Here is a 57671-nt window from a genome sequence, read left to right on the forward strand (position 1 = left end):
TCTCAGTTTATTAAAATTCCGCTGAGCCTGCAGGACCCAACCGGCCTGGCGGTATTATCCTGCCTGATAAACTGTACTCCGGGCACAGTTTGGGTAGAAATTCTGCAGGATACCCATCAGCTGTCTTTGCATGTATTTGATCTGCATGACGAGAACTGGTGGATAGATACCATTAAACAGCGGTACGAAAGCCCGCTGATGACTATTTTCGAACGGGAGGCAGCATGAGGCTGTTACTGGAAATATCGCTGTATTTTTCCCAATTCTGTGTTGTGCTGGCCATGTTGTTTTGTATGTTACGGCTGTTAAAAGGCCCCACTGCACAGGACAGAGTACTGGCACTGGATACCATCTGGATGTGTGCAATGCTGTTTGCTTTGCTGCTGGGTATCAGCTTTGCCAGCCTGGTGTATTTTGAATGGGCAATGCTGATTGCTCTGACAGGCTTTGTGTCATCTGTTGCACTGGCTAAATTTCTAATGCGCGGAGAAATTATCGAATGATGCAAATTCCTGCCGATATTCCGGCCTGGCTAGCCATAGCGGTTGCTTTGCTGCTTATTTGTGGCAGCCTTATAACACTTGTCGGTACTTTGGGGCTGCTGCGTTTACCGCACTTTTATCAGCGTATTCATGGCCCGGCTATTACCATTACCTTTGGTGCAGGCTGTTTTTTGCTGGCCTCTATGCTGTACTTTACCGCTTTACAAGAGCGGCCGGTTATTCACGAACTGCTTATTACCGCTTTTATCATGCTTACTGCTCCGGTGACCGCCATGTTGCTGATGCGAACCGCGGTATACCGTGATTTGCGCAACGGCAGGCGTATTGCAGATATGGCAACTGATCCACAGCCTGCAGCCGGGCATGGTGCAACTGCCGGAGCAACAAGCCCCGGCCTGATGGAGGAATCACGTGACAGAAACCCTTAATAACATCTCATTATGGTTTGAACAATATCCGCAATGGCAACTGGCTGCGTCGCTCAGCGCCATACTGTTATTATCCTGGTTGGGTAATTTAATTGTAAAACGGGTTCTGGTTGCTGGCATTGTCCGGGCACTTAAAAGCACCAGCTTAAGCTCGCATCATCTGATCAAAGACTTCAGCTTTATCTCCAGGCTGGCCAATATCGTACCGGCATTGATCATCTCTACCGGCATAAAACTGGTGCCTAACCTCTCCACCAGCCTGGTAACGGTTGTCGTCAATGTGTGTAATGCTTTCGTTATTCTTACTATTGCTCTGGCTATAGCCAATATACTCAATTTAGTTAATACCGTTTACGAGCAACGGCCCGATGCCAAAACCAAGCCAATAAAAGGCTATATCCAGGTTATAACCATTGCAATTTATGCTATTGCATTAATTCTGATTATTGCCGCCCTGTTTGATCGCTCACCCCTGATCCTGCTATCCGGTTTGGGAGCCATGGCTGCAGTGCTGATGTTAATATTTCAGGACACTATTTTGTCATTAGTCGCCAGTGTACAGATATCGTCTAACGACGTGTTGCGCGTAGGTGACTGGGTAGAAATGCCACAGTTAAATGCCGACGGCGATGTGATTGATATTGCACTGCACACAGTAAAAATTCAGAACTGGGACAAAACCATCACCACTATTCCCACCCGCCGTTTTATGACAGATCCGTTTAAAAACTGGCGCGGTATGCAGGAATCTGGCGGCAGACGCATTAAACGCAGCATTATGCTGGATCAGCAAAGCGTGCATTTTCTCGATCAGGAGCAAATCAGCCGGCTGGGGCGGTTTCGTTTGTTACAGGATTACTTACCCGCCAAACAGCAGGAAATTGATGAGTGGAACCTGCAACTGGCAGAACAGGGCAAAGAGCCGGTTAACACCCGCCGTATTACCAACCTGGGCTCATTTAGGGCCTATGTTTTACATTATCTGAAAAACCATGCCGGCATTCACCAACAGATGACCATCATGGTACGCCAACTGGCGCCGGGGGCCGATGGCCTGCCGCTGGAATTGTATTGTTTTACCAATACCACCGCCTGGCTCGACTACGAGGGTATTCAGTCAGATATCTTTGATCATTTGTTGTCCATTCTGCCGGAATTTGGCTTAAGGGTATATCAACACCCCAGTGGTATGGATGTGCGGGCGCTGGTAAGAACCCTTAACCCGGCAGAAAACCCAGGCAAAAGCGCACAGTAACAGCGGGCATGGCACAATGTAACAAGTTAACCGCAGCCGCGGTTTTTACCTTTACTTTTTTCTGTTAGCCGTTACAATGTGCGCCGCTCTTTTGACCGAAATTTACACAGCTCTTTTCAAAATAAGGTAATTGCTATGCATCCGATGTTAAACATCGCGGTTCGCGCTGCCCGCAGCGCCGGTAACGTGATCGCTCGTGCCTGTGGCCAGCTTGATATGGTTCAGAAAGTACAAAAAGGCACTAACGACTTTGTGACCAATGTCGACAGAGAAGCCGAACAAGCTATTGTTCAGGTGTTAAAAAAATCGTTCCCGACCCACGGTATTGTCGGTGAAGAGCATGGTGATTACGGCAATAACGACAGCGAGTTTCAGTGGATTATCGACCCGCTGGACGGCACCACCAACTTTGTTAAAGGCATTCCGCATTTTGCGGTGTCTATCGCATTAAAACATCAGGGTAAATTAGACCAGGCAGTGATCTTTGATCCACTGCGCGGTGAGTTATTTACCGCATCACGTGGCCGTGGCGCCCAGTTAAATGGTACCCGTATCCGTGTTACTAACCTGGCCGATATGCAGGGCACTATCCTCGCAACGGGCTTTCCGTTTAAAAACAAAACTCACTTACCGGCACACAGCGCTATGCTGACGTCGTTGCTGGCAGACGCTGCCGATATCCGCCGCACCGGTTCTGCCGCGCTGGATTTAGCCTACGTTGCCGCAGGCCGTTTTGATGGTTTCTTTGAAATTGGCTTAAAGCCGTGGGATATCGCCGCAGGTGAGTTAATTGTGCGCGAAGCCGGTGGCCTGGTGTGTGATTTTGTCGGTGGCAATAACCAGCTACGCAGTGGCAACGTGGTAGCGGCCAGCCCGAAAGTACTGGCGGCTATGCTAAAAGGTATTCGCCCACACCTGACAGAAACGCTGTCACGCTAGACAACGCTGCATAGTCTGCAACACCCGCTGTGCTCGCCACAGCAACTCGCAAGCCATCCCTGGCTTGCTCAGACACTCTGTGGCTGCGCATCGGGGTTGCAGACTATAAGCCAGAAGCTCTATAACCAAGTGCTACAACTGCTTGATGCTGTAGCCCTGCTCACGCAGTAACTGCAATACATTGGCCTCACCTGCCAGATGCAAAGCCCCCACTAACACCAGTTCTATCTCCGGCGTGGCCAGCATTTGCTCCAGCTGCGGTAGCCAGTTTTTATTGCGCTGCACTAACAATGCATCATAAAACAGCTTACCTTCCGGCGTATCGGTAAACGCCATTGCCAGTTCTGCCATAGTGCCGGTGTCACCACTGCGCCAGGCCGCGATAATTTTCGTTAGTTCAGCCTCCAGCTCAGACAACTGCTGCAGGTTTTGCGTAACAAACGCATCTTCATTTTCTGCCGAGATATTCAGCAACATCGCCAGTTGCTGCTCCACGGTTTCCAGAAATAGCATCGGTTTATTGTCGGTAACGGCCTGCTTAAGAAAATGCATATCCACGCCCTCGCCTGCCATACCGGCCTTTTGCAGGGCAACCTGCATTAACGTCAGTAGCACAAAGTCGGGTTTAAATTGGTTCAGCGGCGCTAAATCAACGCCCTGGGTTTTCGCATACTGTTGTAACTGCTGATAGGTGCTGGCAGACAACACCTGCGACAAACTGCGGCCATCGCTGTACATAGCATGCTGCATCAGCAATTGCACGCCCTTTGCAGTTTCAAGCTCACGTACATCGGTTTCAAATACCAGCGTATCAGCCTGGCTGTAAGCCTGGCTAAACTCCTGCGGCAATGGAAATTGCTCTGGCGGTAGCAAGTGTACCGTACCGGCAATGTATAAGCGCTGTTCACCCTTTGTTACCTGCCATACCGATGTCTCAGCCTGTACTGAAACACTTAGCAGCAGCGCTGCTGATAATAGCATTATTAGTTTTTTCATTTGTTAACCCTTACTGGCAGTTGGCACATCAAGCGGTAACTTACGCTCGCACCATTCACGAAAACCGCCTGCCAGGCTAAATACATTCTGATAGCCCATTTGCTGTAGTGTTTGTGCAGACAACGCCGAGCGAAAGCCACCACCGCAGTACAACACCAGCTTTTGCTTTTTGTCCGGTACCGTTTGCTCAATATCACGTTCAATAATACCTTTGCCCAGGTGCATGGCCTCCGGCAGATGGCCTTGCGCCCATTCGTGATCTTCACGGATATCCAGCAGCACATAAGGCTGATTATGCTCAAGCAGCTCGGTAATGGTAATTTCTTTAATCTGGGCTTTGGCCTGTTCAACCAGCGCCAGAAAAGCCGGTGCATGTTGTTTGCTCATAGTATGGTTATCCTTAATGTGGCGGCGTTAAAAACAAAAATGCCGGTCAGTGACCGGCATTTTTAGCATGTTTAACGCCACAATTACAGTAAAGCAGCTACAGTAAAGCGTCGGTATTTTCACCTTCTTTTTCTACCGGTGGTGGCGGCAGCATATCTTCACGGCTGATGCCGAGAATTTCTGCAATTGAACTGGCCACATAGACAGAAGAGTAAGTACCTATAGCAATACCAAACAGCAAAGCCGTGGCAAAACCGTGTATTAACGCGCCACCCATATAAAACAGTACCACTAATACCAGCACCGTGGTTAATGATGTAATAACTGTACGGTTTAATGTAGAGGTAATGGCATCATTAATGGTGTCGTCGACGCTGGTATCACGTAATTTACGGAAACTCTCACGGATACGGTCAAACACTACAATGGTATCGTTAATGGAGTAACCTATCAGCGCCAGTATCGCAGCCAGCACTGTTAAATCAAACTCCAGCTGCAGTAACGAAAACAGGCCCATGGTTAAAATTACGTCATGCGCCAGTGATGCCACAGCCCCCACCGACAAACGCCATTCAAAGCGCATGGTGACATAAAGCAAAATACCTATCAGCGCCACCAGCATCGCCAGGCCGCCGTCTTCTTTTAACTCAGCGCCTACGCTTGGCCCGACAAACTCAACCCGGCGCATAGTTACCGGCTCGGCTTGCTGGGCATTAAGCGCTTTAATTACGCTGTCGCCCACGGCTGCCTGCTCTACATCAGTGCGTAGCGGAATACGGATCAGTACATCACGGCTGGTACCGAACAACTGTACCACCGCATCACCATAACCGGCGTCGGTCAGGGTTTGCCTTACTGCTGTTAAATCCGCCGGAGTGGCAAAGCCAACTTCAATGACAGTGCCGCCGGTAAAATCCAGCCCCCAGTTAATACCTTTAGTGGCGATAGAAAAAAACGAGCCCAAAATTAACAGTGTTGACAGTATAATCGCCGGCCATTTTAACCGCATAAAGTTTAACGGCTGGCTAAAATTAAAAATTCTCATGCCGTATTCCTTATATCGGTAATGACTGCACGCGGCGGCCACCCCAGAATAAATTCACTAATAAGCGGGTACCTACTACCGCCGTAAAAATAGACGTCAGAATACCTATCGCCAGCGTTACCGCAAAGCCTTTTACCGGCCCGGTACCTATACCGAACAGGATCAATGCCACTAACAACGTAGTAATGTTAGAGTCGGCAATGGTTGAAAAAGCGCGATCATAACCGTGGTGAATAGCCTGCTGCACTGAGCGGCCTTCCAGCAGCTCTTCGCGGATACGCTCAAATATCAGCACGTTGGCATCTACTGCCATACCTACTGTAAGCACAATACCGGCCATACCAGGCAAAGTGAGTGTCGCGCCCGGTATCATAGACATAATACCGACAATCAGCACCAGATTGGCTATCAGTGCGCAGTTGGCCACCAGGCCAAAGGCCTTATAGTAAATCACCATAAAGATCAGTACGCACACCATACCCCACTGAATAGCCGTTACGCCCAGTTCAATGTTTTCTTTACCTAAGCTCGGGCCTATAGTGCGCTCTTCAATGATCTGAATTGGCGCAATCAAGGCACCGGCCCGCAGTAACGTAGACAGGTTTTGCGCTTCGCCCGGTGACGAGATACCGGTAATGCGGAAATCACGGCCTAAACGGGCCTGAATAGTGGCGTCGTTAATGACTTCCTGCTGTTTAATCAGTACCGGATTGCCATCAGCGCCAATTTCAGTACCGGGCTTGTACTCAATAAATACTGATGCCATACGCCGGCCAATGGCATCGCGCGTAGCGGCAGATAACATATTGCCGCCTTTGGCGTCCAGCTTAATGCTGACCTGCGGCCGACTGTATTCATCAAACGCCGAACTGGCACCGGTAATATGTTCACCGGTAAGCATAATACGTTTTTCCAGCAATAGCGGGCGGCCATCGCGGGTGTAATACAGTTCTGAATTAGGCGGTACCCGGCCTTCCAGCGCAGCAGACAAATCGCCTTGCTCATCGACCAGGCGAAACTCCAGTGATGCGGTAGCTCCCAGAATTTCTTTCGCCTGAGCGGTGTCCTGCACCCCAGGCAACTGCACGACAATACGATCAGCACCCTGGCGCTGCACTAACGGCTCAGCTACACCAATTTCGTTTACCCGGTTACGGATAATAGTGATGTTTTGCTCCAGTGCATATTCGCGGATTTCCCGTAAACGGATTTCGCTGATGCTAACCAGTAAGGTCAGATTATCGCTGCCAGTGCTAAACACCAGTTCACGATCACGTTTTTTCAGCGCGGCCTCTGCTGCTGCAACATCCTCTTCACTGCGAAAACTTACCAGTACCTGACCACGGGCAACATCGGCCTGCACATTACGGTAACGGATTTTGTCCTCACGTAAGTCAGCACGGAAGGTTTGCACCATATCATTGAGGTTTTTATCCAGCGCGGCTTTCATGTCCACGGCCATCAGAAAGTGCACACCACCACGCAGGTCCAGACCTAAATTCATTGGCGTAGCGCCTATGGCAGTTAACCAGCCGGGTGTAGCCGGTGCCAGGTTAAGCGCCGTAACAAAGTTGCCGCCCAGTTGCTGGTTGGCAATTTCGCGGGCCTGCAGCTGATCTTCAGTGCTGTGAAAGCGGGCCAGTATCTGACCGTCTTCCAACACTACAGATTTAGCAGCAATATTGGCAGCACGGAAGCTTTGCTCCAATTGCAAGCGGGTTTCTTCTGCCACGGTGCCACCGCGGGTGGCGCTGATATTCAGCGCCGGATCTTCCGGATATAAGTTTGGCAAAGCATATACCAGCGCCAGCAGCAGCATGCCGATAACGACGATATAGCGCCAAAGTGGGTTTTGATTTAACACCTGTTTATCCTTTCTTCGGGCTTACAGTGATTTCAGTGTGCCTTTTGGCAGTACCGCACTGATCGCTGCTTTTTGTACCGTTACTTCTGTGGTGTCGTTCAGCGCAATAACCACAAAGTCTTTGTCTTCAGCAATTTTGCTGATACGGCCAATCAGGCCACCCTGGGTTAATACCTCGTCACCTTTACCTAAGGCTGCCATCAGGTTGCGGTGTTCTTTTACACGTTTAGCCTGTGGGCGGTAGATCAGAAAATAAAAAATCAAACCAAACGCCACCAACATGATGATAAGGTCCCAACCGCCGCCCTGAGCTGGCTGGCTGGCTACGTCGGCGTATGCATTGCTGATAAATAAACTCATAAGTGTCCCCTAATTGTGATTAATGTTGTTCTGTATTGGTATCAATTGCTTGCAGTGCCGGAACCGGCAAACCGCGCTTAGTGTAAAACTGTTCAACAAACTGCTCCAAGTTACCAGCGGCTATAGCTGCGCGCAATCCTTGCATCAGCTTTTGGTAATGATGCAGGTTGTGGACGGTATTAAGCCGGGCGCCCTGAATTTCGTTACAACGGTCCAGATGGTGTAAATAGGCACGGGAATAATTTTTACAAGTGTAACAGTCGCATTCTGCATCCAGCGGGCCAATATCATCTTTGTATTTGGCATTACGGATTTTTACCACACCGGTGCTGACAAACAGATGACCGTTACGCGCATTACGGGTTGGCATAACGCAGTCAAACATATCGATACCACGGCGTACCGCTTCAACGATATCTTCCGGCTTGCCCACGCCCATTAAATAGCGCGGCTTGTGTGCCGGCATTTTATCGGTGGTGTGGTTTAAAATGCGGATCATATCTTCTTTAGGCTCACCTACCGACAACCCGCCGATAGCGTAACCATCAAAGCCAATATCTTCCAGGCCGTTAAGCGATACATCGCGTAAGTTCGGATACATACCGCCCTGAATAATACCAAATAATGCTGCGGGGTTATCGCCGTGCGCATCTTTGCTGCGTTTAGCCCAGCGCAGAGACATTTCCATCGACTTTTTCGCTTCCTGCTCGGTGGCCGGATATGGCGTACATTCGTCGAAAATCATCACGATATCTGAGCCTAAATCACGCTGCACTTCCATTGAGCGCTCCGGCGTTAACATGATGCGCTCGCCATTTAGCGGCGAGCGGAATTTAACGCCTTCTTCAGTAATTTTGCGCAGCTCACCCAGGCTGAATACCTGAAAACCGCCGGAGTCGGTCAAAATGGGTTTATGCCAGTGCATAAAGTCATGCAGATCACCATGTTTTTTGATGATCTCAGTGCCCGGGCGCAGCATTAAGTGAAAGGTGTTGCCAAGGCAGATTTGCGCGCCGGTAGCGTCCAGCTCTTCCGGTGTCATGCCTTTTACCGTACCGTAAGTACCCACCGGCATAAAGGCGGGCGTTTCTACTACACCACGCTCAAAGATCAGCCGGCCACGGCGGGCCTTGCCATCTGTGGTATCTAATTCAAATTTCATTACTATCCTCATACGCCGGAAAAACAGTCCGGCTTTTTTGCGCCGCCGATTATAGCAGCTTAAGTGACAGAAGCTAAGCTGAACCCGCCTGATGATGATTCAGCTGACTATCAAGGCTATAGCAGGGTGTTCTTATGCAGCAGCGGCAGGGATGCCGCGGAGGCTGAGACAGCACAGGGACGTGCTGTCGAAGGCGGCGAAATAAGAATTTCCCTGCCGTAGGCCCTCCCCCTTATCCAAGCACAATGTTAACTAATAAACATCGCATCGCCGTAAGAATAAAACCGGTATTGCTCGGCAATAGCAGTGTTATAGGCGTTCATTACATAATCGCGGCTACTGAATGCAGATACCAGCATAATCAGCGTAGATTCCGGCAAATGGAAGTTAGTGATCAGCGCGTCAATCACCTTAAACTCGTAGCCCGGATAGATAAAAATCTGTGTATCGCCGTTATAGGCCACCAGGTTGCCACCACCTTGTTGTGCGGCTGACTCCAGCGAGCGTACTGACGTTGTGCCCACAGCCACCACCCGGTTACCACGCGCTTTGCAGGCCGCCACAGCATCTACCACCTGTTGTGGCACCTCGACGTACTCGGCGTGCATTTTGTGCTCCAGCACATTCGCCACCCGTACCGGCTGAAAAGTACCGGCACCAACATGCAAAGTTACATAAGCAAATTCAACGCCTTTAGCTTTAAGCTTATCCAGCAGCGGCTGGTCAAAATGCAACCCGGCGGTGGGCGCAGCCACGGCGCCCGGTTTTTCGTTATACACTGTTTGATAACGTGCTTTATCTTCAGCGTTGTCGGGCCGGTCAATATAAGGTGGCAGCGGCATATGGCCTAAACGCTCCAGCATTTCAAGTACCGGCTCATTGCCTGTTACTTCCAGCTCAAACAACTCATCATGGCGCTGATTCATCAGCACTTTGGCACTGTTTTCCAGTATCAGCTCAGTGCCGGGCTTAGGTGCTTTACTGGCGCGCACATGGGCCAAAAAGCGCTTGTCGTCCAGTATGCGCTCTACCAGCACTTCTACTTTGCCACCTGAAGCTTTCTGGCCGAACAACCGCGCCGGTATCACTTTGGTATTGTTAAATACCAGCAAATCACCAGGCTGTAAAAAGCCGGCTAAGTCTTTAAAAATATGGTGTTGTAACTCGCCACTGTGTTTGTCCATGGCCAGTAAGCGGCTGGATGAACGTTCGGCTTTGGGAAAACGGGCAATAAGCTGCTCGGGTAGTTCGAATGAAAAATCTTTAACTTGCATACTTTTAGCTGGCATAGAAGGTTCCTTGGCTTTACCGACCAGAGGGCACGGCTGTAAAAAACAGCCGGCATTTTAGCAGAACAGCTGCCTTAACGGCACTTTTGTTGCAGCACTTCGCTAATCAAATCTGCCATCAGCCGGTAGCTGCGGGCCTTGGTTGATGTTGGCCGCCAGGCCACACCGATATCACGGTAAGCATTGCCGGTAGTGGGTGATTGTGTAACCAGCTCGGTACCATCGAGCAAACCACTGTTAATCGCCATTTGCGGCATAAACGTCACGCCCAGTTTATTGTTTACCATCTGGGTTAAGGTGTGCAGGCTGGTAGCAAAAAACGGGTTAACCTTGCGGCTGTCTTCCAGCTCACAGGCTTTTACTGCATGGTTAGTCAGACAATGCTCACGTTCCAGCAGAAAAATACTTTCATCCGGCCACTGGCTGATATCCTGGTTAAAACCGCGGTTTAGCCAGTCTTTATGCAGCACCAGTTTAAAGGCATCCTGCGATAACACTTCAGTGTGAAACGCGCCGGTTTCATACGGCAGTGCCAGCAGCACCATATCCAGCCGGCCTTCAGCCAGAGCATGCAACGAATTTTCAGAGGTATCTTCACGCAGCAACAGCTGTAAATCCGGATAACGCTGGCGGCACAATGCCATAACCTCGCTGAGGACAAAAGGCGCTATGGTGGGTATACAGCCTAAACGGAACGGCCCTGTCATCGGTTTACCCTGGCATTTGGCAAATTCAGTTAACTCACCGCATTGCTCAATAATATGCCGGGCCTGGCGCACCACATCTTCACCCAGCGGGGTAAAAATAAAGGTTTTATGATCGCGCTCCAGCAGTTGTGCGTCCATGGTTTCTTCTAAATTAGCAATAGCCGCACTGAGTGTTGACTGGCCGATATAACAAGCCTCAGCAGCACGGCCAAAGTGCTGGTGTTCATGTAACGCCAGCAGATACTGCAATTGTTTAATACTGGGCAAACGTTTCATTATTTATTCCGATTAAAAACATAAATGCCATTCTACAAAAGTGCTTAAACTTTACGCCCTGTAACCACGCTATGCAAGTGGCAGCCGGTAATTTTACGGCACACACAAAATTACAACTGATAAAAATTAGTAAACACAAATTCAACACCTTAAGTGATTTTCTCCACTTTCATGTAAACATGAGTTTGAATAACCGTATTATTTGTTATAGCGTAAATAGCTAATTGTATTAGAACAGTCAAAAGGCAGCTAACTGCCCTGCTGCAACAACTGAAGTCAATACAATAGTTCCCCCGTTTGCGAGTTGTGCTATCCGCGTTGTATCGGGTTCTGACAATTTAAAAACTATAAAAATCACCTGGAGGGTGAACATGTCCAGATCACATCACACTGTACTACTGATCGGCGTTAGCTTACTGGCAAGCGCAGTATCCAATGCCATGGCCGCATCAGCAGACTCATTACGTCAGGCCGCTGAACAAGCCAGCAGCGAGCGCTATATCGTAAAATATAAAGACAGCAGCCTGAGTAAAGATCCGCTGCTCAACCGCAGTAAAGCCGCAAAAGATAATGCGCTGTCGGCATTAACCTCTAATAGCGAGCGCTTAAGCCGGCAGGGTGCGCGTATTCACCATGTACTGGCCAAACGTAATGCCATAGCAGCCGAGCTAAGCCCGGCTGCGGTTAAAGCGTTAAAAGCAGATCCTAATGTGGAATACGTCGAACGCGATTTACCGCGTTTTCCTATGTCACAACAAGTGCCTTACGGCTATACCATGGTGCAGGCCGATCAGGTTAGTGACCAGTTTGCTTCTAACCAGACGGTATGTGTTATCGACTCTGGCCTGGGCTTACCGCATGAAGATTTTAACGATGCCAATATTACCGGCACCAATGATATAGGTACCGGTAACTGGTTTGACGCCGGTGGCCCGCACGGTACGCATGTAGCCGGTACCATTGCGGCGCTGAATAACGATGTTGGTATTGTTGGCGTGTTGCCCAACGGCAACGTAAAACTGCATATTATTAAAGTATTTAACGCTGGTGGCTGGGGTTATTCTTCTACTCTGGCACAGGCGGTAGATACCTGTGTGCAAAACGGCTCTACGGTAATTAATATGAGTTTGGGCGGCGCCGGTTCAAACGTAACCGAGCGCAATGCCATGCAGGCCGCCTATGACGCCGGTGTGTTACTTGTTGCTGCTGCCGGTAATGACGGCAACACCGCGATGTCGTATCCGGCCTCTTATGATTCTGTGGTATCTGTTGCAGCAGTTGACGACACTAAAGCCCATGCCGATTTCTCCCAACGTAATACACAGGTAGAACTGGCGGGCCCTGGCGTAGCCGTAATGAGTACTTATCCAACCGGTACAGGCCTGGAAACCAGCCTGACGGTTAACAGCACCACCTACAGTACTAACCCGTTGGAAGGCTCTGCCATGGCAAGTTTAAATGCTGAACTTGCCAGCTGCGGCCTTGCTGTAAATACCTGTACCGACGTTGCCGGTAAAATATGTCTGATCCAGCGAGGCGAAGTGTCTTTCGCGCAAAAAGTGGAGTCATGTCAGGCTGGCGGTGGTATTGGCGCGGTGATTTATAACAATGAACCAGGCAATTTCAGCGGTACTTTAGGTGATGCCCCTACTACTAATATCGTGGCGTTAAGCGTATCGCAGGAAGATGGCCAGTTACTGGTTGCTGAGGTAGGTAACGATGCCAGTTTATTTGCCGGCCCGTCTAACTACGGCCTGATGGACGGTACCTCTATGGCGTCACCGCATGTAGCCGGCGTAGCAGCATTGGTATGGAGCCATTACCCGGATTGTAGCAATGCACAAATCCGCAGTGCTTTAGCAGCAACAGCAGAAGATTTAGGCGCCGCTGGCCGTGATACGTCTTATGGCTATGGTTTGGTGCAAGCCAAAGCGGCGGTAGATTATCTGGCCGAGTTTGGTTGTGACGGCGATGGCGACGATAACGAGCCACCACCAACCGGCACTGAGCTGAGCAATGGCGTAACAGTATCAGGCATCAGCGCTGCTGCCGGTGAAGAATTGCTGTATACCCTGGCCGTACCTGCAGGCGCCAGCAACCTGTCATTTGTTATGAACGGCGGTACCGGTGATGCCGATCTGTATGTCAGGTTTGGCAGCGAGCCAACCGCATCAAGCTGGGACTGCCGGCCTTACCTGTTCGGTAATAACGAAAGCTGTGCTATTGACCCGGCACAAACCGGTACTTACTTTGTTAAGTTAGTAGCATACAGCGCCTTTACCGGTGTAAACCTGACCGGTAGCTTTACCGCACCGGATTTACCGGATGCCGGTGGCGAAACCATTACCAACATCAATATAGCGCGCCGTGCCTGGCAGCACTATACGCTGGATGTACCAGAAGGTATGGCCCAGCTAACGGTTGAGATCAGCGGTGGCACAGGTGATGCCGATCTGTACGTAAAATATGGCAGCCAGCCTACCAGTGGCAGCTATGATTGCCGGCCAAATAAAAACGGCAATAGCGAAACCTGTGTTATTAACAACCCGCAGGCCGGTGTCTGGCATTTCTCTGTATATGCCTTCCGGGCGGTAAGCGGCTTAACGCTGGTGAGTGAGTACCAGCCATAAGCGAGATAACCAGCATAAAAAAGCCCTCATTTGAGGGCTTTTTTGCAGCATAGTATCAGCATTAAATGCTGAAAATCGCCTTAAGAATATAGAAAAATACAATTGCCAGGCCAGCACCTACCGGCAGGGTAATAATCCACGAGATAAAGATATTACGCACCACACCTAAATTCAGCGCAGCAATACCACGGGCTAAACCTACACCTAACACTGCGCCAACCAGGGTTTGCGTGGTAGAAATAGGCAAACCGGTGCCAGAGGCGATAACCACGGTAGAAGCTGCAGACAACTCAGCAGCAAAACCACGGCTTGGCGTTAAATGCGTAATAGCCGTACCTACGGTTTTAATAACCCGTGCACCTAAGGTCGCTAAACCAATAACAATACCTACCGCGCCTAAAGGCAGTATCCACCAGGCCAGTTGTGCCTTACTGCTGATTTCGCCACCGGAGCTGACAACACTCACTACAGCAGCCAAAGGCCCTATCGCATTCGCCACATCGTTAGAACCATGAGCAAAAGCCATACAGCAGGCTGTGGTGATCATCAGTACACCAAAAATGCGCTCAACGTTATTAAACTGCATTTTTTTATCCGCTGCCGGGTCAAACTTAATACGGGAAATGACTACTTTACCAATCAAGCCCACCACCACCGCAATAGCCAGGGCAATGTAATAACCGGTTATAGTGCTGATATCCAGACCCACATGCACTAAACCTTTTTGCACAGTTACCAGTGACATCATAAAAGCAGCAAACGCCATATAGAACGGTACATACTTTTTAGCATTCGCCAGCGGATTATCGGTATCAAAAATCAGCCTTTGTGCACTCATAAAAAACATATAAGCCAGTACCCCTGCCAGCATTGGGGTAACAACCCAGCTGCCGACAATACCGCCTACTTTGTTCCAGTGTACGGCGTCCATGCCCACGCCTACCGCAGCAAAACCAATAATGGCGCCAACTATAGAGTGCGTGGTAGATACCGGCCAGCCAAAGTACGAGGCCACAATTAGCCAGGTGGCAGCAGCTAACAGCGCCGCTATCATGCCGTAAGCCATTAATTCAGGTGTATCAACAAAGAAAGAAGCGTCGGTAATACCGCCGCGAATGGTAGAGGTAACTGAACCGCCGGCAAGATAAGCACCGGCAAATTCAAAAATAGCAGCAATAAAAATAGCTTGTTTTATTGTCAGCGCTTTAGAACCTACAGAAGTGCCCATTGCATTGGCAACGTCATTGGCACCCACACCATAAGCCATTAAAAAACCGAACACGGCGGCGATAATAATCAGGATCAAACCGTATGATTGAATAATATCCATCAGGGAAACCTTTTAAAATTAACGGGCGAGCATAATTTCAAGACGCGAACCAACTTTAAGCGCGACGTCGGCTAAATCACCTACCCATTCCAGCGTGCGATACAGGAACATCACATCAATTGGGTTTAACTCTGTCTCGGCCAGACGCAAGGCTTTACGCAACTTGATTTGCATCTCGTCAGTGTCACCTTCGATGGTGTCCAGTTGTTCAACCATCTTAATAACCAGATCAACTTCACGGCCCCGAAAACCGGTTTCCAGTAGTTCATCCAGCTCGTTAATCACTTCACTTGCCAGTGCGGTAGCGTCAATACAGCGCTGCACATAGGCTTTAAAGCCAGCCTGCAGGCTTGCAGGAATAAGTAACTCGCGGCCCAGTACACGGCCGGTAATATCTTTGGTTTTGTTAGCAATTTTGTCTTGCTGCGACACCAATTCTAAAATGTCAGTCCGGTCTACCGGCAAAAATAGCCCACGCGGCAGATTAACGCGGATTTCGCGTTTTAATTTGTCGGCTTCCTTTTCCAACGCCACGATGTTTTTGCGTACATCCGCAGCTGTTTGCCAGTCCTGCACATACACTGCATCAAAAAATGGCAACAACAATTCACTCGCCTGATGCACCTTGCGAATATGTTCCTCTATTGGCTTAATCGGTGATTTGGCAAACACGGATAAAAAAGTACTAGCTGGCATAGCCTGGCCTCGTATGTTGGTTTGACGATAGTCGGCGCGCATTGTAACGGCATTCAAAGCGCATGAAAAACGAAAAATGAATACACAATGAAAACGCCCTGAGCAGAAGTCTAGTCAGGGCGTTGGCGATGTACAGTAAAAACAGATGAAAATCAGCTGCGTGCATCTTGCTCCAGCTGCTCAGCGCTGCTGTGGCGCACCACCTTACCTTTAACGAAAAAAATAATGTACTCAGCCAGATTTTTACAGCGATCGCCGATACGCTCCAGTGAGCGGGCCGACCAGAGTACATTCATAATTTTTGGAATAGAGCGCGGATCTTCAATCATATAGGTCATTAGCTGGCGGGTAATGGCCTCATATTCGCGGTCAACTTTCTTATCTTCTTTATGTACCAGCAAGGCGGTTTCTACGTCCATGCGGGCAAAAGCATCCAGTACATCGTGCAGCATCTGGCCTACATGGCGGCCTAAATTATCCAGATTTACCAGTAAGCCCTGCTGTTCTGAATTAAACGACTCCAGCGCCACCCTGGCAATACGGCGGGTTTCATCGCCGATACGCTCTAAATCAGCAATGGTTTTCATAATGGCCATAATCAGGCGTAAATCGCTGGCAGCCGGCTGGCGGCGCACAATAATGCGGGTGCACTCTTTATCAATCTGCAGCTCCCAGTTATTTACCTTTAAATCGTTGTCTATCACCTTTTGCGCCAGCTCGGCGTCAGCATCGGCAATGGCCATCAGCGCGTTATTCAGCTGTTGTTCGATTAAGCCGCCCATCGCCATTACATGGTTGCGCACTTCGTCAATTTCTTCATTAAAAGAGCTGGAAATATGTTTTGTTAAATTGAGTTTATCCACTGCGAACTCCGTGCATGTGTATGATAAGGTGAAACCAAAGGTGTGAGCCATCGCAAAAACAGCTTAAGTATAGTCAGAAACGCAACCGCAGTGCCAGCATAGCGCTAACCTGACAGGCTTAACTTACTAAATTTACAAATAATGTTAAGGCTACATTTTAAAAATCGGTAACAGGCGCTACACTCAGGTCGTGTAAGCGGCAAACTACGGTGTTTTTGGCCGATACGCTAATTTAAGTCTGACAGGAAAATAGCGCATGAAGCAGTTAGTACTGACCTTAATTGGTAAAGATAAAGCAGGTTTGGTCGAGACTCTGGCAACAGTGGTCAGCACACACAACGGTAATTGGATGGCCAGCAACCTTAGCCATCTGGCAGGTTATTTCGCCGGTATATTACAAGTAGAAGTGGCCGAGCAGGATTTAGCAGAGCTTACCGCTGCACTGGAAAAAATCAGTGATCTGGATATTAAAATTCAGCATGGTATTCCCAGCAGCCTGAACGAGCAGCAACATCTGAAATTTGTGATTACCGGTAACGATCGCCCGGGTATAGTGCGCGAGTTGTCATCGGTTATTAAACATAAAGGTACCAATATAGTGCACTTTGAAAGCAGCAAACAAAGCGCGCCAAACTGGGGAGTGCCGCTGTTTAATGCAGTAGCCACAGTAGAGCTGCCCTCCAGCGTTAGCCGTGACGAAGTGGTCAGGGCACTTGAAGCCATTGCCACTGATATTGTTGTTGATATTGAAACACAGGCCTGACATTTATACCGCAGCTGAACCTCAGCTGCGTTCATCTTATTGTCACAAAACTGCCATAGAGTAATAGCCAGTTGTAGTCAGGAGCTGGATCATGGAACATACCGACGCTGCCAACAGCGAATTTCCGCTTTACCCCCGCGAGCTTAGCTGGTTGTCTTTTAATGGCCGCGTGCTGCAGGAAGCCGCCGACGAGCGTAACCCACCGATAGAGCGCTTACGTTTTCTTGGCATTTATTCCAATAATATGGACGAGTTTTTCCGCGTGCGGGTAGCCGACGTTAAACGCCGCATTTTGCTGAAAAAGTACCAGCAAAGTGAACAGGAAGATGCAGAAGAGCTGATGCAGGAAATTCAGCAGCGCGTATTGCAGCTGGGCCAGCGCTTTAATGCTATTTATCTGGATATTCAGCTGGAACTTCGTAAGCACAATATTGAATTAATAGACAATTTTAAACTTACTGAGCTACAGTCCGGCTGGGTGCGCAGCTATTTTCGTGACGAAGTGATCAAGCATATTTCGCCGATGATTCTGTCGGGTGACGAGGTCAGTTTACCTAAGGCGTTGGAAGATAATACCACCTATCTGATGGTAGAAATGACCGGCAATGGTAAACCGGAATATGCCATAGTGCAGGTGCCTACCACCGAATTGTCGCGCTTTATTGAACTGCCGCTGCATTTAAACACCCGCAAGAAAAACGGCCATTACCGGCGGCAAATATTATTGCTGGACGATGTCATAGTGCATTGTATTGCCGACTTATTTGCCGGTTTTTTTGAGTTTGATCATATTCAGGCTTACTCGTTAAAACTGACCCGCGACGCTGAATACAATATCAGTGACACCCTGGATCAAAGCCTGCTGGATAAAATGTCTAAGGGTATTCGTCAACGCTTGAAATCGGAACCGGTGCGGCTGGTATATGATGCTGCCATGCCAGAACAAATGCTAAGAGTACTGAGCAAACAGCTGGGCACCAGCTCAACCGACTCGTTAATTCCCGGCAGCCGGTACCGCAATTTTAAAGACTTTATCAGCTTTCCGAATATCGGCCATCAAAGCACCGAATTTCCACCGATGCCGCCGCTAAAGAGCCCGGAGTTTGAGCAATACACTACCAGTTTTGACGCCATCCGCGCCGGCGATATTCTGCTGCACTACCCCTACCATAACTTTGGCTACTTTACCGAATGGGTGCGACAGGCATCATTCGACCCTAAAGTAACCCACATTAAAATGACCATGTACCGGGTAGCCAAACACTCACGGGTCATTCATTCATTACTGGATGCAGTGCGCAATGGCAAAAAAGTTACCGTGGTGGTTGAGCTAAAAGCGCGGTTTGATGAAGAAAACAATATCAACTGGGCGCGTAAAATGACCGAAGCCGGTATCCAGGTGGTATTTGGCTTAACCACACTGAAAATTCACTCTAAGTTATGCCTGATCAGCCGGATGGAAAAAGGCAAACTGATGCACTACGGCCATATCGGCACCGGTAACTTTAACGAGAAAACCGCACGTATATACACCGATATGAGCTTGTTTACCTGCCATCAGGAAATTACCGCAGAAGTCGGCCAGGTATTTGAGTTTATTGAATACAGCTACCGGCCATACCAGTTTAACCACCTGATTGTCTCGCCCACCTGGAGCCGGCCACGGCTGATGCAGCTTATTCAACGCGAAATCGATTTTGCTGTTAGCGGCCGCAAAGCGGAGATTTTCCTTAAGGTGAATAACCTGGTTGACCAGCAAATTGTTGACCTGTTGTACCGCGCCAGCCAGGCCGGGGTAAAAATTCGTATGATTATCCGCGGTATGTGCTCGCTTGTTCCCGGTTTGCCAGGCAAAAGCCAGAATATCAGAGTCATTTCTGTACTTGACCGCTTCTTAGAGCATTCTCGTATTTACGTGTTTCATAACGGCGGCGAAACCGACGTTTACCTGTCGTCAGCCGACTGGATGACCCGTAATATCGACCAGCGGGTAGAGGTAGGTGTACCGATATACGATGTGCGTTTAAAGCAACAAGTATTAGACACTCTGGATATTCAGTGGCGGGACAACGTAAAGGCACGTATTATTGATGCCAAACAAAGTAATGCCTATGTTAAACGCGGCAATAAACGCAGCATCCGCTCGCAGCAGCAGATCTACGAATATCTTGCCCGCCAGCAAGGGCAACTGATCAGTACCGAGACGGAATGAACGACAACCAACCAAGTAAAGATCGCCCGGACGACCACGCCTATATGGCAGCGGTCGATCTGGGCTCAAACTCTTTTCATATGGTAATAGCGCGGGTAATAGATGGCGATATTCAGCTGTTACACCGCGAGAAACAAAAAGTACAACTGGCCGAAGGCTTAAACGAGCAACTGGTATTAAGTGAAGAAGCCATAGAGCGCGGCCTGAATGTGTTGGCACAATTTGCCGATACCTTACTCCCTTTTGCACCGCAGTCAGTGCGGGTTATTGCCACCTACACCCTGCGCCGGGCCCGCAATTCAGCCACTTTTTTACGCCGTGCCAAAGCCATATTCCCCTTTCCGATAGAAGTGATCTCCGGCCAGGAAGAAGCCCGTTTTATTTATCAGGGGGTAGCGCATTTTGAGCATTTCTCTGGCCGGCGGCTGGTAATAGATATTGGTGGCGGCAGTACCGAATTTGCCATTGGCGAGGGCGTGCAGCCGCTGCGGCTCAGCAGCCGCAATATGGGTTGTGTCAGCTACGCGTTGCAGCATTTTGCCCAGGGCCGCATTAGTGAAAAACGTTTTAACCGCGCTATTTTACAGGCCGAGCAAGAGCTGGAGCCGATTGTCAGCAGCTTTAAAGCCGCCGGCTGGCAGCAGGCAGTAGGCACCTCTGGCACGGTAAAAACCATCCGCGATATTATTGTCGGTATGGGGTTAAGCAGCAATGCACTTGAACTACCACACCTGCTGGCGCTAAAAGAGCATCTGGTGCAGCAGGAAAACAGCTATCAACTGGACTTACCCGGCCTGACAGATGATCGCAAACTGCTGATTTGCTCTGGCCTGGCAATTCTGATTGCCGCCTTTAATCTACTGCAAATCGAGCAACTGATTTATATTGACGCAGCTCTGCGCGAAGGCGTGCTATACGAAATGAGTGACCGGCTGCAGCATCTGGATATACGCGAACACAGCGTGGCCAGCCTGCAACGCCGGTATGACGTAGATATGGCGCAGGCAGAGCGGGTTAGCCAAACCGCACTGTTGTTGTTTAGCCAGGTACGTAGCCAGTGGCAACTGACCGATGAAGACGCCATGTTGCTGGGCTGGGCAGCTACTTTATACGAAGTAGGCCTGCACATTAACTCGTCCGGTGTACAAAAACACTCGGCTTATATTCTGCAAAATGCCAACCTGCCTGGCTTTAACCAGGAACAACAGCAGCTTATCGCCACGCTGGTGCGGTTTCACCGCCGTAAAATCCGTGCCGATGAAATACCAGCCTTTAGTTTGTATCAACTACCGCAAGTTATATGTCTGCTGGTACTGTTACGCCTGGCTGTACTGCTAAACCAAAAGCGCCGCGACGACCTGCTGCCAGAACTACAAGCCGAAGCCGGTAGCCAGTATTTGCAACTTAAACTCGGTACAGACTGGCTAGCACAACAAAGCTTGCTGGCAGCCGATTTAATGCTGGAGCAAAAATCGCTGAAAAAAATCGCTTTTGTGCTCGATTGCCCCGGGTTAGTGGATGCAGTGCCGGGGTAAATCAGCTGTAGCATTTAAAACTGTGCTTGTGCAGCGCAGTTTTATGCTCAATATCATCTGCCCTGAACACAAAACAACAACCCAGATACAAATTGAACAATTTGACAACAAATAAGCAACCAAATACTATTCAGGTACTTCACTCTACAAGGAATAGTAATGGCTTCTGTATTAGATTTAGCAAAATGCTGCAGTGCAGTGTATGAAACAGCACCCAATGTTCCAGGCTTAAACCTTATTCGCCGCTATAGTCATCCAACAGATGGCTTTTTTGCTGCCCTGTTCAAAAAAGGCAATACCGCTATTTTTGCAGTGCGCGGTACCGATGATCTGCGTTACGATGTTCCAAGTAACGCTTCGCTCTTCGCCGGTGCTATGCCTGCGCAGTACCGCCCAGCTCGTGATTCACTTAACCTTGCACTAAGAGAAGCGGAAGTAAACGCAGAAAACTTTTATGTCACTGGCCATTCATTAGGCGGCGGTTTAGCAGCATTATTATCGGCTAAACACAGTTCACCTTTACCTCTGGTCACTTTTAATGCACCGGGTATGTTAAGGGCTGCAACCAGCTCTAACTTTGGTTTAATTGGCAATTTAATTAACCGTGCCCGCCTAAGTGGTTACCGCAATAACTTTAAAAAGGTGCTGCATATCCGTAGTGAGCACGATACCGTATCGGTGGGTACAGGCCCCAGAATTACCGGCAATACCCGCACGCTTAGCAATAACCAATGTGGCAATATCAGCCTGGCTGGCAGAATATCGCCAGCACTTGGCGCAGCACAAGCCGGGCAACGCACATTATGCGCCCATAGCATGGCAGGCTTAGTACAATTAATTGCGGCAGAGACTGAATTTACTAAACCAATTAGCTGGAGTTAGCCGCATGCGTTTTTTGTTATTACTGTTGGCGGCTATTGTATTGCTGAGTTGCTCTGAGCCTGATGCCGTATCAGCGCCTAAACAACCCGAAAACATAACAAAGCATGACCCTAAACAGTATTCTTCGCTAAACGAGCAATTGGTATACACCGCACGTTTTGCTGAGATTTTCGGCCTGGACCCGGCAAACGCGATTAAACTTGATCCCAGTGTACTAGCGATTCGAATTTACTGGACGGTATTTGCCAATCAGGAATCTTTATTTTCGCTATATGAACCGCACGAATACCGTGACAACTTACCCAGCATGAGAATTCAGTTGTTTCTGGATAGAAGCATTCCTGTGAACCTGAGCAGAGAAGAAGGCACTTTATACAATTACGAGTCTTTTGTGCGCTCTGGTTTTCGCTACTTTCAGCATAAACCTCCCCAACCAACTGAGGAGATGGAACAATCTGATTATCAAGAGTTTTATAACCGTATTATTTTAAGCAGCAATGTTGAAGGTTCGATGACCAGCACCATCAATCGCTATAAACGCACACTGGTACCCGGTGTAACAGCAATCGAGTTTGATGGCGGGCTATATAAAGCACCATTTGCTATTTTCTTATATATTGGTAACCAACCTGCTAGCCCCGAGATAGTGGTACCCCAGCAAGATCGGGTTGCACTATCAAACGAGGACTACGATCCCGCGCTGTTTTTCAGAATTCGTGTACCGGATGAAATGACTCCAGTCCTTAATCAGCCATACCGCGAATAACCCGCCTATGAATACTGCTAAACAGTTCGGTTTTATAACCTGTATGCACTCGTTACTATAAGCTGAAAACGCTTGCACCTGTAAGTCATTGTAGCAGTCGAAAAGCAAAGTAATGTGAACTGCATTAAATGCTCAAAGGCTGGTTAATCCGTATTTAGACGCTTATGGCGTTTGATTACACTATGGAGACTTTGGAGGTAACATGTGGGAAGGACTAAACGCTGTTGCGACTTGTATCTCAGCTCTAGCGGCATGCTTTGCTACTTATTTTGCTGCCAGCACCCTTAAGCAAAGTAACCTGGCTAAACGTGCCGAATTTCTCGAGTCACGGCCTCTATTTACTTTTGCTAGCTTTGCTCTCACACGCCCGACAGTCTCAAAAGCTCTCAGTACTGAGAAAGAAATTCTTGATCCTAGAGTAGGTATCATATCAGGCTATATTCGTAATTCCGGCCGTCGTCCTGCATGCAACGTCTCGGGTTTTGTATTTGTACTACCGCATGAACAGCGCAAAGAGGTCAAAGCCTTCCCTATAGGAATAGCCGATGATGCAATGCCTAATACGGAATGGAATGTCAAGAGTGGCTATATTCAGGTTGTTCCAGACAACTTTCCAGGATCAGATGTGGCTAACTACAACGACCCAGACTTTTTCGTAGCGATCGCAATTGCCTACGATGACACGGCTGCAAGCACTTCTTATACGCAAGTGTCCTTTATGAAATGGCCCGGTGTGACTAACAATGTGGTATCTGGCGTATTGATAGCGGCAACATCAGAAGAGAAGCGACTGATGCTTCAACAGCACGCAAACTTGCTTCTGCAATTTCAGCGCCCACCTAACAATGCTTCTTAGTTTCCGTGTGGAGGTTGAGCATTTTTCACCCTACACTTTAATCGTTACGCCACAGGTAACGCTTTAAAATTAAGATGCACTTCAGTGAGGCTGATATGACAGTTTTAACACGTAGCACCAAGTTAGCTGTGCAACATCCTGGGCAGGTATTGCTGCAGCGTTGCCTGCAACCACATAAACTGAGTATCGCAGAGGCTGCGGCCAAACTGCATATCAGCCGTAAGCAGTTATCGTTGTTTGTTAACGGCCACAGCTCTGTATCGGTATTACTGGCTAAAAAGCTCGAGCTTGGCACCGGCATCAGCGCGCAGTTTTGGCTAAATCGGCAGCAAAAATATGATCTGCATAAAGCTGCAACGCTCAATGTGGTAGCAGAGCCGCTGTACCAATATGGCTAATCAATACAAATAGCAGCGCCCGGTAACACCCGCCTTTTTCATTTTGTTATTTGACATTGCCTGATTACGGGCGTAAATTTCGTTTATCGTCGAATAACGATAATAAAATAAATGAGCCCAGAAAACGATCCATCCAATGAGCAACTGGCAGCTATTGCCAAAGCTTTAGCGCACCCTGCACGCATTCAGATTATCCGTTTGCTGCTTAGCAAAACCTCCTGTATTGGCGGCGAGATCACCCACGAGGTTGGTCTGGCGCAATCGACAGTATCGGAGCATTTGCGCATTCTAAAAGCCGCTGGCGTGGTGGCAGGTGAAATAGAACACCCGCGCGTATGCTACTCGCTTAACCTTAACAGCTTGTTACCACTAATGAGCCTGCTACAGCTTGTGGCCGATACAGCAACAACCGTTGCTGGCAGCGATGGCCTGTGTTGCCCCCTTACGCCGCAATCTTGTGATCTGCCATCTCGTGATCGGGAGTAACCCTATGCACAACTTACCTAATATTAACCCAGCGCTATTACAACAACCGGACAATGCTCAGGTGTTTGCCGATAAACCTTCTGCACATAAACCGCGTATTTTGTTGTTATATGGCTCATTGCGCCAGCGCTCGTTTAGCCGGCTGGTAACAGAAGAAGCTGCACGCCTGTTAGATGCCATGGGCGCAGAAATCCGTATTTTTAACCCGGCAGGCTTACCGCTGCCAGACAGCGAAGATGTGAGTCACCCTAAAGTAGCCGAGCTGCGCGAATTGGTAGAATGGTGTGAAGGCATGGTGTGGTGCTCACCCGAGCGCCACGGCGCCATGACCGGCATTATGAAAACCCAAATTGACTGGATCCCGTTATCGCTTGGCGCAGTGCGGCCAACTCAGGGTAAAACCCTGGCGGTAATGCAGGTATGCGGCGGCTCACAGTCTTTTAATACTGTTAATCAGATGCGGGTGTTAGGGCGCTGGATGCGTATGCTGACCATTCCAAACCAGTCTTCTGTTGCCAAAGCTTATCAGGAATTTGATGACAACGACCGGATGAAACCGTCACCCTATTACGACCGCATAGTTGATGTAATGGAAGAGCTGGTTAAATTTACCCTGCTGGTACGCGATCGTAGCGGCTACCTTGTAGATCGCTATTCCGAGCGCAAAGAATCGGCAGAAGCGGTAGCAACGCGGGTAAATCAGAGCACTATGTAGCTGGATAACTGGTTTGGTATTGTAATTACACAACAAGGTCGTTGTTAATGGGTATTTTTGAACGTTATTTATCAGTTTGGGTTGGCCTTTGCATACTAGCCGGGGTACTACTGGGCAACATGCTGCCGGCAGTGTTTCAGGCCATTGCCGCGCTGGAATATGGCCAGATCAACTTAGTGGTAGCCGTGTTGATTTGGCTGATGATTTACCCGATGATGGTACAAGTTGATTTTGCTGCCATTAAAGACGTCGGTAAAAAGCCTAAAGGTTTAGTGCTGACATTGATAATGAACTGGCTGGTAAAGCCCTTTACCATGGCTGCATTAGGCTGGTTGTTTTTTAAAGTGTTTTTTGCCGGCTGGGTAGACCCGCAAAGCGCCAATGAATATATCGCCGGTATGATTTTACTCGGTGTTGCACCTTGCACTGCGATGGTGTTTGTCTGGAGCCAGCTTACTAAAGGTGATGCCAACTACACGCTGGTGCAGGTGTCGGTAAACGACATTATTATGATTTTCGCCTTTGCGCCGCTGGCTGCTCTACTACTGGGCGTTAGTGATATTACCATCCCTTGGCAAACGCTTTTATTGTCCGTGTTGCTATATGTACTGCTGCCACTGATTGCCGGCGTGCTAACGCGTAAGCAGCTTAATAATGGCAGCAGTGAGCAGCGAATTGGCCAATTCTTAGCTAAAGCCAAACCCTGGTCGATGCTTGGTTTGCTGGCCACCGTAATGCTGCTATTTGGTTTTCAGGCGCAAGCCATTGTAACCAAGCCACTGATTATTCTACTGATTGTGATACCCTTACTTATTCAAACCTATGGCATTTTTGCTATTACTTATGCTGTAGCGAAAAAAATACGCCTGCCGCACAATATTGCCGCACCGGCTTGCATGATCAGCACTTCTAACTTTTTTGAACTGGCGGTGGCAGTGGCTATCGCCTTATTTGGCTTAAACAGCGGAGCCGCCCTGGCCACCGTTGTTGGCGTACTGGTAGAAGTACCGGTAATGCTATCGCTGGTATGGTTTGCTAACCGCACCCGGCACTGGTTTAACTAACTGAATAAAAAACTACTACAGGACAAAATATGAGCCATCCGTTTGATATATTAGCGCTAAGTACCGGGCAACTGATTTTTACACCCTGCCCCGGCACAAAAGGCGTGGGCCTTACCGATAGCATTGCCCAGCTTAAAGCTGCCGGTGCGGCTGCCATTATTACGCTGATGCCACAGCAGGAGCTGGCACAAAATAACGTTGATAATCTGGGCGCTATATGCGGCGAGCTTGGCTTGCAGTGGTTTCAGTTACCGGTAGAAGATGATTGCGCGCCACAACAACCGTTTGAGCAGGCTTTTGCCACCCATAAAGCCGCAATACTGTCCTTGCTGCAAGCCGGCAACACGGTAGCTATTCACTGCAAAGGTGGCTCTGGCCGCACCGGCTTAATGGCGGCGATACTGATGACACAACTGGGTTATAGCAAAGCCGACGCCACAGCAAAGGTACAAGGGCTGCGGCCCGGAGCCTTATGCCACACAGTGCATAAGGACTACTTTGCTGCCTTTAACAGCTAACCTTACATAAATGCTGCTTTGGCCTGCACTGAGCAGTGCCAAAGCAACACTCTCACTTCTCACTCAGCACTCAACACTCAACACTCAACACTCAACACTCAAAACTTATCCTAACCGTCGCCCCTGAGTCTGTGTTTGCGGCAAAAGTGTTACATAAATAAAAAAATTAAATGTTGTAACAGTGCTGCTTCCCTGAGCGACTTAATTATCAAACAGCTTAACAAGCTTGTTCTGTTGATTATCAATACCTTGAGGAGCACCCGTTTGAACACACTAAAATTAAAATACCTATGCGCTGCCTGGCCGCTTGTTGCGGCAACGGCGTTACTGATGCCGGCAGCAGCAAGTGCACAGCAGACAAAATTAATAACGCCACAACAGGCGAAGCCTGCCCTGACCCCTTGTTATGCCAAAAATTTAACTGACCGTATGCTGTGCGGCAGTATTCGTCGGCCGCTGCACGCTAACGCGCCCACTCAAGATGCCAGCATCGATATTCATTTTGCCGTGCTGCCCGCAATTAACCCGTTGCACCCACAAGAGGCGGTACTGGGCTTTGCCGGAGGGCCTGGTCAAGCCGCATTTGATGCGGCGGCAACCTTTGTTCATGGCCTGCGCTACGCCCGGGAAAGCCGCGATATTCTGCTGGTCGATCAACGTGGTACCGGAAAGTCCGGGTTGCTGCAATGCGATAGCCTGGACTTAACCAGCCAGTTTGCGCTGGATGAAAACAACCTGGATATGGCAGCAATAACGCGCCAGGAAACCGCGCTGTGCCTGGACAAATTACAGGTCGACCTTAGCCATTACACTACAGTAGCCGCCGCTGCGGATTTTGAAGCGGTACGTCTGGCGCTGGGCTATCAAAAGCTGCATTTGTATGGTGGCTCGTACGGCACGCGGATGGCGCAGGAATATATGCGCCAGTATCCGGATGCCGTGCTCACTGCCACTCTGGATGGCGTCGTGCCGTTTAACCAAAGCTTCGGCGCTATGGGTGCTGCCTCTGATGCGTCGTTGGAAGCCGTCTACACTTACTGTGATGCGTCACCAGAATGCCGCCAGCAGTTTCCTGATGCCAGGGCGCAATTGCAGCAGCTACAACAAAGGCTGACAGCCCAAACTATCAGCACAACAGTGCGCCACCCACGCACTTATGAGCTGATTGAACTGAAACTGACCAGAGCTAAGCTACAACAAGCACTGCGCTTTGCACTCTACAGTAATCGTTACCGTGCAATGATCCCGATGGTGGTAGAACAAGCTAGCCAAGGTGACTATAGTGCACTTGTCGGCTTAATGCTGGCACAGGATTTTGCTGCCGATTTATCCATCGGGGTTAACTTTGCCGTTGTCTGCGGCGAAGACCGGCCATTTTGGACCGCTCAAAGCCAGGCTGAGTTTACTAAAAGCTATTTAGGTCACAGCTGGCTGCAGGGCGCCGAGGCCAGCTGTAATGTGTGGCAGGTTAAGCCGGTCGCTGCTGATTACACGGTGCCACTACAAACCGACACGCCAGTGCTGTTGTTATCCGGTGGCTTAGATCCGGCCACCCCGCCTGGTTGGGCTGAACTGGCGATGGCGCAGATGAGCAATGCGCGCCATCTGATTGCACCTCATGCAACCCACATTGTCGCTTCGCAAACTTGTGCCCCAAAACTGATTAGCCAGTTTATTAACCAGCAGTCTGCCAGCACATTGGATGATAACTGTTTAAAACAAGAACTGCGCCATCCCTTTTTAACCAATGCCAATGGTACCGCCATGACAGCGGCAGCGGCACTGCAGATAAGCCCGGTATCAACCCCCATCAGCGATCAGGAATAAACCATGATTAAAGTAACTGATTTACATAAAAAAATAGGCCAGGTGCAAGCATTAAACGGCCTGAGTTTTCAGGCAGAAAATGGCACCATCACCGGCTTATTAGGCCCCAATGGTGCCGGAAAAACCACCTGTTTACGCACCCTGTTTGGCTTACTGAAAGCAGACAGCGGCAGCGCAGAAATTGACGGCCTGAATGTGGCAACCCAAAGCACACAAGCAAAGCAACAGCTGGGGCTGTTTCCCGATCCCTGTGGCTTATATGAACGGCTAACACCGCGCGAATATGTGCAGTTTTTTGCCGAGCTCAATGGCATGAGCACACAAGATGCCAAACTCGCCACCGCCGAAGCCCTCAGTTTGTTAAAAATGCAGGATATCGCCGATAGGCGCTGTCAGGGTTTTTCACAGGGCCAACGGATGAAAACCGCGCTAGCCCAAGCCATAGTGCATAAGCCCACCAATATTGTTTTGGACGAGCCGACCCGCGGTTTAGATGTCATGAGCACCCGGCTGCTGCGCGATTTACTGCTGATGTTAAAACAGCAAGGCCATTGCGTGCTGTTTTCCAGCCATGTCATGCAAGAAGTGGCCGCGCTGTGTGATCAAGTGGTGGTTATGGCTAAAGGCCGGGTAGTAGCACAGGGCTCACCGGCCGAACTCTGTCTACGTACCGGCAAAACCAGCCTGGAAGATGCATTTATTAGCCTGATAGGCACCGATGAAGGAATTGCAGCATGATGAACTTATTCCGTACTTTGTTTCGTAAAGAACTGCTGGATGCCAGCCGTGATAAACGCTCGGTAATGGCCGGACTGTATTATTCTGTTGGCACACCTCTACTGATGTGCTTGCTGTTTTCAGTGCTGTTCAAGCAGCTTAGCTCCAGCGATGAGTTACTGATCAGCATCGACAACGCTGACGCCGCGCCGGCGCTGGTGCAATATCTTGCCAACAAAGATATCCGCCATGGCGAAGGGGATGACGTCAAAGCTATTCGCTTAGTTTTCAGCACTGATTTTCAGCAGCACATGCAGCAAGGCCGGCCAGCAACCGTTATTATTGATACCGATCGTGCCAACGACCAGCTGCAAACCGCTATCCGCCGCTTAGAGCGTGAGCTTGGCCGTTACAACAGTGACATTGCCACTTTACGCCTGATGGCACGAGGTATAGATCCACAATTGATGCAGCCGGTGGATGTGCAGTTACAGGATCAGGCCACACCAGACTCCCGCGGCGGCACCTTCTTAGCCATTGCCACCCTGAGCATTATTTTAACGCTGTTCTACGCCGCGATGAACCTGGCCATAGACACCAGTGCCGGCGAGCGTGAGCGTAATTCGCTAACACTGTTACTCAGCCAGCCACTGAATAGCCTGCAGCTGGTATTAGCTAAAATTACCGCCATCGCTTGTTTTTCCATGCTGGGCTTGCTGGTTATTCTGCTTGTGTCCAAGTTTGCCTATGGCATGGTGCCCTGGCAGCAACTGGGCTTTAACATCAGCTTAAATGCCGACTTTATGCTGTTCACACTGCTGATTGGCTTGCCGCTGGCACTTCTGTCAGCCAGTTTACAAGTAATGGTATCTTTCGTGGCCAAGTCGTTTAAAGAAGCGCAAACCTACGTGACTATGGCACTGCTGGTACCGGCGGGCCTGAGCATGGTGACAGCTTATAACATAGCGCCGGATTACCTGCAGTGGCTGCCAATAGCGGCGCAGCAACAAGCTATGATCGCTTATTTAAAAGGCAGCACCATCGCCATGCCGCAACTGTTGGTATCTGGCCTGCTGACATTGGCTATCTTTGCCGGCTGCAGTTACGCCAGCAGCCGGCTGTTAAAAAGCGAAAAAGTGGTGTTTGGTTTATAAGCAAAACCCGCCAGTGCTAAACGGCACTAGCGGTTACTCAAACTCACATCAGCAATATATTTAATGCGAATTACTCTGCCAGCCCAAGGTATGCAAAATGCGGTTACGCATTGAATGCCAGTGGTTTTTCGGCAAGGTTGGGGCTTGTGCCAGAATGTCATTAAAATTGATGCTGTCGCCCGCGCGGGGCGGCAGATGAGCAAAATACAGCTGATTCGGTTGCAACGCGCTAACGCGCTTAAGTGACTGTTTATATTGATTAGGGTGACAAACGGGATAAGGTGGCACCAAGCGTTTTTTAACCGACACAATTAAATCAGCAATATACAACTGTTTACTGGGCTGGTGCATAAGCGACACATCATGGTCGGTATGACCAGGGGTATAGATCACCTGCCAGTCTGGAAAATCAGGCAGGAGCTGCTCATCTAACAGCACCATATCTGCTTTTAGTATCGGATTATACCAGATATGACGTTTGGGCTTGCCCAGCCGGTTGGCTACCCACCAGGTTAAGCTAACATCAATGACATGCGCTGTACGGCCCAGTAGCCCGGAGTACCACAGGCAAGCTTTGGGATGGCAGGCAATGCGGGCGCCGGTTTTGCGCCGTAACAGATGTGCCCCACCAGCATGATCCGGATGCATATGTGTTACCACCACCAGCTTAAGCGCAGTTAGCGGCAACGCTAATTTTTGGCTGATAAAGTCACACACTGTGGATACATCGGCACGGCTGCAACCATCAAGCAACAGTAAACCTGCCGCATCCTGCACCAGATAAATGTTCTGAATGTATCCCGGAATAATATGTAACTGCATTGGCCTGCGTCTGTTTTTGAAGCAACTGGTCCGACATTACCTAAGCTAACGGCAATTTTCCAGCAACAATTGCCATTTTCATCAGTGGCGCTTAAGGTAGTAGCACTATAAAAAAATGATGGAGTTACTATGCGCTGGTCACTGTTAAGCCTGGCTTTATTACCGCTGTTACAAACCCCGATAGCTGCTGCCGGGCAACGGCAAGAGCTCAGCAAGCAAATTGAACAAGTAATGCCTAAGGTTATAGCGTGGCGCCGTGATATTCACCAACACCCGGAATTATCTAACCGCGAAGTGCGTACTGCAGCCAAAGTGGCGGCTCATCTGGAAAAACTCGGCTTAGAAGTGCGTACCGGCATTGCCCATACCGGTGTAGTGGGTATTTTAACAGGCGCGAAACCCGGCCCTGTAGTAGCACTGCGCGCGGATATGGACGCACTGCCGGTAACCGAGCAAACCGGGCTGCCATTTGCATCAAAAGTTATCAGTGAATTTAACGGTCAGCAAACCGGCGTAATGCATGCCTGTGGCCATGATGCCCATGTGGCTATGCTAATGGGCGCTGCCGAAGTGCTGAGCAAACAAAAAGCCGATATTGCCGGTACCATTATGTTTGTGTTTCAGCCCGCCGAAGAAGGCCCGCCGGCCGGTGAAGAAGGTGGCGCCAAGATGATGCTGGCCGAAGGCCTATTTGCTAACCCCAGCCCCAGCGCCATTTTCGGCCTGCATGTCTGGCCCGGAGAACCCGGCCAGCTGCAGGTAAAAACCGAAGGCATTATGGCGGCGGCCGATAGCTTTCAAATTACCGTTAAGGGCAAACAAGTACATGGCTCGTCACCATGGCGTGGTATAGACCCGATCAACGTTACCGGCCAGTTAATCAGCGCTATTAACCTGATACCGGCGCGGCAAATTGATGTCACCAAAGCACCGGCCGTGGTGTCATTTGGCCAGGTACATGGCGGTATTCGCTGGAATATTATTCCCGATGACGTAAAGCTCGAAGGCACCATCCGTACCTTTGACAGTGAAATGCGTGAAGACTTAATTGCCCGCATGGCGCATACCAGCGAGCATATTGCCAAAGCCAGCGGCGCTGAAGCACATTTTCACGTGCATAATTTTGCAGCTGTAACCTGGAATGATCCGGCATTAACTGAGTGGGCGATGCCAAGCCTGAAATGGGCTGCCGGCGACAAAGGCGTAGCGTCTATTAAACCCATTACCGGCGCCGAAGACTTCTCGTTTTACCAGCAACAAATTCCGGGCGTGTTTTTCTTTTTAGGCATCTCACCCGAAGGTAAACCGCTTAGCGAAGTGCCGCCAAACCACTCACCGATGTTTGATGTTAACGAAGATGCACTGATAAACGGCGTACGGGCATTAACCGGCCTGGCATTGGATTATCTGGCCCAGCCACCCAAGCTGGAAAAATAAGGAACCTATGATGAACACACCGTGCCGCTGCCACTGGGTAGATTTAACCAAACCGGATTATGTTGCCTACCACGATACAGAATGGGGCGTGCCGGTGTATGACGACAACAAGCTGTTTGAGTTTTTAACGCTGGAAGCAGCACAGGCCGGGCTTAGCTGGTACACGGTACTGAAAAAGCGTGATAGCTACCGTGCCGCTTTTGCTAATTTTGACCCGGTAAAAGTAGCCGCCTTTGATGACGCCAAAGCGGCTGAACTGCTGCAAAACCCCGGTATTATCCGCAACCGGTTAAAAGTAGCTGCGGCTATTAATAACGCCGCCCGGTTTTTAGAAGTACAAGCCGAGTTTGGCAGCTTCAGCAACTACCAATGGCGCTTTGTAAACGGCCAGCCGCAGTTAAACAGCATTGCCAGCCCGGCCGATTACCGCGCTACCAGCCCGGAATCAGATGCAATGAGCAAAGACCTAAAAAAGCGTGGCTTTAAGTTTGTTGGCTCCACCATTATTTACGCCCATATGCAGGCCTGCGGTATGGTAAATGATCATCACAATAACTGCTTTCGCAAAACACAGGTAGTAGCAAACTAAGATGCAACCGGCTGAGATTACAATACGTGCAGCGAATACTGGTGATGCTGCAGCAATAGTGGCTATTTATAACCACTACATTACCAATACTGCAGTGAGCTTTGAAACCGAAGAAATTGATGCACCACAGATGCAAAACCGGATCAGCGAGGTACTGCAGGCCAACCTGCCCTATCTGGTAGCTGAAGATAGCAACGGTAATATCACCGGTTATGCCTATGCCACTAAATGGCGGGCCAGGTTTGCTTACCGTTTTTCGGTAGAGATCAGCGTCTATCTGGCGCCTGGTGCTACCGGTGCCGGTATAGGTTCAATGCTGTATCGCCAGCTATTTTCCCAACTGAAACAACGCGGTATTCATGCGGTTATTGCCGGCATTGCTCTGCCAAATGATGCCAGCATAGCGCTGCATAAAAAATTTGCTATGACGCAGGTAGCCGAGTTTAAACAGGTGGGTTTTAAGTTTAATCAATGGCTGGATGTCGGCTACTGGCAGGTGTTGTTGTAACATTTTTCACCAGAGTAGCTATTCAATCGTTTGAGTGCGTAAGATAATTGCCAGGGTCAATATAAAACATTTTTTTATAGCCCTGGCTGCTGCCGTCTGCCGCCCAGGGTGCAGGAATAAGCCGTACTATAGAATAATGCAGATGAGGCGGTTTGCCTTTGGCATTACCGCTATCTCCTATCGTACCAATAACCTCACCCGAACTTACCGCTGTAAAACCGGTGATATTTATGCTGTTAAGGTGCGAAAAATAATGCAGCCGCCATTTCGGCCCCAACACCAATACTACCTTACCGCCTTTGGATATTTCGCCCTGATATAACACTATGCCGGCTGTTGTACTGGTTACAGCAGTACCCTTTTTAGCAAAAATATCAATCCCCTTGTGCACGCCGGAGCTGCCCCAGGGTTCATACCAGAAAGTGTCCGGGTGCCAGTCGCGGTGGGTAGCACCAGCCACCGGCATTTTAATGCGCTCGGGCAATGCAAAGCCTGCAACCAGCACAGCCAGAATTAACAACAGCAAGTAATTTTTTATTTTCATAGTGCCAAGATATAACTGAGCTAAAGTTAATAGCTAATTAACAACCACTGTGCTTGCGACATTCTGTTGCTTATGAAAGTTTTACGTTTTACGCCGGTAAGATATTCAGCCCCGGCTCAATTTCTACTCCCGTTATCCCGCTCACTCACCAGCCTCTAACAACCCTTCTGCCTGATTCAATTGCGCTATTCGTTAGCCTGGCGGTATAGGCACAAAACCTGCTTACCGTGCTTATATCCCTAGTATCGTTCTGTGTAACTTAACCGGAGGTACCTGATGAAGACGCAAAACCAGTGCAGTATGCAAGATCCCCGTAAGCAGTATCAGATAGATAACACCCACTATGATGAAACCCAGCCTGACCCTGCGCTTGATGCAATATTATCGCCCAGAGCGGATCACGGTGAAAACAGCTATCAGGGTAGTGACAGATTAACAGGCCGAAAAGCGCTGATCACCGGTGGTGATTCAGGTATTGGCCGCGCTGTAGCTATTGCCTTTGCCCGCGAAGGCGCTGATGTGGTGATCAGCTATCTCCCGTCTGAAGAACAAGATGCTCATACCGTGCTAAAAGAATTGCACGCCGCTGAGGTAAAAGCCTATGCAGTAGCCGGCGATATTTCAGATGAAAAGTTTTGCCAAAGCCTGGTGCGACAAGCAGCTGAAAAGCTGGGCAGTATCGATATACTGGTAAATAACGCCGGCAAGCAACAGTTTGTGGCGGAATTGGCGGAGCTAAGCAGTGAACAATTTCAGCAAACTTATGCAACCAATGTGTTTGCCATGTTTTGGATTACCAAAGCTGCACTGCCGCATATGCCAGCCGGTGCCAGTATAATTAATACTACGTCAATCCAGTCTTACCAACCATCGGCCGGTTTGCTGGACTATGCCTCCAGTAAAAGCGCTATTACCGGCTTTACCAAAAGTTTAGCTAAGATGCTGATCAAAAAAGGCATAAGGGTTAATGCCGTAGCGCCGGGCCCAATTTGGACGCCGTTACAACAAAGTGGTGGCCAACCTGCAGACAAACTGGAAGAATTTGGCCAGAATACACCGATGGGCCGCCCCGGCCAGCCGGCTGAATTAGCACCGGCTTACGTTTATCTGGCGTCGCAGGAATCTGGTTATGTTACCGCTGAAGTACTTGGCGTAACCGGCGGCCAGCATCTGCCATAAGATAAAAACTGCAACAGACAGGTTGGTAAATATTACATTGCAGAACAGCAGGGCTGAAGACGGTTTACTTCATTCCTGTGCTAACGCCACAGGCTGATGCGATAAACCTGGTGATAGCACAGTAAAAACCAGCGCAATAATATTTTTGCAGGTTATTACTGCGATTTTGCTTCACGTTTTGTTGTTTTCTGCCCCAGCACCAATTCTGCCGGTATAGAGAAAGAAAAGCTGCTGCCTTTACCCGGCTCACTGAAAATCATTAACCGGCTGTTATGGCGCGACAATACGTGTTTTACAATCGCCAGCCCCAACCCGGTACCACCGGTATTGCGGGCGCGGGCCTGATCTACCCGGTAAAAGCGCTCGGTAAGCCGCTTTACATGATGTGCTGCTATACCTTCACCATTGTCGTTAACGGCAAACAACGCTTTTAAATGCTGGCGCTGCCAGCTAACGGTGATATCACCACCGGCCGGGGTATATTTAATAGCATTAGTTACCAGATTGGAGAAAGCACTGCGTAGCTCTTCGGTAACACCAGTAACCTTCAGGCTGTCGTCAATATCAAAGCGGATGCTGTGCTGTTTTTCACGGTTCAATGTTTGTGCCTCCTGCTCCAGTTGGTGCAGCATAGCCGGCACATCTACTATTGGTTCAAACTGCACCCTGGCCGAGGCTTCAATACGCGACAGTGTTAACAGCTGCTGCACCAGAGAATCCATGCGTTTGGTTTGATCCAACATAACGTTATGGGCTTTTTTCCACATGGCTTTATCAGGCAGATGTTCGTCGTCCATCACTTCAAGATAGCCCTGCAGCACAGTAAGTGGCGTGCGCAGCTCATGTGATACATTGGCGACAAAGTCTTTGCGGATTTGCTCCAGCTGCTTTAGCTGAGTAATATCGCGCACAATCAGCAGGTATTGCTCTGCGCCGTAAGACATAATATTAAATTCAAGCGTCAGTTGATCGTTAACCGGCGAGGCAAGTTCAAGCGGTTGCTCAAACTTGGCGTGTTTTAAATAATGCAAAAAATCAGGGTGACGGATCAGGTTGTCTAACCGCTGGCCTTCATCAGCCGGCCAATGCAGGCCTACCAGAATTTGCGCCAGCTTATTGCTCCAGATAATGCTCCAGTCGTCAGTTAGCACCACTACCGCTTCAGGCAGGGCTTCGGCACCATCACGAAAACGCCGTACTACATTACGTAGCTCACGCTTTTTACGTCTGTCGCGCCGTTGCAGGTAATAGATACCTTCGAATAAATGTCCCCAGATGCCTTCGCTGATCGGTGGTGATAATTTGCGGTCACGCCACAGCCATTTATCCATTAAAAATAAGTGATGGTAATGCCAAAGCAACAGCGCGACTGTAAAAATAAGTAATGCCAGCAGCAGGCTGTTAGAAATAAGGCCAACCAGAGCAATAAAACAGTAAAAAAGGAAGAGTTTAGTGTATACCTTCCTTTTTGATAACAGTTGGCGCATAGCGTTAGGGTTTAGCCTCTATTTAGCAGAGAAACGGTAGCCTGAGCCCCGCACGGTTTGCACTAATCTATCATGACCGGCAACAGAAATCGCCTTGCGTAAACGGCGGATATGCACATCTACTGTGCGGTCTTCTACATACACATTGGTGCCCCAGACATGATCCAGCAGTTGTTCACGGCTGTAAACCCGCTCCGGGTGAGTCATAAAGAAATGCAGTAAGCGAAACTCGGTTGGCCCCATATCCAGCGCCTGATCAGAAGCCATTACGCGGTGCGACACCGGGTCAAGCTTTAACCCCTGAACTTCGATTACTTCATCCAGGCTGGTAGGTGCCACGCGGCGGATCACCGCTTTAATGCGGGCCATCAGCTCTTTGGGTGAAAATGGCTTGGTAACATAATCATCGGCGCCTACTTCCAGGCCACGTACTTTATCTTCTTCTTCACCGCGGGCGGTAATCATAATGATAGGAATATTACGGGTAAGGTCGTGCTGCTTCATTTTCTTTGCGATCTGAATACCGCTGCCACCGGGCAACATCCAGTCCAGCAGAACTAAATCAGGGTAGGGTTCAACCAGTGCATTAATGGCAGAGTCGAAATCTTCTGCCGTTGCAGCCTGATAACCGTTTTGTTCCAGCACAAAACACAGCATATCGCGGATGGGCGCTTCATCTTCTACAACCAGGATTCTTCTTGACATAGTGTTCTACCGAAGTGTTTAGCATGCACCTATTATGCGCATAAATTATGACAATTTTATGAAATAAAATAAAATAAACATATAATTAACACGGCTGGGCATTTAATAAAAAAACCGCAACGAGTGCGGTTTTTTTACAGGAGGCGTTAATCAGAAGCTGTACTGCAGACCCAGAGATAAACCAGTAGCGTTCTCACCACGAATAGTACTTAGTTGAGTATCGCGCCCACCAGCTGATACGCGGAAGCTGGCATTATCATCATTAGATGTTACGCCATAGGCTACATACATCACCAGATCTTTACCGAAGTTGCGGTCGGCACCAATAACAAACATATTAGCACCGGTGTCGTCAGCATCGTTGTCACCGGCTACGTAATATTGGCTGCGCAGAGTATAAGCGCCCATTTTGTAGCTGGCACCGATACCGTACACATTGCGGTCACCACCTGGTACATCGCTGGCATTCTGATACATACCGGCTAAACGGAAAGCATCAGTGATGTCATAGAACACACCTACACGCACTGCGCTTGGGTCCAGATCATTTTGGCCTTCAAAAGTTTCATATGCTACAGCAGCATAGAAGCCTTTAACTTCATAGCTTACCGACATACTGTAAGATTCCTGCACGTTGTCTACTGTTGCGCCGGTGTTGTTGTGCGGCGTGTAGTGCAGGTCAAACGTGAAGTTGTTCATTTTCGGGCTGCGGTAATGCACACCGTTTTTATAACGCTCGTCAAACACGTTACCGATATTGGCATTAGTATCGCCTGAAGTGCTGGTACGGGTTAAGTTACGGATATCACCGATACGGTCACCGAACATGTCTACTTTGCCACGCACTGCTTTTAATGGTGTATCAAACTGACCGGCACGTACCTGGCCGAAATCACCTTTGATACCAACGAAAGAATCACGCGATGCCCAGTTGCCAGAACCTTCATCAAAACGGATATTCTGTTCAATCTGCACAAAAGCTTCTAAATCGCCTTCCAGTTTAGTGCTGGCTTTAAAACCCAGACGGCTGGAGTTACTTGACACGTTAGTGCCATCTTCATCACCGTTATCCAGTGAGTCCAGTGATAAATGGGCGCGGCCATATATGGTAACGTCAGCAGCCATAGCCGGAACAGCTAAAGAAGCCAGTACAGCGGCGGCAACCAGACCAAATTTGATTGTTTTCATATTACTCTCCGAATAGTCGTTATTATCGATGTGCCTGTGTTTAACTGGGGCACAGTATCGGCAGAGAAAATGTCGGTATGATGTCTGTTTGGTGACAGTTTTATGACGAAAGCAAAATTAACCTTATTGCGTTTATTGCCCTTAAGCTGGTCAGGCAGAAAAAACAAAGCCCCATGTTAGCGGGGCCTTGTTACATTTAACTGGTGGTGCTGATGTTATTTAAAGGTGTAACGCACACCAACCGCATAACGCGGGCCGTACTGCCTGGCAAACAGAAATTGCTCTTCATAACGGCCATAACCACGCTCGGTTTCATTATTCAGGTTAATGCCTTCGAAGAACACCGTCAGGTTGTCATTAATGTTGTAATTTATGCTCATATCCCACTGGCCAAAGGATTTAGCAAACTGCGGCGGAGCATCAGACGAGCCTTGTGCCTGCCCTACTCCAATCAGGTATTTATCACGCCAGGCATAAGTGACTTTTACTGATAAACCATGATTTTCGTAAAACAGCTGGAAGTTGGCAGAGTCACTCAGCCCGGTCAGCGGTGCTTGTTGATCCAGACTTTCCGTATTGAACTTAACATCACCATCAACAAAGGTAGCATTGGCGCCAATACCAAAACCACTATCGCCCAGCAGATGCTGTACTGCAATTTCAAAACCATCGACTGATTTCTTATCTGTGTTAGCTGGCTGGCTTATGTTCCAGACAATAAGCGGATCATTGGCGGAAGGCTCAATTTTACCTTCTGCATTGCCATGCCCGTTTGCCAGCATTTGCTCAAAAATGGCGGTGCTGGTTGCCTGCTCACCACGGGCCTCAATATCGGCAATAGCTTGCAAATAGCGGGGGCCATTAAGCACATCATGCAAACCGTCGATAGTCAGTTCAGTAATAGTGGTCTGAATAAAATTATCAACATCCTTTTTAAAGTATCCTACCGCAGCGTAGCTGCCTTCGGCATAGTAATACTCCAGGCTCAGATCCAGATTCGTAGACTCAAACGGCAGCAGATTGGTATTTCCCTGGCTACCGGTACGGGATCCTGGTTTGGGGCTGCCACTTAAACTACGCCCACCGGCCAACAAGCCCAGCGGAGCACGGGAAATTGTTTTGCCCCAGGAAAACCGCGCCACAATATCGTCGGTTACATCAACCCGGAAATCAAACATGGGCAATAACACATCATGTTTACCGGTTTGGCCGAGGAATGTATCCTGCCCCTGCTCATATTGCATAATCCATTCTGATGCACTATCCCAGTTTACCTGGCGCTCTACCCGCTGACGCACATTACTGGTAACGTCGGTTTCTTCATAACGCAGGCCGGCATTTAACCGCACCGGAAAACGACCAACATCAAACTGCCAGTCAGACTGCAGATAAATACTGGTGGTTTTTTCTTCTACAGAACTTTCGCTGTCAATGCCGTCAAAGTAAGCATCCGGCACATAGACATCGCCCCCCATCACGGCTTCAGTTAAAAATGCCCTCTGCCGGGCCACTGCTTCATCAAAATCGTAGGTATAGTAATAAGGCGAAGCCATGCTAAGGCCTCCGCCACTGAATTGATCAAGAAAGTTTGCTGTAGAGTGGCGAACAAACATGCTGTCCGGAAAAATCGCCGTAAAACTGGGGTTAAAACCCGGGCCGCCACGCAAACCGCTCCAGGCTTCATAGCCCCCCATGGTTTGCTTGGTATGTGCTACACCGCTACTGATACTAACAAGCGGTATTTTAAACACCGAGTTATACCAGGTGCCATCCAGTTGCAGTTGTTTAATGGCCGACTCACCCGGTGAATGGGTAAACTGACTGAAGTTAGAGTCTATCTCCCCCGGAGCCAGTTCATTGGTGCCATTGCGCCATAAAATGGAGGCTTGCGGGATTTCCCCTGTACGATAATCATAGATTTTAGTTGTCAGTTTATCTGAGCCTAATATCACCTGGCCAAAATTGCCACTGCCTTTGTCAGCACCATTGTCGGTTTTATTATTAGAGTCGTGATAATCAAGGCTGACATGAAAATCTTCATTGATTGTCCAGTCAAGATTTAAACCTATTGAACGCGCTTTAACTTCAGTTGTGCCTTTACTGGCCGTAAAAGAACCGTCGTTCCCGCCGATATCGGCAAATATCGCCGTTCCGCGCTCATCAAGCTCGTAGGCATTGATATTGCCACCAAACTCATTCCAGATCCCCCAACCAATAGTTTCTACCCCGGTAATGGCCTGTGATGCCGTGTAGTCGAGTGTTGCCACAAAGTTATTTACCGGGGCAAATTGCAGTGTCACCTGGCCATTACTGCGCTCACGCTGCACATCATCAATACCGTAGTTCATATCTTTGGGGAAAAAGGCATAACCCATTTTGTTGCCGTCAGCATCAGTTGGCCGCGCGTCGACAACCCGTGACGGATCAAGGTTAGGTAGCTGTGCATTGGTCTGTACCTGCCAGCCCTGAATATTAGCGTACTGGCGCTGAAAATCGCGCTGCTGATGCGACAATGAAATGGCAATACCAAACTTTTCATCGGCAAAGGTATTACTGTAAATAGCAGCCAGCTCTGGCGTAATATCATCGCCTTTTTCATTAGAGGAATCGTAAATACCTTTGGCAGAAAAGCTATAACGCTGCCCCGGGCTGCTAAGCGGCTTGGCTGTAATAATATTAACGGTGGCGCCTAATCCACCGCTGGGGTTTTCTGCCCGCGCCGTTTTATATACTTCCAGTGCACTTACACCTTCTGAAGCCAGGTTTTCCAGGTTGTATGAGCGGGTATAACCGGTGCCCGGCATCTGTCGTCCGTTCAGTGTTACCAGGTTAAAATCCGGACCAAAACCACGCACAGTGATCTGGCTGCCCTCACCATTGGCACGGCTGACAGATACGCCGGTAATACGTTGCAGTGATTCTGCCAGGTTGGTGTCGGGAAATTTGCCCATTTCTTCTGCTGATATCGCATCCACTACGCCATAGGCTTCACGCTTGACATCCATTGAACGGATCAAGCTGCCACGGATGCCACTGATCTGAATAACTTCAATGCCCGGTTCAGCAGCATTGGTGTTTATGTTTTCCTGCGCCTGCAATGACGCACTGCCTGTAGCAATTACCACTGAAATAGCAGCAGCCAGGCGGCTTTTTGCAAAAATACTGTTTTTCATAACGGCCCTACTGATTTTATTTTGTTATTAATGGCCGGGCCTGTTACCCGGCACTTCGTTTTCTTCAGCGTTACGGCTGCTTAATGATGACGTTGTCCAGGCGATACACTGCCCCCTCGCCCTGCCCCCAGGCCGGAAAGACCATCAACACATCAATAGCAGAAACATCAAACCCGGTGGCCGCTATATCCGCCAGATTAAAAGTATAGGTTTGCCATTGCCCGGTTACCGGTGCGGCTTGTTCTACGCTGTCGGCCAGATTCAGCTCGACGGCGCCATCGCCACTGCCATTGGCTTCAAGTTTAAACAGCCAGTCAGCGGCGGCATTAGCCGGGGCACTTACCACTTTCATTTCAAACTGCACCACACCGCCGTTGGTTAATAAGCTAGCATCAAACACCTCATCGCTACCGCCATGCAGCGAGCGGGTGCTAAAGCCCATTACTGTTGGCGTGGCACCAATACTAAACTGCGCTACCGTGCCGTGCTCTGCATCGTCCATTACTTCTGTTGGTACTGAGCCACCACAACAGTCCCATAACGGCCAGTCCGGGTTGGCTTCATCGGCAAATAACACCAGCTCGGGGTAATCCAGAGTAATTTCTACATTGTCCAGCCGGTACACCGCGCCTTCGCCCTGCCCCCAGGCCGGAAATACCATTACCACATCAATGGCGGCAACATCTAACCCGGCATCAGCCAGTGCCTGCAGCGGAAAAGTATAGGTTTGCCATTGCCCGGTTACCGGCGCAGCCGCTTCGGCACTTGCCGTAAGCTCAAGTTCTACCGCCGTGCTGGCGCCAACACTTTCTACTTTAAATATCCAGGGCGCACTGCTGTTACCCGGTGCTGATGTAACCTGCATATCAAAGCGGATATAGCCGATTTCTGTAATACCGGAAGCATCAAAAGGCGAGGCGACACCGGGTTCAGTAACAAATTCTGCCCGGCTGGTAAAACCATTTACGGTAGGTGTTGCACCAACACTGAACTCATATACATCGCCACGCTGTGCATCAGCCACCAGCGCGGGCGTTGTGCCGCCACAGCAATCCCAGGCAGCCCAGTTCGGGTTTGGTGTACCATCAAAAATAGTCAGGCTTTGCACAAGCCCTGAAGCTGCCGTTGGGATTGGAGCCAGACCGGTAACCAGCGCATCGTCCGGGCTGTCATACCCCCCACGTACAGTGTCACAGCCTTTGCCTGTTACAGGGTTGGTAGAACACTCATAAACACGGATATAATCAACCTGAAAACGCTGGCCATCAGTAAAAGCACTGGCGTCAATACCCAGGTTATTAACGTTTTCCGGCCAGTTACCGCCTACGGCTAAATTAAGGATCAGATAAAATTTCTGGTCAAAAGGGGCGGCATCCCAGTGCGTTTCAAGCTCGCCGCTGGCGATGTTATAATACTCGGCAAACCAGCCACGATGCGAAAGCCCGACAGCGTCACCGTTGGCGTTATAACGCACTTCTGACTGGCGTTGGGTAGCATACAGATAACCATCCACATACCAGCGGATTTCACCTTCCTGCCATTCAATGGCGTAGGTATGAAAATCGTCTGCCGGATTAACACCATTGGGTAACTGATACGATTTACCTGAATACACATTGTCCGGCCACTCACGGCCATAATGTAAGGTGCCGTGCACATTGGCTTCTGCTACGCCATCCTCACCTACTACTTTAAGATTCACTGCTTCGAGAATGTCAATTTCGCCCGATCTGGGCCAACCGCCGTACACGCTGTCGGTGGGCATCATCCAAAACGCCGGCCAGCTGCCCTGCCCAAACGGCAGCTGAGCACGCATTTCAATACGGCCATATTTAAAATCGGCTTTATTGCGGGTAACCAACCGGGCAGAGGTATAAGGTTTTTCAGCACCTTCTTCTGCCGGTAACGCCACAATATTTAGTATGCCGTTGGCAACATAGGCATTGTCGCTGCTGTCGGTATAACATTGCTTTTCATTATTGCCACCACCCGCACAGTTTACTTCGTGCGTCCATTTGCTGGCATCTATGCTGTTGCCGTCGAATTCGTCACTCCACACCAGTTGCCAGTCAGTTACCGGCTGTGTTACGTCAACATTATCAAAATCTGAGCGCGTTTCGGCCCCACCGCCGCACCCCGATAAAGTTGACATAAGCAGGCCCGCACTAACAAGCGCAGCCAAATTTGCTGATTTTTTCATGCTATCCTTCCCCGTGTTATCAGTTTTTAATGATGGTTTTTAATTAAATATTTTTTACCATCAATGTAAGCGCTTTCATAAGTTAAGACACAATACTGAAAACGTCAATGTAACCCAGCGCATTTTTTGCACAAAAAATAAGGCACATGCCAAGAGAAAAATAAAACTGTTTAAAAACAAAAAATTAAATTTTATTAAGGTATAAAAGGAAACGCCAACACTATGGTTGGCGTTTTGCTGATAAACAGAACCGGGTTATTGTCAGAACCGGTGTTTGATACCCACCGCCAGATAATCGCGGTCAGGCTGGGGTGTCTCTAAATTAAAACTGCTGTACCAGGCAAATAACGTGGTGTTTTTACCGGCTTTGTAATCCAACCCCACACTAAAGGAATTATCGTCTTCCAGAGTCTGATATTGGGCTTTCAGTTCCGTTTTACCCAATGGGTAAGCTGCACTTATCAGCCAGCCATCTTGCTTTAGCCCGGTTTCGATATCTTCCTGGCGCTGCAATATAGCACCCAGAGTAACACCGGCTATTTTGGTCTGGGTATTTAACCGCATAGCATCATAGCCATTTACTTCAGCATCCAGCGCCAACGAGGCATAAAAATTAATACTTTTAAGATTTTCATCGCCATAGAACAGCGCAACAGAATAGGCATCTTCAGCATCGGCTGAATCTTCCAGAATGTAGGTCAGCTGGGCACCAAAGCCATTGATAACAGGAGTGAAGTAACTGATAGAATTATTGGCGCGTACTTCTGCTTCCCACAAAGCCCCCAGATCACCTTCAAAATCGTTAAACTGATCAATTTTAGCCTGCGACATTTTCAGTGCGGTATCGTGCCGTCCCAGCCGTACCTCACCAAAACCGCCTGTCAGACCAATATACTGGTTGCGGGCCGTAACATTGCTACTGCTACTGTCAGACACATTAACGCCCCACTCCAGCTGATACACCAGCGTAAGGCCATCGTCCAATGCATAGTCGCCCTTTAAACCAAAGCGTGAGTTGTTGCTTTTCATTTCAGAAAAACGCCCTTCGCCTTCATCAACCGATTGCGCCGAGACATTAATCAGGCCATAAAGGGTAATAGGCTCTGCATGCACGGCTGTCGTTGCAGAGATCATCATTGCCACTGCTATCGCTGTTTTTTTCATAGTGTGTCCTGTGCCTGTTTATTGTTTTTATTACGCTGTTAAACGCTATAAACATATTAAGACAACAAACTGAAAAGCGACACTTTTATGAAAGTAAAATGACAAAATTATGACTGTTGCAACAAAGAACATATTGCCAAAGTAACAGCTTGCAGATAGTACAAAAGGGGCAAAGCCCCTTTTGTACTACAGAGGGTAACAGCTACAGTTAGTCGCGCTTTTTCTCAACAATTTGTTGCAGCTCATCATCATTCAGATGTGCCACATTGCGGCCTTTGCTAAGGAAAATAGCATGCTGGCATATATTACGGCTATGATCGCCCACCCGCTCCAGCGCTTTAGCGACGTTGGAAATTTGCAAACTAACACTGATCTGTTGTGAATCATGCATCATGGCGCTGAGACTTTGCTGCATAATACGGCTGTAGTCGTCATCAATCGCTTTATCTTCACGCAGCACACTCAGTGCTTTATCGGCATCAATTTGCTGAAACGCCAGTAAAGCATGCTGTAACATCAATTGTACTTTTGCACTCATACCATTTAGCTCTGCCAGTTGCTCTGCACTTGGCCTGCTTCCCTGTTCATCTTTAAGCAGGGTTTTGGCAATACGTTTGGCCTGATCACCAATGCGCTCAACGTCGTTAATACTTTTGAGTACCGACAATACCAGACGTAGATCTGTTGCTGCGGGCTGACGGCGTGCCAGAATATCCAGACAATGCTCATCGATATCCACTTCAAAGCTATTTACCTGACGGTCGCCTTTTTTCACCTGTTTTGCCAGTACAATATCCGCAGTAGTAAAAGCAGCCATGCTGTCACGCAATTGCTGCAATACCAAGCCACCCATATCTACCAGACGATCTACCGCCTGCTGTAGTTCTTCATCATAGGCCTGTGAGTAATGGCCACCGATCTTGTTATTTGGCATAACGCCAGTCTCCTGTCAGAAATAGCAATAAAGGGTCAACAAGCCAGATTAACCATAACGGCCGGTAATATAGTCTTCCGTACGCTTATTTTGCGGGTTGGTAAACAGCTCATTTGTTGGCCCCATCTCAACCAGCTCACCCAGATGGAAAAACGCCGTTTTGTCTGATACGCGCGCCGCCTGCTGCATATTGTGCGTTACCATGACGATGGTGAAATTTTGTTTTAACTCGTCAATCAGCTCTTCAATAATTGAGGTTGCAATAGGATCAAGCGCTGAGCAGGGTTCATCCATCAGTATTACTTCCGGGCTAACCGCTATGGTACGGGCAATACATAAACGCTGTTGCTGGCCGCCAGACAAACCCGTACCGGGCTGATCCAGACGATCTTTTACTTCGTTCCATAAACCGGCACGGCGTAAGCTGGATTCAACAATATCATCCAGGTCAGCTTTGCGCTCTGCCAGACCATGCAGTTTCGGGCCATAGGCGATATTTTCGTAAATAGATTTTGGAAACGGGTTGGGCTTTTGAAACACCATACCAACCTGCGCCCGCAGCTGCACTACATCCAGTGCCGGATCGTGAATATTCAGACCGGCCATTTCAATTAAACCGGTAACCCGGCAATGTTCTATGGTGTCGTTCATGCGGTTAAAACAGCGTAAAAAGGTGGACTTACCACAGCCAGACGGGCCGATAAAGGCAACAACTTCGTTCTGGGCAATGTCCATGCTAATACCTTTTACAGCCTCAGCCTGACCATAAAACACCTTAACGTCACGCGCGATGATTTTAAGGTTAGTTGCATTGTCCTGCGCTACATTGCTCATAGTAAGTTCCGCTGCTGTTAAATCAGGTTTTGTGAGTAAAGCGTTGTTATTCATCATATTCATAGCTATTACCAGCGTTTTTCGTATTTTTTACGCAGCCAGATCGCCAGTGCGTTTAATGAAATCATCAGCGCCAGCAATACAATAATGGCCGCTGAGGTTCTTGCTTCAAAGAAGTTACGTAGTTCATTGCCCTGCCACAGGAAAATCTGTACCGGTAAAGCCGTAGACTGATCAAACGGTGAACCTGGTACTGATGCCACAAAAGACTTCATCCCTATCAGCAGCAATGGTGCCGCCTCACCCAGTGCCTGCGCCACGCCCAAAATAGCGCCGGTTAAAATGCCAGGGATCGCCAGCGGCAACACATGGTGAAAAATAGCCTGCATTTTTGACGCTCCAAGCCCCAGTGCAGCCTGACGGATAGATGGCGGTATAGCCTTTAACGTAGAGCGGGTAGCAATTATAACTGTAGGTAATGTCATCAGCGACAACACCAAACCACCCACAATAGGCGCCGACATGGGCAGATTAAACCAGCCGATAAACACCGAAGCTCCAAGCAAACCAAACACAATAGAAGGCACTGCCGCCAGGTTATTAATATTCACTTCAACAAAATCGGTGAAACGGTTTTTCGGTGCAAATTCTTCCAGATAAATTGCTGCAGCAACACCCATGGGGACTGCCAGAACAATAACTACCAGCATCATATACAACGAGCCCATAAAGGCTCCGGCTAAACCCGCCGACGCCAGCGAACTACGTGAATCTGCGTTCATAAACAGGGCAAAACTAAAGCGGTTTTGTATCAGGCCTTGCTCTGATAATTGCTGCACCCATTCACGCATTTTCGGGCTTAATTGCTGCATTGCATCAGGCAAACTGCGATCAATATTACCTTTTAACCAAACATCAATGTTGGCATCGGTGAGCAAATGTAAAGTGCGGGTTTGGCCAATAATGCCTGGATCCTGCACCACCATATCACGCAGTGCAAAACGCTCACCGGAGGTCACTATACGTTGCAAATCGCGCCGGTGTTGTCTGGCATCGGGCAACACCTTTTCCAGGCTATCGGTAATTAAGCGGTTGAAATTTATAAAGCCAACTTCTGTTTGCCATTCAATATCGCGCTGGCGAAAGGCGTTATCGCTTTCATTTGCCGCTTGTACCGGTTTTTCGCTAATGTTAACCACTTGCGGATCAAAATAAATATCCAGCGTAATAGCTGACTGCCAGAATGCCGGTAAACCTTTAGAAAAAATATTAATAAATAAAATCAACACTAAAGCCAGGCTGGCCAGCACTGCTGCCAGACCAAAGCTTTTAAATACACGCTCTTTACGATGCCGCCGGGCAAGTGAAGCGTTTACTTTTTGTTGTACTGTGCCAGCAGTTATTACCGGCTTGATAAGAGGTTCTGCTACTTTCATACTCAGTTACTCGTATTGTTCACGGTATTTACGGACAATAACCAGCGCCATCACATTAAGTAGCAGCGTGATGACAAACAAGGTTAAACCCAGCGCAAAAGCGACCAAAGATTGCGGGCTGGCAAAATCGTTGTCGCCGGTTAACTGGTTAACAATGGTTACCGTCACTGTCGACACCGCTTCAAACGGGTTGGCAGTCAGCGCCGGGCTATTACCAGCTGCTAATACCACTATCATGGTTTCGCCTATAGCACGGCTGGCCGCCAGCAATACGGCCCCAACTATGCCTGGTAATGCCGCAGGCAACACTACTTTAAGAATGGTTTCTGATTTAGTCGCACCCAGCCCCAGCGAGCCATCCCGCATGGTTTTTGGCACCTGGGTAATAATGTCGTCTGTCAGTGATGAGATAAACGGCACAATCATAATACCCATGACAACACCGGCCGTCAGGGCTGAGGTAGCACGAATTGTCAGCCCCAGCATTGCGCCCAGATCGGTTAGAAAGGGCCCCACCGTAACCAGCGCAAAAAAACCGTACACTATGGTTGGAATACCGGCCAGTACTTCAATAATCGGCTTGGCGGTGGCGCGAAATTTTGCCGGTGCATACTCTGATAAATAAATCGCTACCATCAAACCGAGCGGTATAGCGACCACCAGCGCGATAAATGCTACCAGCATAGTACCCGATAGTAATGGCAACAGACCGAAGCTGCCCTGACTGCCGGTAAGCGAACCTTCCCCTACTCCGGTAGTAGAAAAGCGCGGGTTCCAGGTGGTACCGAAAAAGAAGTCTGACGGTTTAATAAAACTGAAAAATTTCATGGTTTCGCCCACCATCGACAGCACTATGCCGACAGTAGTCAGCACGGCAACGGTGGAGCACAACACCAATAATACTTTTACTACCCGCTCTACCTGATGGCGGGCGCGTAGTTGTGGTTGAATTTTGTAGAAACTGATCACCAACCCTGCTGACGCTAATGTTGCCATCAGTGCAGTAAGCAGCATGGTACTGCTATGTTGCAATTGCTTCATATATTCAGCGGCAACCAGTTCCCAGTCGGCCGCATCGGCAACAATACCGAAATTAGCAGCCAGGTTGCTGATCCGGCGCATAACAATGCGCATTTCATTACCGTCCAGGGTAGTGAATTCTGCTGGTAAGCTGGCCTGCACCATAGTGTTTATAACACCCGGAGCAAACCAGGCCCATATTAACAATACGAAAAAGGCCGGTAAAACCGCCCACAGACCAACCATCATACCATAGTGTTGTGGCCTTGAGTGCATGCGCACGCCGGGGTTTATCGTCGCGACCTTGCGACTGCGTACCATACCAACCTGATAGGCAATTGCCATCAGTGCCAGTAACAGTACGATCAACGAAATATTACTCATGGTTGCTCCAATTAAGCGTCTGATTGAGCATGACGAACCAGTGGCACAAGTGTAACTGCAAATAATTGCAGTTTTATGACAATAAGCAAAAGAGCTGGCAAGCCAGCTCTTTATAACTACACCACAGTAATATTACAGGGTTTTCTTCGCGCGGATGTTTTTCAGGATCTCAGCACGCTCACCATCAGCCAGCGGGATAAGGCCAGCAGCTTCTAACGGGCTGCCAAAACCTGAGGCCGCGTCAGACACAAAGTATTCAGCAAACTGCTGTAAGCCTGGTACTACACCAATGTGCTCGCCTTTAACATAGAAAAACAGCGGGCGTGATACCGGGTATTCACCGGCAATAATGCTGTCCAGCGTAGGCACAACACCTGACACTGTTGCTACTTTGATGCGGTCACGGTTAGCTTCGTAGAAGCTTAAACCAAACACGCCAACAGCATCTTTTTGTGCTTGCAGACGCGCCAGAGTTTCAGTGTAATCACCAGCAATTTCTACTACACGACCATCGGTACGCATTGCCAGACAGAACTTGCCGGCATCATCTTTTGATAGCGCTTTTACTTCAGCAAAGGATTGACAACCTGGTACTACAACCTTTTCTTCGTAAACTTCACGGGTACCGTGGTTAGAGCCAGGAATAGCTAATAAAATAGCCTGATCTGGTAAAGATTTATCAATTTGTGACCAGCGGGTGTATGGGTTTGCAACCATTTTACCGTTCTGTGGTACCTGAGCAGCCTGAGCTAAAAATACATGCTTAGGTTCCAGTTTAAAATCACCGGCATCAATACGCGAAGCAAACACAATACCGTCGTAGCCAATTTTCACTTCAACAATCTGATTTACACCATTCGCTTTACAGGCTTCAACTTCTGCCGGGCGGATAGGACGTGACGAGTTAGCGATATCGATAGTGCTGGTGCCAACGCCCTGACAGAACTGACGTAAGCCACCAGAAGAGCCGCCTGAACCTACTACCGGCGTTTTAAACTGAGCAAAATTGTTGCCGAATTCTTCAGCAGCAACTGAAGAAAAAGGTAATACGGTTGACGAACCTGCCACCTGGATAGTGTCACGGCCGCTTGTTTGCGCAACAGTGCTGAAGCTCAGTGCAACTGCACTTGCCAGAACCAGTTTGGTTAAGTTATTCAATGTCATGATGGTGTCCTCGTTAAATATAAGTATTGGATTACTTTGACGAGGTGCAGTGTGCTTGATGATTATTGCAGCAATATGACAAGCAATATTTTTTGCATTGTTTCTCTGTTCAGCCGCATTACAGCGATTGTTGCCTGATAATTCGCTGCAGCATTTCCTGCCGCAGCTCTGGCGTGAGTACAATTAAACCGGCATCTTGCAGCGGGCTGTTTTCACCGGATACAGCATCGCTTGCCAGGTAACGGCTAAACTCCAGCAGGCCCGGAGTTAAGCCAACATGTGCCAGCTTGACATAAAAGTACAGTGGCCGGGTTAGTGGGTACTCACCGGCTAAAATGGTTTCTGTAGCGGGCAGCACACCGGAAATAGCAGCCACTTTAATACGATCGCGGTTAGCCTGATAAAAACTCACCCCAAACACCCCGACTGCGTCATGCTGAGCATCCAGCCGGGCCAGAGTTTCAGTATAATCTCCGGCAATTTCAATCACTCTGCCGTCTTTGCGTATTGCACTACAAAAGTTAAGCTGAGCCTCAGGTTCAAGTTGCTGTACAGCCGGCATCGCCTGACAGCCGGGTAATACAATATCTTCTTCGTAAATTTCGCGCGTACCGTGGTTTGTGCCGGGAATGGCTAACACAATTTGTTGCTCAGGCAAGCTACTATCGATATCAGACCAACGCTTATAAGGGTTAGCCACCATACCCTTTGCAGATGGCACCTGAGCAGCCTGAGCCAGAAAAATTTGCCCGGGAGTTAGATTAAAAGCTGCCGCGTCAATACGCGAGGCAAACACAATAGCGTCGTAGCCCAGTGTAACTTCAAGAATTTGCTCTACCCCATTAGCTTTACAGGCCGCCAGCTCGGCCGGGCGCATGGGTCTGGACGTATTGGCAATGTCAATAGTGTGGCTGCCCACCCCCTGACAAAACTGCCGCAAGCCACCAGCCGAACCACCTGAGCCTACAACAGGAACCCGAAACTGAGCAAAACTGTAGCCAAACTCTTCTGCAGCAATAGAGACAAAGGGCAACATAGTTGAAGAGCCGGCAATTTGAATAGTGTCACGAAAGCGGGTTTGAGCCTTAACCTGGGCACTGATTATTGCTGTAACCAGCATGATTGCCAGCAACAAACGACTACACAACATAACTCAAGATCCTTTACCAAGCAGATTGCCAGTATAACCGGCAATTTAGTATTTGCAGTTACTATTGTTGCACTGCACAACGATTACGGCCCTGATGCTTGGCCTGATATAACGCCTGATCAGCCCTTAAGAGCAGCTTATCCAGATCATCGCGCTCCGGCAGGTACATGGCAATACCGATGCTGCAACTAAGCTGCACGGCAGTACTGTCGGTAAGGGTAAAGTTATGTTGTGACACTGTCATACGGAGCCGCTCAGCAGACAAAATAGCGGTTTGCAAATCAATTTCCGGCAATACCAGAATAAACTCTTCGCCACCGTAGCGCCCGAGCAAATCGGTATCCCGAATACTTTGCTGGCACAACACCGCAAAATCACGCAGCACTTTATCACCAGCGGCATGACCGTACTGATCATTGATGTGTTTAAAGTGGTCGATGTCCAGCATTAGCACGGCCAGATCTTTCTGGTAGCGTTTAGCGCGGCGCAGCTCGCTTAGTGCCTGCTGTATAACAGCACGCCGGTTTAATAAACCGGTAAGCAGATCAGTACTTGCCAGTTGCAGCAGCTCTTTATTACGTTCAATCAGTTGCTGTTCGGTTTGCGCGTGGCGGGCTATTTCTGCGCGCAACGCAGCAGCCATGCGGCGAAATCTCAGGGCAACAACACTTACCAATGCAACAGCCAGCAACAGCAATAACAACATAATAATCTGCTTGTAATCAACGGGCCCTGATGGTGCAGTACGGAATACCGTATCGGCACGCACATATGTACTTACTAAAGCAACTATTAGCAGCAGTAAATTAAGCCACCATAGTTGCCGCGATTGACTGCGTATAGCTGTCAGCACAAAAGCTCCCAGCCGTTTAAGGGCGTTATAAGTCGCTTATTCAGTATAGGCCAGCTTATTAAGCCGTACAGCGGTAGTTACAGTTAAAAAAAAGCCCGGTTTTTCAACCGGGCCCCTTCAGTTGCTACATTATCAGTTTGCTGTTACTTCCAGCAGTGTTGTTGCCTGCTCAAGGCCATCAGCACCTTTAAATGACACCACACCCAAATAAGGGAACGGGCTGGCAGTCAGGTTAGATGTTTGCAGAGTAACCACGTTAGCACGTCCTTCAATCGCCCTGGTGCTGGCAGCCACTCGGGTGTTGCCTGCGTCGGTACCCACTATCCATAATGGCATAGTGTAGTTAACCGTAGCCTGACCTAACAGATCATAAGCATGTACAAACACCAGATAGAAGTTACCGGCAGCGCCATTAGCCGCAGGTGCTGGATCGCGTAATGTTACCTGCTCATTACCACCAGTGCTGGTTGAAGAACCCACAGCAGTACATAATGACGCAATACAACGGTAAACATACATATCTAAATCAGCACCCGGCACACTGGCCAGCGCCTCATACAGACTGAAACGTAATACTCTGGTACCTGCTGGCACTTCGAACGTATGTAAGCCTAAGCCTGGCTCATTAAAGCTGAAAGTGCTGTCAGGGTCTTGCGGAATAGTACGGCTTGAACCAGCAGGTGCGGTCAGGCCTACCATGCTGGCACTGGTGTTTCCACTGTAATTCATGGTAACAGGGAAGCTAATCCGACCGGCTTTAGCCGCTACTGACGCAGTAATGTTTGCTGGTGCCTCAATCAGTTTTGGTGGCACAACTCTGACTGCGATCGGGCTACGTACACTGTGTACTCCATCAGACCAGGTAATAGCACCAAATACCCATTGCCCGATAACAGCACTTTGGTTAGGTTTGAAGGTTAAACCATATGCAGCCTTACCATTGGCAGGCACTGACATACTATTGCCACCGACCAGCGTAACATCCACACCGGCTGGTGCTTCAATTGTTGCAGTGTACACTGAGGCTGAACCACTTACGTCAGTAACTTCACGGTACAAGGTTTCTGTACCAGACAACTCACCAATTGCCAGAGATGGCAGGTTCAGCTGACTTGGATCAGTGTCGTAATTCGCCGCTTCAAACGCATCACAGGAATAGCCACTTGCACTCAGAACAAAGGCACGGTTACCTACACCACACAGGAAAGCAAAGTAATCCAGATTATTAATATCATAAGTTAAACCCGGATTAGTTGCTTTATTTGGTACCGCATGACCAGCACCAAAATCAAACGGATCAGCAGGCGTGATACCGTTCTCTTTGGTTAAATTCTGCCGTGCAGTTGTCATCAGCGCAGATTTAATCATCGCTGGTGTCCAGCTTGGATTCGCTTCTTTTACCAAAGCTGCCATACCGGCAATATGCGGGCTGGACATAGAAGTACCCTGCAGATAAGTAAAGCTGTTACCGTGTGCGGTTAACATCGGCTGAGATGACGCGCCAGCCAGAATTTTAACACCCGGAGCAGTAATATCAGGCTTGATAACATCAAAAGTTGCTAAATTAGGCCCGCGTGACGAGAAGCCCGCCATCAGGTTGCCTACTTCAACTACATCGGTAACAAACACAGACGGGCTCATTACTACATTAACAGTGCCGCCTGCGGTAACTTCTGCATTAAATGCATTACCGGCTGCCAGTGGGATCATTACCGCCGGAATAGCAAAACTGGCTGAACCACCCATAACAGATGGAGAAGCAGTAGTATTGTTATATACAATAACGCCTACAGCACCGGCAGCTTCAGCGGCGGCCAGCTTAACGTCAAAGTTACAGGTGCCACGCTGAATAAGCGCAAACTTACCAGCCAGCTCAGCCGCATTACTTAACGGTGTACAAGCTTCAAGCGGAGCAGCAACTGCGATGTCGGCAGTAATATTGCCGGTTTCTTTCAGAGGCTTAGAGGTAGCAGCTTCAACGGCAATATAAGTACCCTGCAGTGGACCTGCTGTTACTTCAATACCGTTAGCAACACTGGTACCATCATAAGTCGATGCCGCAACCGTGGTTACCCATGGCGCCGGAGTACCAATAGTACCGGCTCCCGGACCATCGTTACCGGCCGATACTGCAACAAATACCCCTGCCTGAGTAGCGCGTAATTTGGCTGCCACCGCTAAGGTAGTTAAATCAGTTAAACTACCGCCGATAGAATAGTTAATAACATCAACACCGTCAGCTACAGCCTGATCAATAGCTGCCATGGTATCGCCATAGAAACAACCGCGCTCAGCAACACCAGCCGGGCTGACATAAGTACTGTTCCAACAGGCTTTATACATGGCAATACGTGCACGCGGCGCAATACCAGAGACTGTTGCAACAGGAGTATTATTAAATACTGCCGTTACACCTTCGTTACCACCCGCAGTAGACGCAACGTGAGTACCATGGTTGTCGGCATCACGTGGTGACACAAACTCACCCGGTTGCAGCTGATATACGCTTTCGAAAGTGTTTTTATAGTAGCGGGCGCCAATCAGTTTATTACTGCAGCTAAAATTAGCATCTTCGCCAACATCACAGGTACCAGACCAGCCTGCCAGCGGCCCGTACGAGCCGTCATCAGCAAAGCTTGGGTGCTCTGGCCAAATACCACTGTCAACAATACCAATAACAATATCTTCGCCTTTCACACCCAGAGTGTGTAAACCATCCGGTGAGCCTGTCAACTCAAGAAAGGCCGGTGTATTTGATGTGGTTAGTTGCTGAGCTTCATCACGCCATACGCCAACAACATTCGGCAGGCTGCGCATTGCCTCAGCCTGTGCCGCTGTCATTTTGGCAGAGAAACCATTAAAAGTATGGGTGTAAGAGTAAATAACCTCAACCGCCCCCGTTTGTGCCGCCAGTTGCCGGTGAAAGGCTTTTAAGCTGTTGGTATAGTTTTGCATACGGGCTGAGCCGGCATTATAGCGGTTCAGCGCCTGAGTTACTGATTGTCTGGCTGGCAGCAGTTCGCCAAGCTCTTCTGCTCTTTCTACGCCACTTTTACCTTTAACCTGAACAATATAAGGTGCAGTTTCGGTGTCATCGCCCGCCACTTGGCGCAGCTGGCTTGGATCAATAGTCACTTCATATTGGTTTGCCAGTGCATTGGCGTGGACCGCGCCAACCGCTACTGCAACTGCTAACGCAGTTCTGGACATAATTCTGTTAAATCGCATGTAATATCTCCGTTTATTTTTATTACCCATCAGAGCCTTAAACGCAAACAGCCAGGTTCAGTTAAACCAAAGCAGTGCGTTTATTACGGCAACTGACGATATTTATTCGAGCACTATTTTTTAACCTGGATTTCTTCAACCGGTTTGCTTTATATCTGCTAACAACGCTGCTTAACGCAAAAGCAGCCTGACAGAAATGCATAAAAAGCTGACACTTCAATATGGCTTACAAACACAAACATGGTAGCCATGTTGCCTCTTGCAGCAGAGACAACATGTGTGAACAAGCTACCATAGTTGTTAACCACAAATAATTTCACTGATAAAAAAGCTGACACTTAACCCTGACGGCGGCGCAGTAACAAACCACCAACAGCACCCAGCATCAAAAACAGCGTTGCTGGTTCAGACACTAAAGTAACGTTACTTAAGTAGAAAGAACCTGCATCAATGAATTGACCATCAGGAGTGAAAATATCCATGAAACCTTCACCAAAAGCGCTGTCCCAGAAGCCCTGGAAAGCAAAAGAGTTGGAGATATCATTTACGTCGAAGCTTAAGAAAGTAAAACCTGCCGCCAGATTTAACGGGTTATATTCTGCCAGAAACAGGAAGCTCTCACCGATGGTAAAACCGAACAGCTCAAATGCTTCCCACTGAAGTACATTACCGAACTCGTCGATGTTATCCAGATCAACAGATAACACACCAAAGCTGGTACCATCTTCAAACAGGAATTCTTGTGTCATTATAGGTGCAGCCTGCACGGTCTGCGGCAACGCCAGGCTGCTCAGTACCAAAGCTGATAGAGCAAACAATATAGACTTCAACATGGATATACCTCTGAATTTTGTTATTGGTTGTAGTAATGCAATAGCTTGCAACAGCACAATGCATAAACCACTCCAACTCACAAAAAACATTTAAAAATAACCACTTAAAAAATCTTATTTTAAATACACACTTGTAACTCAATGTTACTGGCAAAAAAACAGACATAAAAAAAGCGAACCTCAGTTCGCTTTTTGCTGTATCTGACCTACTTCACT

At 48.7% G+C, this 57671-nt stretch carries 52 protein-coding genes (1 of these 52 cut by a window edge); 24 read left to right on the plus strand and 28 right to left on the minus strand.

Going from position 1 to position 57671, the window contains the following annotated elements; genetic code table 11:
* The 5 genes from J3B89_RS02430 to suhB all read left to right on the plus strand — a co-directional run.
* Nucleotides 1–228: the 3' end of a Na+/H+ antiporter subunit E gene (locus J3B89_RS02430; protein ID WP_215395910.1), read on the plus strand. It extends 273 nt beyond the left edge of the window; only the last 228 of its 501 coding nucleotides appear in the window; the start codon falls outside the window, past its left edge; it ends in the stop codon at nucleotides 226–228.
* Nucleotides 225–503 (plus strand): K+/H+ antiporter subunit F, encoded by a 279-nt coding sequence (locus J3B89_RS02435; RefSeq protein WP_215395911.1) that lies wholly within the window; start codon nucleotides 225–227, stop codon nucleotides 501–503. The genes J3B89_RS02430 and J3B89_RS02435 overlap by 4 nt, the downstream gene beginning before the upstream one ends.
* Complete coding sequence (mnhG, locus tag J3B89_RS02440) at nucleotides 500–931, plus strand: monovalent cation/H(+) antiporter subunit G (protein WP_215395912.1); 432 nt, start codon at nucleotides 500–502, stop codon at nucleotides 929–931. The genes J3B89_RS02435 and mnhG overlap by 4 nt, the downstream gene beginning before the upstream one ends.
* Nucleotides 915–2186 carry a mechanosensitive ion channel family protein gene (locus J3B89_RS02445; RefSeq protein WP_215395913.1) on the plus strand — a complete coding sequence of 424 codons (1272 nt, stop codon included), beginning with the start codon at nucleotides 915–917 and terminating at the stop codon, nucleotides 2184–2186. Before mnhG ends, J3B89_RS02445 begins: the two co-directional genes overlap by 17 nt.
* A 135-nt stretch (nucleotides 2187–2321) precedes the next feature.
* Entirely contained in the window at nucleotides 2322–3125 is an 804-nt protein-coding gene (gene suhB, locus J3B89_RS02450) for an inositol-1-monophosphatase (RefSeq protein ID WP_215395914.1), read from the plus strand.
* A 132-nt stretch (nucleotides 3126–3257) separates the two neighbouring features.
* Here the strand turns inward: suhB and J3B89_RS02455 are convergent, their stop codons facing one another.
* The 8 genes from J3B89_RS02455 to J3B89_RS02490 form a co-directional block, all read right to left on the minus strand.
* Entirely contained in the window at nucleotides 3258–4121 is an 864-nt protein-coding gene (locus J3B89_RS02455) for a TraB/GumN family protein (protein ID WP_215395915.1), read from the minus strand.
* A gap of 3 nt (nucleotides 4122–4124) precedes the next feature.
* On the minus strand, nucleotides 4125–4508 hold the full coding sequence (locus J3B89_RS02460; RefSeq protein WP_215395916.1) for a rhodanese-like domain-containing protein: 384 nt from the start codon (nucleotides 4506–4508) through the stop codon (nucleotides 4125–4127).
* A gap of 97 nt (nucleotides 4509–4605) precedes the next feature.
* On the minus strand, nucleotides 4606–5553 hold the full coding sequence (secF, locus tag J3B89_RS02465; protein ID WP_215395917.1) for a protein translocase subunit SecF: 948 nt from the start codon (nucleotides 5551–5553) through the stop codon (nucleotides 4606–4608).
* Between the two features lie 10 nt (nucleotides 5554–5563).
* Entirely contained in the window at nucleotides 5564–7417 is a 1854-nt protein-coding gene (gene secD / locus J3B89_RS02470) for a protein translocase subunit SecD (protein ID WP_215395918.1), read from the minus strand.
* Between the two features lie 21 nt (nucleotides 7418–7438).
* Nucleotides 7439–7777: a preprotein translocase subunit YajC gene (yajC, locus tag J3B89_RS02475; RefSeq protein WP_068228223.1), complete on the minus strand. Its 339-nt coding sequence runs from the start codon at nucleotides 7775–7777 to the stop codon at nucleotides 7439–7441.
* A 19-nt stretch (nucleotides 7778–7796) separates the two neighbouring features.
* On the minus strand, nucleotides 7797–8939 hold the full coding sequence (tgt, locus tag J3B89_RS02480; RefSeq protein WP_215395919.1) for a tRNA guanosine(34) transglycosylase Tgt: 1143 nt from the start codon (nucleotides 8937–8939) through the stop codon (nucleotides 7797–7799).
* 248 nt (nucleotides 8940–9187) lie between these two features.
* Complete coding sequence (queA, locus tag J3B89_RS02485; RefSeq protein WP_215396331.1) at nucleotides 9188–10213, minus strand: tRNA preQ1(34) S-adenosylmethionine ribosyltransferase-isomerase QueA; 1026 nt, start codon at nucleotides 10211–10213, stop codon at nucleotides 9188–9190.
* Nucleotides 10214–10302: 89 nt separating this feature from the next.
* Nucleotides 10303–11211: a hydrogen peroxide-inducible genes activator gene (locus tag J3B89_RS02490; RefSeq protein ID WP_215395920.1), complete on the minus strand. Its 909-nt coding sequence runs from the start codon at nucleotides 11209–11211 to the stop codon at nucleotides 10303–10305.
* A gap of 371 nt (nucleotides 11212–11582) precedes the next feature.
* Here J3B89_RS02490 and J3B89_RS02495 point away from each other — a divergent pair, with 371 nt between their 5' ends.
* Entirely contained in the window at nucleotides 11583–13841 is a 2259-nt protein-coding gene (locus J3B89_RS02495) for a S8 family serine peptidase (RefSeq protein WP_251372172.1), read from the plus strand.
* A gap of 61 nt (nucleotides 13842–13902) precedes the next feature.
* Here the strand turns inward: J3B89_RS02495 and J3B89_RS02500 are convergent, their stop codons facing one another.
* From J3B89_RS02500 to phoU (J3B89_RS02510), 3 genes are all read right to left on the minus strand, one after another.
* Nucleotides 13903–15171, minus strand: a complete 1269-nt coding sequence (locus J3B89_RS02500) for an inorganic phosphate transporter (RefSeq protein WP_215395921.1) — start codon at nucleotides 15169–15171, stop codon at nucleotides 13903–13905.
* 18 nt (nucleotides 15172–15189) lie between these two features.
* On the minus strand, nucleotides 15190–15867 hold the full coding sequence (locus tag J3B89_RS02505; RefSeq protein WP_215395922.1) for a TIGR00153 family protein: 678 nt from the start codon (nucleotides 15865–15867) through the stop codon (nucleotides 15190–15192).
* A gap of 152 nt (nucleotides 15868–16019) precedes the next feature.
* Entirely contained in the window at nucleotides 16020–16730 is a 711-nt protein-coding gene (gene phoU / locus J3B89_RS02510; protein ID WP_092789488.1) for a phosphate signaling complex protein PhoU, read from the minus strand.
* A gap of 256 nt (nucleotides 16731–16986) precedes the next feature.
* Here phoU (J3B89_RS02510) and J3B89_RS02515 point away from each other — a divergent pair, with 256 nt between their 5' ends.
* The 14 genes from J3B89_RS02515 to J3B89_RS02580 all read left to right on the plus strand — a co-directional run bounded on the left by J3B89_RS02515 (nucleotide 16987) and on the right by J3B89_RS02580 (nucleotide 30623).
* Nucleotides 16987–17493, plus strand: a complete 507-nt coding sequence (locus tag J3B89_RS02515) for a glycine cleavage system transcriptional repressor (protein WP_215395923.1) — start codon at nucleotides 16987–16989, stop codon at nucleotides 17491–17493.
* 91 nt (nucleotides 17494–17584) lie between these two features.
* The gene (ppk1, locus tag J3B89_RS02520) at nucleotides 17585–19705 is read left to right on the plus strand and encodes a polyphosphate kinase 1 (protein ID WP_215395924.1); all 2121 of its coding nucleotides are present in this window, start codon (nucleotides 17585–17587) and stop codon (nucleotides 19703–19705) included.
* Complete coding sequence (locus J3B89_RS02525; RefSeq protein WP_215395925.1) at nucleotides 19702–21240, plus strand: Ppx/GppA phosphatase family protein; 1539 nt, start codon at nucleotides 19702–19704, stop codon at nucleotides 21238–21240. Before ppk1 ends, J3B89_RS02525 begins: the two co-directional genes overlap by 4 nt.
* Before the next feature lie 159 nt (nucleotides 21241–21399).
* Entirely contained in the window at nucleotides 21400–22122 is a 723-nt protein-coding gene (locus tag J3B89_RS02530; protein ID WP_215395926.1) for a Tle-like phospholipase domain-containing protein, read from the plus strand.
* 4 nt (nucleotides 22123–22126) lie between these two features.
* Nucleotides 22127–22888: a hypothetical protein gene (locus J3B89_RS02535; protein ID WP_215395927.1), complete on the plus strand. Its 762-nt coding sequence runs from the start codon at nucleotides 22127–22129 to the stop codon at nucleotides 22886–22888.
* A 202-nt stretch (nucleotides 22889–23090) separates the two neighbouring features.
* Nucleotides 23091–23744 (plus strand): hypothetical protein, encoded by a 654-nt coding sequence (locus J3B89_RS02540; RefSeq protein WP_215395928.1) that lies wholly within the window; start codon nucleotides 23091–23093, stop codon nucleotides 23742–23744.
* 95 nt (nucleotides 23745–23839) lie between these two features.
* Nucleotides 23840–24142 carry a HigA family addiction module antitoxin gene (locus J3B89_RS02545; protein ID WP_215395929.1) on the plus strand — a complete coding sequence of 101 codons (303 nt, stop codon included), beginning with the start codon at nucleotides 23840–23842 and terminating at the stop codon, nucleotides 24140–24142.
* A 111-nt stretch (nucleotides 24143–24253) separates the two neighbouring features.
* A complete protein-coding gene (locus J3B89_RS02550; protein WP_215395930.1) occupies nucleotides 24254–24628 on the plus strand; it encodes an ArsR/SmtB family transcription factor in 375 nt (124 codons plus the stop codon).
* 4 nt (nucleotides 24629–24632) lie between these two features.
* Complete coding sequence (arsH, locus tag J3B89_RS02555) at nucleotides 24633–25343, plus strand: arsenical resistance protein ArsH (protein WP_215395931.1); 711 nt, start codon at nucleotides 24633–24635, stop codon at nucleotides 25341–25343.
* 47 nt (nucleotides 25344–25390) lie between these two features.
* Entirely contained in the window at nucleotides 25391–26407 is a 1017-nt protein-coding gene (arsB, locus tag J3B89_RS02560) for an ACR3 family arsenite efflux transporter (RefSeq protein WP_215395932.1), read from the plus strand.
* A 29-nt stretch (nucleotides 26408–26436) separates the two neighbouring features.
* Complete coding sequence (locus J3B89_RS02565) at nucleotides 26437–26925, plus strand: phosphatase domain-containing protein (protein WP_215395933.1); 489 nt, start codon at nucleotides 26437–26439, stop codon at nucleotides 26923–26925.
* A 330-nt stretch (nucleotides 26926–27255) separates the two neighbouring features.
* A complete protein-coding gene (locus tag J3B89_RS02570) occupies nucleotides 27256–28752 on the plus strand; it encodes an alpha/beta hydrolase (RefSeq protein WP_215395934.1) in 1497 nt (498 codons plus the stop codon).
* A gap of 3 nt (nucleotides 28753–28755) precedes the next feature.
* A complete protein-coding gene (locus tag J3B89_RS02575) occupies nucleotides 28756–29490 on the plus strand; it encodes an ABC transporter ATP-binding protein (protein ID WP_215395935.1) in 735 nt (244 codons plus the stop codon).
* Entirely contained in the window at nucleotides 29487–30623 is a 1137-nt protein-coding gene (locus J3B89_RS02580) for an ABC transporter permease (RefSeq protein WP_215395936.1), read from the plus strand. The genes J3B89_RS02575 and J3B89_RS02580 overlap by 4 nt, the downstream gene beginning before the upstream one ends.
* A 60-nt stretch (nucleotides 30624–30683) precedes the next feature.
* Here the strand turns inward: J3B89_RS02580 and J3B89_RS02585 are convergent, their stop codons facing one another.
* Nucleotides 30684–31445 carry an MBL fold metallo-hydrolase gene (locus J3B89_RS02585; protein ID WP_215395937.1) on the minus strand — a complete coding sequence of 254 codons (762 nt, stop codon included), beginning with the start codon at nucleotides 31443–31445 and terminating at the stop codon, nucleotides 30684–30686.
* A 129-nt stretch (nucleotides 31446–31574) separates the two neighbouring features.
* Here J3B89_RS02585 and J3B89_RS02590 point away from each other — a divergent pair, with 129 nt between their 5' ends.
* From J3B89_RS02590 to J3B89_RS02600, 3 genes are read left to right on the plus strand one after another with little or no spacing between them, the layout of a single operon-like run.
* Complete coding sequence (locus J3B89_RS02590) at nucleotides 31575–32882, plus strand: amidohydrolase (protein ID WP_215395938.1); 1308 nt, start codon at nucleotides 31575–31577, stop codon at nucleotides 32880–32882.
* Nucleotides 32883–32889: 7 nt separating this feature from the next.
* Complete coding sequence (locus tag J3B89_RS02595) at nucleotides 32890–33471, plus strand: DNA-3-methyladenine glycosylase I (RefSeq protein WP_434223080.1); 582 nt, start codon at nucleotides 32890–32892, stop codon at nucleotides 33469–33471.
* 1 nt (nucleotide 33472) lies between these two features.
* Nucleotides 33473–33979 (plus strand): arsinothricin resistance N-acetyltransferase ArsN1 family B, encoded by a 507-nt coding sequence (locus J3B89_RS02600; protein WP_215395940.1) that lies wholly within the window; start codon nucleotides 33473–33475, stop codon nucleotides 33977–33979.
* Nucleotides 33980–34001: 22 nt separating this feature from the next.
* On the opposite strand, the gene J3B89_RS02605 is transcribed toward J3B89_RS02600, so the two are convergent.
* Nucleotides 34002–34523 carry a M23 family metallopeptidase gene (locus J3B89_RS02605; RefSeq protein ID WP_215395941.1) on the minus strand — a complete coding sequence of 174 codons (522 nt, stop codon included), beginning with the start codon at nucleotides 34521–34523 and terminating at the stop codon, nucleotides 34002–34004.
* Nucleotides 34524–34799: 276 nt separating this feature from the next.
* Between J3B89_RS02605 and J3B89_RS02610 the strand changes: the two genes are divergently transcribed.
* Nucleotides 34800–35702: an SDR family oxidoreductase gene (locus tag J3B89_RS02610; protein WP_285895583.1), complete on the plus strand. Its 903-nt coding sequence runs from the start codon at nucleotides 34800–34802 to the stop codon at nucleotides 35700–35702.
* 155 nt (nucleotides 35703–35857) lie between these two features.
* Here the strand turns inward: J3B89_RS02610 and phoR are convergent, their stop codons facing one another.
* The 15 genes from phoR to J3B89_RS02685 form a co-directional block, all read right to left on the minus strand.
* Complete coding sequence (phoR, locus tag J3B89_RS02615) at nucleotides 35858–37189, minus strand: phosphate regulon sensor histidine kinase PhoR (protein ID WP_215395942.1); 1332 nt, start codon at nucleotides 37187–37189, stop codon at nucleotides 35858–35860.
* 18 nt (nucleotides 37190–37207) lie between these two features.
* On the minus strand, nucleotides 37208–37894 hold the full coding sequence (gene phoB / locus J3B89_RS02620) for a phosphate regulon transcriptional regulator PhoB (protein ID WP_092789456.1): 687 nt from the start codon (nucleotides 37892–37894) through the stop codon (nucleotides 37208–37210).
* Nucleotides 37895–38044: 150 nt separating this feature from the next.
* A complete protein-coding gene (locus J3B89_RS02625; RefSeq protein ID WP_215395943.1) occupies nucleotides 38045–39082 on the minus strand; it encodes a porin in 1038 nt (345 codons plus the stop codon).
* Between the two features lie 215 nt (nucleotides 39083–39297).
* Complete coding sequence (locus tag J3B89_RS02630) at nucleotides 39298–42255, minus strand: TonB-dependent receptor (RefSeq protein WP_215395944.1); 2958 nt, start codon at nucleotides 42253–42255, stop codon at nucleotides 39298–39300.
* Nucleotides 42256–42325: 70 nt separating this feature from the next.
* Nucleotides 42326–44407 (minus strand): glycoside hydrolase family 16 protein, encoded by a 2082-nt coding sequence (locus J3B89_RS02635; RefSeq protein WP_251372174.1) that lies wholly within the window; start codon nucleotides 44405–44407, stop codon nucleotides 42326–42328.
* 309 nt (nucleotides 44408–44716) lie between these two features.
* On the minus strand, nucleotides 44717–45619 hold the full coding sequence (locus tag J3B89_RS02640) for a porin (RefSeq protein ID WP_215395946.1): 903 nt from the start codon (nucleotides 45617–45619) through the stop codon (nucleotides 44717–44719).
* 208 nt (nucleotides 45620–45827) lie between these two features.
* A complete protein-coding gene (gene phoU / locus J3B89_RS02645) occupies nucleotides 45828–46553 on the minus strand; it encodes a phosphate signaling complex protein PhoU (protein ID WP_215395947.1) in 726 nt (241 codons plus the stop codon).
* A gap of 48 nt (nucleotides 46554–46601) precedes the next feature.
* A complete protein-coding gene (pstB, locus tag J3B89_RS02650; protein WP_215395948.1) occupies nucleotides 46602–47387 on the minus strand; it encodes a phosphate ABC transporter ATP-binding protein PstB in 786 nt (261 codons plus the stop codon).
* Between the two features lie 68 nt (nucleotides 47388–47455).
* Nucleotides 47456–48823: a phosphate ABC transporter permease PstA gene (gene pstA, locus J3B89_RS02655; RefSeq protein WP_215395949.1), complete on the minus strand. Its 1368-nt coding sequence runs from the start codon at nucleotides 48821–48823 to the stop codon at nucleotides 47456–47458.
* 6 nt (nucleotides 48824–48829) lie between these two features.
* Nucleotides 48830–50227 (minus strand): phosphate ABC transporter permease subunit PstC, encoded by a 1398-nt coding sequence (pstC, locus tag J3B89_RS02660; protein ID WP_215395950.1) that lies wholly within the window; start codon nucleotides 50225–50227, stop codon nucleotides 48830–48832.
* Nucleotides 50228–50359: 132 nt separating this feature from the next.
* The gene (locus tag J3B89_RS02665) at nucleotides 50360–51391 is read right to left on the minus strand and encodes a substrate-binding domain-containing protein (protein WP_215395951.1); all 1032 of its coding nucleotides are present in this window, start codon (nucleotides 51389–51391) and stop codon (nucleotides 50360–50362) included.
* A gap of 118 nt (nucleotides 51392–51509) precedes the next feature.
* Nucleotides 51510–52541, minus strand: a complete 1032-nt coding sequence (locus tag J3B89_RS02670; protein WP_251372175.1) for a substrate-binding domain-containing protein — start codon at nucleotides 52539–52541, stop codon at nucleotides 51510–51512.
* A gap of 61 nt (nucleotides 52542–52602) precedes the next feature.
* A complete protein-coding gene (locus tag J3B89_RS02675; protein WP_215395952.1) occupies nucleotides 52603–53394 on the minus strand; it encodes a GGDEF domain-containing protein in 792 nt (263 codons plus the stop codon).
* A gap of 132 nt (nucleotides 53395–53526) precedes the next feature.
* Complete coding sequence (locus J3B89_RS21345) at nucleotides 53527–56622, minus strand: S8 family serine peptidase (protein WP_215395953.1); 3096 nt, start codon at nucleotides 56620–56622, stop codon at nucleotides 53527–53529.
* A 338-nt stretch (nucleotides 56623–56960) separates the two neighbouring features.
* On the minus strand, nucleotides 56961–57455 hold the full coding sequence (locus tag J3B89_RS02685; protein ID WP_215395954.1) for a PEP-CTERM sorting domain-containing protein: 495 nt from the start codon (nucleotides 57453–57455) through the stop codon (nucleotides 56961–56963).
* Between the last annotated feature and the right edge of the window lie 216 nt (nucleotides 57456–57671).

It is taken from the genome of Rheinheimera oceanensis (assembly GCF_018831085.1).
Taxonomy (GTDB): Bacteria; Pseudomonadota; Gammaproteobacteria; order Enterobacterales; family Alteromonadaceae; genus Alishewanella; species Alishewanella oceanensis.

Coding starts and splice junctions, on each gene's coding strand:
- J3B89_RS02435 (WP_215395911.1), top strand. CDS start 225: ATGAGGCTGTTACTGGAAATATCGCTGTATTTTTCCCAATTCTGTGTT.
- mnhG (WP_215395912.1), top strand. CDS start 500: ATGATGCAAATTCCTGCCGATATTCCGGCCTGGCTAGCCATAGCGGTT.
- suhB (WP_215395914.1), top strand. CDS start 2,322: ATGCATCCGATGTTAAACATCGCGGTTCGCGCTGCCCGCAGCGCCGGT.
- J3B89_RS02455 (WP_215395915.1), bottom strand. CDS start 4,121: ATGAAAAAACTAATAATGCTATTATCAGCAGCGCTGCTGCTAAGTGTT.
- J3B89_RS02460 (WP_215395916.1), bottom strand. CDS start 4,508: ATGAGCAAACAACATGCACCGGCTTTTCTGGCGCTGGTTGAACAGGCC.
- secF (WP_215395917.1), bottom strand. CDS start 5,553: ATGAGAATTTTTAATTTTAGCCAGCCGTTAAACTTTATGCGGTTAAAA.
- yajC (WP_068228223.1), bottom strand. CDS start 7,777: ATGAGTTTATTTATCAGCAATGCATACGCCGACGTAGCCAGCCAGCCA.
- tgt (WP_215395919.1), bottom strand. CDS start 8,939: ATGAAATTTGAATTAGATACCACAGATGGCAAGGCCCGCCGTGGCCGG.
- queA (WP_215396331.1), bottom strand. CDS start 10,213: ATGCAAGTTAAAGATTTTTCATTCGAACTACCCGAGCAGCTTATTGCC.
- J3B89_RS02490 (WP_215395920.1), bottom strand. CDS start 11,211: ATGAAACGTTTGCCCAGTATTAAACAATTGCAGTATCTGCTGGCGTTA.
- J3B89_RS02495 (WP_251372172.1), top strand. CDS start 11,583: ATGTCCAGATCACATCACACTGTACTACTGATCGGCGTTAGCTTACTG.
- J3B89_RS02500 (WP_215395921.1), bottom strand. CDS start 15,171: ATGGATATTATTCAATCATACGGTTTGATCCTGATTATTATCGCCGCC.
- J3B89_RS02505 (WP_215395922.1), bottom strand. CDS start 15,867: ATGCCAGCTAGTACTTTTTTATCCGTGTTTGCCAAATCACCGATTAAG.
- J3B89_RS02515 (WP_215395923.1), top strand. CDS start 16,987: ATGAAGCAGTTAGTACTGACCTTAATTGGTAAAGATAAAGCAGGTTTG.
- ppk1 (WP_215395924.1), top strand. CDS start 17,585: ATGGAACATACCGACGCTGCCAACAGCGAATTTCCGCTTTACCCCCGC.
- J3B89_RS02525 (WP_215395925.1), top strand. CDS start 19,702: ATGAACGACAACCAACCAAGTAAAGATCGCCCGGACGACCACGCCTAT.
- J3B89_RS02530 (WP_215395926.1), top strand. CDS start 21,400: ATGGCTTCTGTATTAGATTTAGCAAAATGCTGCAGTGCAGTGTATGAA.
- J3B89_RS02535 (WP_215395927.1), top strand. CDS start 22,127: ATGCGTTTTTTGTTATTACTGTTGGCGGCTATTGTATTGCTGAGTTGC.
- J3B89_RS02540 (WP_215395928.1), top strand. CDS start 23,091: ATGTGGGAAGGACTAAACGCTGTTGCGACTTGTATCTCAGCTCTAGCG.
- J3B89_RS02545 (WP_215395929.1), top strand. CDS start 23,840: ATGACAGTTTTAACACGTAGCACCAAGTTAGCTGTGCAACATCCTGGG.
- J3B89_RS02550 (WP_215395930.1), top strand. CDS start 24,254: ATGAGCCCAGAAAACGATCCATCCAATGAGCAACTGGCAGCTATTGCC.
- arsH (WP_215395931.1), top strand. CDS start 24,633: ATGCACAACTTACCTAATATTAACCCAGCGCTATTACAACAACCGGAC.
- arsB (WP_215395932.1), top strand. CDS start 25,391: ATGGGTATTTTTGAACGTTATTTATCAGTTTGGGTTGGCCTTTGCATA.
- J3B89_RS02565 (WP_215395933.1), top strand. CDS start 26,437: ATGAGCCATCCGTTTGATATATTAGCGCTAAGTACCGGGCAACTGATT.
- J3B89_RS02570 (WP_215395934.1), top strand. CDS start 27,256: ATGCCGGCAGCAGCAAGTGCACAGCAGACAAAATTAATAACGCCACAA.
- J3B89_RS02575 (WP_215395935.1), top strand. CDS start 28,756: ATGATTAAAGTAACTGATTTACATAAAAAAATAGGCCAGGTGCAAGCA.
- J3B89_RS02580 (WP_215395936.1), top strand. CDS start 29,487: ATGATGAACTTATTCCGTACTTTGTTTCGTAAAGAACTGCTGGATGCC.
- J3B89_RS02585 (WP_215395937.1), bottom strand. CDS start 31,445: ATGCAGTTACATATTATTCCGGGATACATTCAGAACATTTATCTGGTG.
- J3B89_RS02590 (WP_215395938.1), top strand. CDS start 31,575: ATGCGCTGGTCACTGTTAAGCCTGGCTTTATTACCGCTGTTACAAACC.
- J3B89_RS02595 (WP_434223080.1), top strand. CDS start 32,890: ATGATGAACACACCGTGCCGCTGCCACTGGGTAGATTTAACCAAACCG.
- J3B89_RS02600 (WP_215395940.1), top strand. CDS start 33,473: ATGCAACCGGCTGAGATTACAATACGTGCAGCGAATACTGGTGATGCT.
- J3B89_RS02605 (WP_215395941.1), bottom strand. CDS start 34,523: ATGAAAATAAAAAATTACTTGCTGTTGTTAATTCTGGCTGTGCTGGTT.
- J3B89_RS02610 (WP_285895583.1), top strand. CDS start 34,800: ATGAAGACGCAAAACCAGTGCAGTATGCAAGATCCCCGTAAGCAGTAT.
- phoR (WP_215395942.1), bottom strand. CDS start 37,189: ATGCGCCAACTGTTATCAAAAAGGAAGGTATACACTAAACTCTTCCTT.
- phoB (WP_092789456.1), bottom strand. CDS start 37,894: ATGTCAAGAAGAATCCTGGTTGTAGAAGATGAAGCGCCCATCCGCGAT.
- J3B89_RS02625 (WP_215395943.1), bottom strand. CDS start 39,082: ATGAAAACAATCAAATTTGGTCTGGTTGCCGCCGCTGTACTGGCTTCT.
- J3B89_RS02630 (WP_215395944.1), bottom strand. CDS start 42,255: ATGAAAAACAGTATTTTTGCAAAAAGCCGCCTGGCTGCTGCTATTTCA.
- J3B89_RS02635 (WP_251372174.1), bottom strand. CDS start 44,407: ATGTCAACTTTATCGGGGTGCGGCGGTGGGGCCGAAACGCGCTCAGAT.
- J3B89_RS02640 (WP_215395946.1), bottom strand. CDS start 45,619: ATGAAAAAAACAGCGATAGCAGTGGCAATGATGATCTCTGCAACGACA.
- phoU (WP_215395947.1), bottom strand. CDS start 46,553: ATGCCAAATAACAAGATCGGTGGCCATTACTCACAGGCCTATGATGAA.
- pstB (WP_215395948.1), bottom strand. CDS start 47,387: ATGAGCAATGTAGCGCAGGACAATGCAACTAACCTTAAAATCATCGCG.
- pstA (WP_215395949.1), bottom strand. CDS start 48,823: ATGAAAGTAGCAGAACCTCTTATCAAGCCGGTAATAACTGCTGGCACA.
- pstC (WP_215395950.1), bottom strand. CDS start 50,227: ATGAGTAATATTTCGTTGATCGTACTGTTACTGGCACTGATGGCAATT.
- J3B89_RS02665 (WP_215395951.1), bottom strand. CDS start 51,391: ATGACATTGAATAACTTAACCAAACTGGTTCTGGCAAGTGCAGTTGCA.
- J3B89_RS02670 (WP_251372175.1), bottom strand. CDS start 52,541: ATGTTGTGTAGTCGTTTGTTGCTGGCAATCATGCTGGTTACAGCAATA.
- J3B89_RS21345 (WP_215395953.1), bottom strand. CDS start 56,622: ATGCGATTTAACAGAATTATGTCCAGAACTGCGTTAGCAGTTGCAGTA.
- J3B89_RS02685 (WP_215395954.1), bottom strand. CDS start 57,455: ATGTTGAAGTCTATATTGTTTGCTCTATCAGCTTTGGTACTGAGCAGC.